This window comes from Aquitalea aquatilis, assembly GCF_005155025.1.
Lineage (GTDB): Bacteria > Pseudomonadota > Gammaproteobacteria > Burkholderiales > Chromobacteriaceae > Aquitalea > Aquitalea aquatilis.
Genome location: NZ_CP039731.1, coordinates 285981 through 342822 on the forward strand (window position 1 = coordinate 285981; position 56842 = coordinate 342822).

General features: G+C 61.1%; 53 protein-coding genes and 2 rRNA genes (2 of these 55 only partly in view). 24 read left to right on the top strand and 31 right to left on the bottom strand.

What is annotated here, in order from left to right; genetic code table 11:
* Positions 1–862, top strand: partial view of an FAD-dependent monooxygenase gene (locus tag FAZ30_RS01355; RefSeq protein WP_137008459.1) — the 3' portion only. 320 nt of this gene lie to the left of the window's left edge; only the last 862 of its 1182 coding nucleotides appear in the window; its start codon lies off the left edge, out of view; its stop codon occupies positions 860–862.
* Between the two features lie 45 nt (positions 863–907).
* On the opposite strand, the gene FAZ30_RS01360 is transcribed toward FAZ30_RS01355, so the two are convergent.
* The 6 genes from FAZ30_RS01360 to FAZ30_RS01385 all read right to left on the bottom strand — a co-directional run bounded on the left by FAZ30_RS01360 (position 908) and on the right by FAZ30_RS01385 (position 6938).
* Positions 908–2500 (bottom strand): 5-guanidino-2-oxopentanoate decarboxylase, encoded by a 1593-nt coding sequence (locus FAZ30_RS01360; RefSeq protein WP_124644668.1) that lies wholly within the window; start codon positions 2498–2500, stop codon positions 908–910.
* A 27-nt stretch (positions 2501–2527) separates the two neighbouring features.
* Positions 2528–3712, bottom strand: a complete 1185-nt coding sequence (locus tag FAZ30_RS01365; protein WP_124644667.1) for a pyridoxal phosphate-dependent aminotransferase — start codon at positions 3710–3712, stop codon at positions 2528–2530.
* A 24-nt stretch (positions 3713–3736) separates the two neighbouring features.
* Positions 3737–4432 (bottom strand): ABC transporter permease, encoded by a 696-nt coding sequence (locus FAZ30_RS01370; protein WP_124644666.1) that lies wholly within the window; start codon positions 4430–4432, stop codon positions 3737–3739.
* A gap of 14 nt (positions 4433–4446) precedes the next feature.
* Positions 4447–5157 (bottom strand): ABC transporter permease, encoded by a 711-nt coding sequence (locus FAZ30_RS01375; RefSeq protein ID WP_124644665.1) that lies wholly within the window; start codon positions 5155–5157, stop codon positions 4447–4449.
* Positions 5158–5236: 79 nt separating this feature from the next.
* A complete protein-coding gene (locus FAZ30_RS01380) occupies positions 5237–6007 on the bottom strand; it encodes a transporter substrate-binding domain-containing protein (protein ID WP_124644664.1) in 771 nt (256 codons plus the stop codon).
* 136 nt (positions 6008–6143) lie between these two features.
* On the bottom strand, positions 6144–6938 hold the full coding sequence (locus FAZ30_RS01385; protein WP_168190902.1) for an ABC transporter ATP-binding protein: 795 nt from the start codon (positions 6936–6938) through the stop codon (positions 6144–6146).
* A gap of 328 nt (positions 6939–7266) precedes the next feature.
* On the opposite strand from FAZ30_RS01385, the gene FAZ30_RS01390 reads away from it, so the two are divergent.
* A complete protein-coding gene (locus FAZ30_RS01390; RefSeq protein WP_124644662.1) occupies positions 7267–8697 on the top strand; it encodes a sigma-54 interaction domain-containing protein in 1431 nt (476 codons plus the stop codon).
* Between the two features lie 75 nt (positions 8698–8772).
* Here FAZ30_RS01390 and FAZ30_RS01395 read toward each other — a convergent pair whose 3' ends face one another.
* The 3 genes from FAZ30_RS01395 to ppsA form a co-directional block, all read right to left on the bottom strand.
* Positions 8773–9723, bottom strand: a complete 951-nt coding sequence (locus FAZ30_RS01395) for a PDR/VanB family oxidoreductase (RefSeq protein WP_124644661.1) — start codon at positions 9721–9723, stop codon at positions 8773–8775.
* 25 nt (positions 9724–9748) lie between these two features.
* Positions 9749–10873, bottom strand: a complete 1125-nt coding sequence (locus FAZ30_RS01400; RefSeq protein WP_124644660.1) for an aromatic ring-hydroxylating oxygenase subunit alpha — start codon at positions 10871–10873, stop codon at positions 9749–9751.
* A gap of 428 nt (positions 10874–11301) precedes the next feature.
* The gene (gene ppsA / locus FAZ30_RS01405) at positions 11302–13689 is read right to left on the bottom strand and encodes a phosphoenolpyruvate synthase (protein ID WP_124644659.1); all 2388 of its coding nucleotides are present in this window, start codon (positions 13687–13689) and stop codon (positions 11302–11304) included.
* 322 nt (positions 13690–14011) lie between these two features.
* On the opposite strand from ppsA, the gene ppsR reads away from it, so the two are divergent.
* The 7 genes from ppsR to FAZ30_RS01440 all read left to right on the top strand — a co-directional run bounded on the left by ppsR (position 14012) and on the right by FAZ30_RS01440 (position 19170).
* The gene (ppsR, locus tag FAZ30_RS01410) at positions 14012–14833 is read left to right on the top strand and encodes a posphoenolpyruvate synthetase regulatory kinase/phosphorylase PpsR (protein WP_059286739.1); all 822 of its coding nucleotides are present in this window, start codon (positions 14012–14014) and stop codon (positions 14831–14833) included.
* 300 nt (positions 14834–15133) lie between these two features.
* On the top strand, positions 15134–15406 hold the full coding sequence (locus tag FAZ30_RS01415) for a hypothetical protein (RefSeq protein WP_124644658.1): 273 nt from the start codon (positions 15134–15136) through the stop codon (positions 15404–15406).
* A gap of 285 nt (positions 15407–15691) precedes the next feature.
* Positions 15692–16714: a tryptophan--tRNA ligase gene (trpS, locus tag FAZ30_RS01420; RefSeq protein ID WP_137008461.1), complete on the top strand. Its 1023-nt coding sequence runs from the start codon at positions 15692–15694 to the stop codon at positions 16712–16714.
* A 237-nt stretch (positions 16715–16951) separates the two neighbouring features.
* Complete coding sequence (locus tag FAZ30_RS01425; RefSeq protein ID WP_137008463.1) at positions 16952–17641, top strand: CTP synthase C-terminal region-related (seleno)protein; 690 nt, start codon at positions 16952–16954, stop codon at positions 17639–17641.
* Between the two features lie 10 nt (positions 17642–17651).
* Positions 17652–17978, top strand: coding sequence for a chorismate mutase (locus tag FAZ30_RS01430; protein WP_124644655.1), 327 nt, complete (start codon positions 17652–17654; stop codon positions 17976–17978).
* A 34-nt stretch (positions 17979–18012) separates the two neighbouring features.
* Positions 18013–18483, top strand: coding sequence for a CreA family protein (locus FAZ30_RS01435; RefSeq protein ID WP_137008465.1), 471 nt, complete (start codon positions 18013–18015; stop codon positions 18481–18483).
* A 6-nt stretch (positions 18484–18489) separates the two neighbouring features.
* Positions 18490–19170, top strand: a complete 681-nt coding sequence (locus tag FAZ30_RS01440; RefSeq protein ID WP_137008467.1) for a YdcF family protein — start codon at positions 18490–18492, stop codon at positions 19168–19170.
* A 15-nt stretch (positions 19171–19185) separates the two neighbouring features.
* Here the strand turns inward: FAZ30_RS01440 and FAZ30_RS01445 are convergent, their stop codons facing one another.
* The 6 genes from FAZ30_RS01445 to mltG form a co-directional block, all read right to left on the bottom strand.
* A complete protein-coding gene (locus FAZ30_RS01445) occupies positions 19186–19968 on the bottom strand; it encodes an MBL fold metallo-hydrolase (RefSeq protein ID WP_137008469.1) in 783 nt (260 codons plus the stop codon).
* A 4-nt stretch (positions 19969–19972) separates the two neighbouring features.
* The gene (locus FAZ30_RS01450) at positions 19973–20764 is read right to left on the bottom strand and encodes a TatD family hydrolase (protein WP_124644652.1); all 792 of its coding nucleotides are present in this window, start codon (positions 20762–20764) and stop codon (positions 19973–19975) included.
* A gap of 50 nt (positions 20765–20814) precedes the next feature.
* Positions 20815–21180, bottom strand: a complete 366-nt coding sequence (locus tag FAZ30_RS01455) for a PilZ domain-containing protein (RefSeq protein ID WP_124644651.1) — start codon at positions 21178–21180, stop codon at positions 20815–20817.
* Between the two features lie 98 nt (positions 21181–21278).
* Positions 21279–22280, bottom strand: a complete 1002-nt coding sequence (locus tag FAZ30_RS01460; RefSeq protein WP_137008471.1) for a DNA polymerase III subunit delta' — start codon at positions 22278–22280, stop codon at positions 21279–21281.
* Positions 22280–22909, bottom strand: coding sequence for a dTMP kinase (gene tmk / locus FAZ30_RS01465; RefSeq protein WP_137008473.1), 630 nt, complete (start codon positions 22907–22909; stop codon positions 22280–22282). Before tmk ends, FAZ30_RS01460 begins: the two co-directional genes overlap by 1 nt.
* Complete coding sequence (mltG, locus tag FAZ30_RS01470; RefSeq protein WP_205676634.1) at positions 22902–23891, bottom strand: endolytic transglycosylase MltG; 990 nt, start codon at positions 23889–23891, stop codon at positions 22902–22904. The genes tmk and mltG overlap by 8 nt, the downstream gene beginning before the upstream one ends.
* A 261-nt stretch (positions 23892–24152) precedes the next feature.
* Between mltG and FAZ30_RS01475 the strand changes: the two genes are divergently transcribed.
* The 4 genes from FAZ30_RS01475 to FAZ30_RS01490 all read left to right on the top strand — a co-directional run bounded on the left by FAZ30_RS01475 (position 24153) and on the right by FAZ30_RS01490 (position 27627).
* A complete protein-coding gene (locus tag FAZ30_RS01475; RefSeq protein WP_168190798.1) occupies positions 24153–24827 on the top strand; it encodes a DUF3313 domain-containing protein in 675 nt (224 codons plus the stop codon).
* Between the two features lie 156 nt (positions 24828–24983).
* Entirely contained in the window at positions 24984–25253 is a 270-nt protein-coding gene (locus FAZ30_RS01480) for a hypothetical protein (protein ID WP_124644647.1), read from the top strand.
* A 216-nt stretch (positions 25254–25469) separates the two neighbouring features.
* Positions 25470–26174 carry a FadR/GntR family transcriptional regulator gene (locus tag FAZ30_RS01485; RefSeq protein WP_233578567.1) on the top strand — a complete coding sequence of 235 codons (705 nt, stop codon included), beginning with the start codon at positions 25470–25472 and terminating at the stop codon, positions 26172–26174.
* Positions 26175–26352: 178 nt separating this feature from the next.
* On the top strand, positions 26353–27627 hold the full coding sequence (locus FAZ30_RS01490; protein ID WP_124644646.1) for a CynX/NimT family MFS transporter: 1275 nt from the start codon (positions 26353–26355) through the stop codon (positions 27625–27627).
* Positions 27628–27782: 155 nt separating this feature from the next.
* Here FAZ30_RS01490 and FAZ30_RS01495 read toward each other — a convergent pair whose 3' ends face one another.
* The 3 genes from FAZ30_RS01495 to FAZ30_RS01505 are packed head-to-tail and all read right to left on the bottom strand — an operon-like array spanning position 27783 to position 31528.
* Complete coding sequence (locus FAZ30_RS01495) at positions 27783–28307, bottom strand: DUF2946 family protein (protein ID WP_124644645.1); 525 nt, start codon at positions 28305–28307, stop codon at positions 27783–27785.
* A gap of 48 nt (positions 28308–28355) precedes the next feature.
* Complete coding sequence (locus tag FAZ30_RS01500; RefSeq protein ID WP_137008477.1) at positions 28356–30839, bottom strand: ABC transporter permease; 2484 nt, start codon at positions 30837–30839, stop codon at positions 28356–28358.
* Positions 30836–31528, bottom strand: coding sequence for an ABC transporter ATP-binding protein (locus tag FAZ30_RS01505; RefSeq protein ID WP_124644643.1), 693 nt, complete (start codon positions 31526–31528; stop codon positions 30836–30838). Before FAZ30_RS01505 ends, FAZ30_RS01500 begins: the two co-directional genes overlap by 4 nt.
* A gap of 12 nt (positions 31529–31540) precedes the next feature.
* Between FAZ30_RS01505 and FAZ30_RS01510 the strand changes: the two genes are divergently transcribed.
* On the top strand, positions 31541–32128 hold the full coding sequence (locus tag FAZ30_RS01510; RefSeq protein WP_137008479.1) for an arylesterase: 588 nt from the start codon (positions 31541–31543) through the stop codon (positions 32126–32128).
* A 5-nt stretch (positions 32129–32133) separates the two neighbouring features.
* Here the strand turns inward: FAZ30_RS01510 and FAZ30_RS01515 are convergent, their stop codons facing one another.
* The 7 genes from FAZ30_RS01515 to FAZ30_RS01545 all read right to left on the bottom strand — a co-directional run bounded on the left by FAZ30_RS01515 (position 32134) and on the right by FAZ30_RS01545 (position 38775).
* A complete protein-coding gene (locus FAZ30_RS01515; RefSeq protein ID WP_137008481.1) occupies positions 32134–33390 on the bottom strand; it encodes a GGDEF domain-containing protein in 1257 nt (418 codons plus the stop codon).
* On the bottom strand, positions 33387–34601 hold the full coding sequence (locus tag FAZ30_RS01520) for a GGDEF domain-containing protein (RefSeq protein WP_137008483.1): 1215 nt from the start codon (positions 34599–34601) through the stop codon (positions 33387–33389). The genes FAZ30_RS01515 and FAZ30_RS01520 overlap by 4 nt, the downstream gene beginning before the upstream one ends.
* A 124-nt stretch (positions 34602–34725) precedes the next feature.
* Positions 34726–35340: a peroxiredoxin gene (locus FAZ30_RS01525; RefSeq protein WP_059287015.1), complete on the bottom strand. Its 615-nt coding sequence runs from the start codon at positions 35338–35340 to the stop codon at positions 34726–34728.
* A 233-nt stretch (positions 35341–35573) separates the two neighbouring features.
* Entirely contained in the window at positions 35574–35843 is a 270-nt protein-coding gene (locus tag FAZ30_RS01530; RefSeq protein WP_124644639.1) for a hypothetical protein, read from the bottom strand.
* A 114-nt stretch (positions 35844–35957) separates the two neighbouring features.
* A complete protein-coding gene (gene aspS / locus FAZ30_RS01535) occupies positions 35958–37760 on the bottom strand; it encodes an aspartate--tRNA ligase (RefSeq protein ID WP_124644638.1) in 1803 nt (600 codons plus the stop codon).
* Positions 37761–37839: 79 nt separating this feature from the next.
* A complete protein-coding gene (locus tag FAZ30_RS01540) occupies positions 37840–38505 on the bottom strand; it encodes a DUF502 domain-containing protein (RefSeq protein WP_103524082.1) in 666 nt (221 codons plus the stop codon).
* A gap of 6 nt (positions 38506–38511) precedes the next feature.
* Complete coding sequence (locus tag FAZ30_RS01545) at positions 38512–38775, bottom strand: FmdB family zinc ribbon protein (protein WP_124644637.1); 264 nt, start codon at positions 38773–38775, stop codon at positions 38512–38514.
* A gap of 270 nt (positions 38776–39045) precedes the next feature.
* Between FAZ30_RS01545 and fabI the strand changes: the two genes are divergently transcribed.
* The 3 genes from fabI to FAZ30_RS01560 all read left to right on the top strand — a co-directional run bounded on the left by fabI (position 39046) and on the right by FAZ30_RS01560 (position 41972).
* Entirely contained in the window at positions 39046–39822 is a 777-nt protein-coding gene (gene fabI / locus FAZ30_RS01550; RefSeq protein ID WP_124644636.1) for an enoyl-ACP reductase FabI, read from the top strand.
* Positions 39823–39888: 66 nt separating this feature from the next.
* A complete protein-coding gene (locus FAZ30_RS01555) occupies positions 39889–40818 on the top strand; it encodes a phosphate acetyltransferase (RefSeq protein WP_124644635.1) in 930 nt (309 codons plus the stop codon).
* Positions 40815–41972, top strand: a complete 1158-nt coding sequence (locus FAZ30_RS01560; RefSeq protein WP_137008485.1) for an acetate/propionate family kinase — start codon at positions 40815–40817, stop codon at positions 41970–41972. Before FAZ30_RS01555 ends, FAZ30_RS01560 begins: the two co-directional genes overlap by 4 nt.
* Positions 41973–42084: 112 nt before the next feature.
* On the opposite strand, the gene rpsT is transcribed toward FAZ30_RS01560, so the two are convergent.
* Positions 42085–42348: a 30S ribosomal protein S20 gene (gene rpsT, locus FAZ30_RS01565; protein WP_045847229.1), complete on the bottom strand. Its 264-nt coding sequence runs from the start codon at positions 42346–42348 to the stop codon at positions 42085–42087.
* Positions 42349–42471: 123 nt separating this feature from the next.
* Here rpsT and murJ point away from each other — a divergent pair, with 123 nt between their 5' ends.
* Both murJ and queF read left to right on the top strand, forming a co-directional pair.
* Entirely contained in the window at positions 42472–44007 is a 1536-nt protein-coding gene (gene murJ, locus FAZ30_RS01570) for a murein biosynthesis integral membrane protein MurJ (protein ID WP_137008487.1), read from the top strand.
* 21 nt (positions 44008–44028) lie between these two features.
* Positions 44029–44868, top strand: coding sequence for an NADPH-dependent 7-cyano-7-deazaguanine reductase QueF (gene queF / locus FAZ30_RS01575; RefSeq protein WP_137008489.1), 840 nt, complete (start codon positions 44029–44031; stop codon positions 44866–44868).
* Positions 44869–44937: 69 nt separating this feature from the next.
* Here the strand turns inward: queF and FAZ30_RS01580 are convergent, their stop codons facing one another.
* Entirely contained in the window at positions 44938–45618 is a 681-nt protein-coding gene (locus FAZ30_RS01580; RefSeq protein ID WP_124644631.1) for a pseudouridine synthase, read from the bottom strand.
* A 185-nt stretch (positions 45619–45803) separates the two neighbouring features.
* Between FAZ30_RS01580 and FAZ30_RS01585 the strand changes: the two genes are divergently transcribed.
* Positions 45804–46514: an alanyl-tRNA editing protein gene (locus FAZ30_RS01585; RefSeq protein ID WP_137008491.1), complete on the top strand. Its 711-nt coding sequence runs from the start codon at positions 45804–45806 to the stop codon at positions 46512–46514.
* A 68-nt stretch (positions 46515–46582) separates the two neighbouring features.
* Here the strand turns inward: FAZ30_RS01585 and parE are convergent, their stop codons facing one another.
* Positions 46583–48547: a DNA topoisomerase IV subunit B gene (gene parE / locus FAZ30_RS01590; protein ID WP_124644629.1), complete on the bottom strand. Its 1965-nt coding sequence runs from the start codon at positions 48545–48547 to the stop codon at positions 46583–46585.
* A gap of 153 nt (positions 48548–48700) precedes the next feature.
* Complete coding sequence (locus tag FAZ30_RS01595; protein ID WP_103524099.1) at positions 48701–49249, bottom strand: RNA pyrophosphohydrolase; 549 nt, start codon at positions 49247–49249, stop codon at positions 48701–48703.
* 198 nt (positions 49250–49447) lie between these two features.
* Here FAZ30_RS01595 and FAZ30_RS20870 point away from each other — a divergent pair, with 198 nt between their 5' ends.
* From FAZ30_RS20870 to pssA, 4 genes are all read left to right on the top strand, one after another.
* The gene (locus FAZ30_RS20870; RefSeq protein ID WP_255424589.1) at positions 49448–49582 is read left to right on the top strand and encodes a hypothetical protein; all 135 of its coding nucleotides are present in this window, start codon (positions 49448–49450) and stop codon (positions 49580–49582) included.
* Positions 49583–49642: 60 nt separating this feature from the next.
* The gene (locus tag FAZ30_RS01600) at positions 49643–50971 is read left to right on the top strand and encodes a glutamine synthetase family protein (protein WP_137008493.1); all 1329 of its coding nucleotides are present in this window, start codon (positions 49643–49645) and stop codon (positions 50969–50971) included.
* A gap of 10 nt (positions 50972–50981) precedes the next feature.
* On the top strand, positions 50982–52298 hold the full coding sequence (locus FAZ30_RS01605; protein ID WP_137008495.1) for an NAD(P)/FAD-dependent oxidoreductase: 1317 nt from the start codon (positions 50982–50984) through the stop codon (positions 52296–52298).
* 103 nt (positions 52299–52401) lie between these two features.
* Positions 52402–53742 (top strand): CDP-diacylglycerol--serine O-phosphatidyltransferase, encoded by a 1341-nt coding sequence (gene pssA / locus FAZ30_RS01610; RefSeq protein WP_137008498.1) that lies wholly within the window; start codon positions 52402–52404, stop codon positions 53740–53742.
* A gap of 109 nt (positions 53743–53851) precedes the next feature.
* Here the strand turns inward: pssA and rrf are convergent.
* Both rrf and FAZ30_RS01620 read right to left on the bottom strand, forming a co-directional pair.
* Positions 53852–53966 (bottom strand): 5S ribosomal RNA (gene rrf / locus FAZ30_RS01615).
* A 147-nt stretch (positions 53967–54113) separates the two neighbouring features.
* Positions 54114–56842: ribosomal RNA gene (locus tag FAZ30_RS01620) — 23S ribosomal RNA — on the bottom strand; it runs 163 nt beyond the window's last position.

Below are 56842 nucleotides of genomic sequence, written 5' to 3' on the forward strand. Positions count from 1 at the left end.
CGTGGAAAACCGCATCGTACAACTGGCCACCACCGCCTGCCTGCAGGAAAAAGACGATATTCGCTACCTGTGTCCCGCACGCATCACCGGCATTGTCTACGAGCCCAAGGCCTCGCGCGTCACTCTGGAAGATGGCAGCGTACTGGTCGCCCGCCTGTTGGTGGCAGCCGACGGTGCCCGCTCGCAAGTGCGCGATGCAGCCGGCATCGGCATTACCAGCTGGGACTACCCCATGCATGCGCTGGTGGCCAGCTGCGAAATGGATTACGGCCAGCAGGACATCACCTGGCAGCGTTTCACCGCCACCGGTCCGCAAGCCTTCCTGCCGCTCACCGGCAACCACGCCTCACTGGTGTGGTACAACACGCCAACCGAGGTCAAGCGACTGCTGACACTGAGCGATGAAGCACTGGTGTCGGCCTTTTGCGCCAGCTTCCCGCAGAAACTGGGCGGCATCCGCCAGCTGCTGGCACGCGGCTCCTTCGCTCTCACCCGCCGCCATGCCGCCTGCTACGTAAAAGACGGCGTGGTCCTGGCCGGCGATGCCGCCCATACCATCCATCCGCTGGCGGGTCAGGGGGTGAATCTGGGCTTTCAGGATGTGGCGGTACTCGCAGAAGTCATCGGCCACGCCGTCAGCGAGGGTCGCGACTTCGCCGATGCCAGCGTACTCAAGAGTTACGAGCGCCGCCGCAAACCGGCCAATCTGGCGATGCAGACCAGCATGGATGCCTTCTGCTATGGTTTCGCCAACAATATCGGCCCGCTCAAGGCCGCCCGCAAGCTGGGACTGAAACTGGCCGACAAGGCCGGCCCGCTCAAGCGCGAAGTCATCCGCTACGCGCTGGGGCTGCCGCGCTGAGCACGGTGGTGGCCGTGCGGCCACCACTCTTGCCTTCTCCTGCGGCTAGACCTCGTACAGCTCGATCAGCGTCGGCTGCCGGCGTTCACAGGCGGCCTGCACCAGTGGTGCCAGCGCCTCGCTTGCTGACAGACGGTGTGCCTGCCAGCCATAGCTGCGCGCCAGCGCGACGAAGTCCGGATTGTGCAGATCCACGCCCAGCGGCGCGACTTCAACAGCCTGCATGGCAGCCTTGATCTCGCCGTAGCCGCCATTGTTCAGCAACACCAGCACCACGCAGGCCTCGCACTCCAGCACGCTGCCCAGTTCGGCCAGGGTGAACTGAAAACCACCGTCGCCCGCCAGGCAGATGACCGGCTCGCCACTGGCCAGCGCCGCACCAAGCGCCGCCGGCAGACCATAACCCAGCGCGCCGAAGCCCACCGAGGCATTGAACCAGCGCTGCACCGCCGGCGCGGCATAGCCCATATTGCCGGCATACACCTGACGGGTGGAGTCGCCCACCAGCAGCGCCTGTGGCACCGCATCGCGCAGCTGCTGCAGCAAGGCGATATCCTGCTGCATGCCGGCGGGCAGCTCTTGCCAGGCCGCCTGCGCCGTCTGCTGCACCCGTCCCGCCTCCCAGCAGGAAGCCGCTGGCGCAGCCGGCCACTGCGCCAGCAACTGCTGCAAGCTGGCCGCGCAGTCGCCCAGCAGGGGCAGATCGGCTGCGCGGTTGCGGAACAGTTGCTGCGCATCGATATCCAGCCGGATCAATACGCCGGGAATGGCAAAGCCACCATCGACATAGGCGTCGTAATCGGTCTGGCCCAGTTCGGTGCCCAGCGCCAGCACCACATCGCTGTCGCGCATCAGCTGCCGCGCCGCCTGGCTGGAGGCGCTGCAGGACAAGCCCAGCGGGTGCTCCGGCGGCAGCACGCCACGGGCATTGATGGTCATCAGCGTCGGCGCCTGCAGGCGCTCGGCCAGTTGGCGGATTTCCGCTGCCGCTGCCACGGCCCCGCCACCCACCAGCAACAGCGGACGGCGTGCGCCATGCAGTAGCTGGGCCGCCTGCGCCAGTGCCGCCGCCTCGGCCACACTGCGCCGCAGCCGTGGCAGCCGGGCGGGTACCGCCGGCAGCCCATCGGCGGCAGCCGACATCAGGTCGAGCGGAATCTCGATATGCACCGGCCTTGGCCGTGCACCATCGAACACGGCAAAGGCGCGTGCCAGCACCTGTGGCAATTCTTGCGGGCGGGTAATGGTGTGGCTGAAGGCGCTAACCTGGCTGGCCAGTGCCTGCTGATTTGGTAGCTCGTGCAAATGGCCATTGCCCGAGCCCAGCTTGCCCAGTGCGTTGACACCGGAAATCACCAGCATGGGAATGGAGTCGGCATAAGCCTGCCCCATGGCGGTCAGGATATTGGTCAGGCCGGGGCCGGTAATCACCAGACATACCCCCGGCTTGCCACTGACACGCGCATAGCCATCGGCCATGAAGCCCAGGCTCTGTTCGTGTCGCGCCGTCACATGGCGGATAGGGCTGTCCGCCAGCCCGCGATACAGCTCCACGGTGTGCACGCCGGGAATGCCGAATACCGTGTCCACCCCATAGCCGGCCAATAATTCGGTCAGGTATACACCTACTGTTTTCATGCTTGCATGCTCCGCACTCACTAACGTTCAGGCCGGCTGCGCTTGCAGGCTGGCAACAAAGCTGGCAATCCGGCGGCAGGCTTCCGCCAGCCTGGCCTCGTCCAGCACAAAGCCCAGCCGCAGAAAGCCGCTGGCGATATCACCGAAAGCGCTGGCATCCAGCACCGCCACTCCGGTCTGACGGAACAAGCGCCAGGCAAAGTCATCGGCGGCCAGGCCGCTGTCACGCACGTCGATCAGCATGAACATGCCGGCCTCGGGCAATTGACAGCGCAGGCCGGGAATATTGCTCAGCAGCTGATAGCAGACGTCGCGGCGGCGGCGATAGGTTTCGCGCATGGCCGGCACGATGCTGTCACGCTGCTGCACCGCCAGTAGTGCGGCCTCCTGGATGAAGCCCGGCAGGCCATACAGCATGCACAGTGCCAGCCGGCCCAGATGACCGACCAGCTCGGCCGGGGCCACCACCCAGCCCATGCGCCAGCCGGCCATGGCATGAGATTTGGACAGGCTGCCAATGGTGACGGTGCGCTCGGCCATGCCAGGCAGGCTGACCATGCTCAGATGTGGCTGCTCGAAGGTCAGGCCGGCATACACCTCGTCCGACACCACCCACAGGTCGTGCTGCTGTGCCAGCGCGGCTACTTCTGCCAGCTCGTCCCGGCTCATCACCGCCCCGCTGGGATTGTTTGGCGTGGCAAGGAAAATGGCGCGGGTACGCGGGGTGATGGCCGCTGCCAGCGCGCCGGGGCGCAGATGAAAGCCACGCTCCACATCGACCGGCACCGGCACCAGCGCTGCGCCGCTGGCGCGGATGCTGGCCTCATACGTCAGATACATCGGTTCGGGCACCAGCACCTCGTCGCCGGGCTGGCACAGGCAGAGCGCCACGGCAAACAAGCCGTTTTGCGCACCGGCCACCACGATGACCTGGTCCTCGCTCACCATCTGCCCGGTTTGCTCGCTGTGCATGGTCGCCAGTGCCTGCCGCAGGGCCGGCCTGCCGCTGACATCGCTGTAGTGGGTATCCCCCGCCAGCAAGGCGCTGACGGCTCGTTCGCTGATGCTGGCCGGGGTGGCAAAGTCCGGGTCGCCCACACTGAGGATGAATACCTCTTCGCCACGCGCCTCGGCCTGCTGGGCCGCATAGTGGATTTGCCAGGCGTCGGTGCGTTTGCCGGCCAGCCGGTCTACCAGACTGGAATAATGCATGCTGCACTCCTTGAACTAGATGGGCTAGAAAGCATTCCGGACTGGCAGACGCATCTCCAGCCGCTTGAACAGTCGCTCGATCAGCATGGCCAGCAGCAGATAGATCAGCGCCATGACCAGCAGGGGTTCATACGTGAGGAAGGTTTGATTGCGAATCAGGTTGGCCACGCCCAGCGCGTCCATCACCGCCACGGTGGAAGCCAGCGCAGTGGACTTGAGCAACATCACCGATTCGCCAGCCAGCGTGGGCAGCAGGATGAAGATGGCACGCGGCAGCCAGATGCGGCGGATCATCAGCAAACGCGGCATGCCCAGCGCCCGTGCGGCCTCCAGCTCGCCCTTGGGCACGCCACGCAAACCACCTTTGATCACCTCGCCGACATAGCCGGCCACGCTCAGCATCAGTGCCAGCGCCACATACCAGAAGCCTTCGCGCAGATAGGGCCACAGCCAGCTGTCGCGCAGCAGCGGAAAGCTGACAAACAGGCTGCCCAGGCCGTAATACATCACGTAAATCTGCACCAGCAAGGGCGTGCCGCGAATCAGATTGGTAAAAGACAGGCTGAGCCAGGCAATGAAAGGCTGGCGCGACAGCCGGCCAAAGCCCACCAGCACCGCCAGCGCAAAACCCAGCGTCCCGGCAATCAGCAACAGCTGCAGCGTGGTCATCACCCCCAGCGCCATCATCCGGCCATACTCTCCCAGCCATTCGAAATTCATGGTGTGCTCCCCGTTCAGTGCGCTGGCATCCAGCGGCTGATGCGCCGGTCAAACCGGCTGAACAGCAGGTTGGACAACAGGGTGATCAGCAGATACACCGCAGCCACCGCCAGATAAAACAGCAAATATTCGCGGGTGGAGCCAGCTGCCTGCTTGGTGGTGAACAGCAGCTCGTTGTAACCCACCACGCTGATCAGGGCGCTATCCTTGATCAGGATCAGCCACAGATTGGACAGCCCACCCAGCGCGTAGGGCAGCATTTCCGGCAGGACAATGCGCTGCACGATCATGCGGCGCGGACAGCCAAAGGCACGCGCGGCCTCCAGATGCCCGGTGGGGATGGACTGCACGGCGCCACGGATGATCTCGGCGGCGTAGGCGCCCTGCACAATGCCCAGCACCACCACGGCGGCCATGAAGCCGTTGATGGGGGCCGGCCCCTGGTCCAGCTGCGCCAGCACCCAGTTGATCAGGTCGCCACCGGCGTAATACAGCAGCAAAATCAGCAGCAGCTCCGGCACCGCCCGGCACACCGTGGTGTAGGCATTGGCCAGCCGCAGCAGCAGCCCGTGGCGCGTCATCTTGATCATGGCCACCAGCAGGCCGATGAACAGCCCTACCGAAAAAGCGCCCAGTGAAATCTGCAGCGTCACCAGCGCGCCCTGCAGCAAGGCACTGCCCCAGTCCAGCACCACGGCGTCGAATGCCTTGGTCAACCATTCCATGCCATTTCCTCTCTGAATAAGACCAGCTCGCCCTTGTCGCCAGCAGGGTGGCCAAGGCAGCCCCCTGCCCTGCGCCGGCTTATTTGACGGAAATGTCTACCTTGAAATATTTCTTCTGGATGGCGTTGAAGCTGCCGTCCTGGCGCAGCTTGAGGATGGCATCGTCAAACTTGCGCTTGAGCGCGACATCGCTCTTGCGCAAACCCGCCCCCACGCCGGGGCCGAAAATGGGGTCACGCGGAGCCATGCCCTTGGACTCCAGCGCGCCACCGTCCTTGCTCTTGAGGAAATCGCTGGCTGCCAGCGCGTCCAGCAGCATCACATCCACCCGGCCGGCCGCCATGTCGGCATTCAGCTCGTCCTGGGTGTTGTAATACTTGATGCTGGCGACCTGGCCATAACGCTTCTTGATGTAGTCGGCATTGACGGTGGACGACTGCACGCCGATCACCTTGCCCTTCAGCCCTTCTGGCGTCAGGGTCAGCTTGCTGCCCTTGGGAGCCACGTATTCGGCGTCGGTGTAGTAATAAGGCTTGCTGAAGGCAATGACCTTTTCCCGCTCCGGGGTAATCGACATGGAATTGAAGATCACGTCGATCTTCTTGCTGTTGAGCGAGGGGATGATGCCGTCCCAGGCTACCTCGGTGATCTGGCACCTTTCCTTGATTTCCTGGCAGATGCGCTGCACCAGCTCGACTTCAAAGCCGCTCCACTGGCCGGAGCTTTGCTTGATGGAAAATGGCGGATAAGGCTCGGCAGCAATGCCCACCTTCAGCGGGGCGGCCAGTGCGGCACCGGCCAGCAGGCTACAGGACAAGGCAAGGCAAATACGCAGCATTCTGGTTTTCATGTCTATCTCTCCATAAGGTGGGTGAAGCGATGCGGACGGGTACGGCCAACAGCAGAAATGCGTGATCAATACAGCACGCCTGGCACGCTGCCACCTTGTGCCGGTGGCTGGCCTTGCCAAAGCGCGCCATGCGCAGTCAGGCACGGCAGAACTGTGCATTGACAAACTGGCGGCAGCGCTCGCTGCCGGGGTTTTCAAACACCTGCCGTGCCGTACCGGCTTCTTCGATACAGCCCTGGTGCAGAAACATCACCTTGCTGGACACATCGCGGGCAAAAGCCATCTCGTGGGTGACCAGCACCATGGTGCAGCCATCCTGTGCCAGATCGCGGATCACCTTGAGCACCTCGCCCACCAGCTCCGGGTCCAGTGCCGAGGTGGGCTCGTCAAACAGCATGACCGAGGGCCGCGTTGCCAGCGCGCGGGCAATCGCTACCCGCTGTTGCTGGCCGCCAGACAAAAAAGCCGGGTAACTGTGGCGCTTCTCCGCCATGCCCACCTTGGCCAGCAGGGCTTCGGCCAGGGCAATGGCCTCGGCACGCGGCTGGTGCAGCACGCGAATCGGCACCTCGATCAGGTTTTCCAGCACGGTCATGTGCGGCCATAGATTGAAGCTCTGAAACACCATGCCCAACCGGGTACGCATGCGGTCCACCTGGGGCGGATTGGCCAGCACGGTCTGGCCATGGCGATTGGTCTTGAGGGCGACCTCTTCGCCGGCAATCAGCACCTGGCCGCTATCGGGAACCTCCAGCATGTTCATGCAGCGCAGCAAGGTGCTCTTGCCGGAACCGCTGGCACCGATCAGCGACACCACGTCGCCGGACTGCGCGGTAAAGGACACGCCCTTGAGTACTTCCTGCGTGCCAAATCGCTTGCGCAGATTGCGGATGTCGATAATGGGCGCGGCAGCGGCCGCAGCCTGGGGCATGAAGGTATCGGACAAGCTGGCTCTCCCCTGAGTGAACAGCAGCACGGTGTAGGCCGTGGCGCTGCATGGTGGCATGCACTGCATTCAGCACATTTCATGCCACCCTGACCAGCAAAGAAAAATCAATAAAAACAATATATTAAGATTACAAGTTCTTGCTGATTTCCTGCATTTACGTGAATAGTTGCGAAACTGCCAGAAATTCAGCAGCCCGGTATGGCCAACAGGAGGGATCAGGCTAGCCGCGTGGCGTACAGATTGCCCCAAGCAGGGAAAGACGTGGTATCAATAGGCAAAACAAGAAGAAGTCACATCGGAGGAGGAGTTCATGGACAGCCAACTGGCGTCTGCCATTTCCATTTTCATGGAATTTCTGGACGCACTACCCCAGCCGGTCGCCATCGTCGATGCGGCGGGCAACTATGTGTATTACAACGAAGAAAGCGCCCACATCGACGATTACCAGGCGGCCCACGCCCTGGGTCACCCGGTGTTGCAGATCTACCCGCAACTGAACCAGCACAGCAGTACCCTGTTGCAGGCTGCGTTCAAGGGCAAGCGCTATCACAACCAGTATCAGCTGTACTACAACCCCGGCGGCAATCCGGTGCACCAGGTGCATACCACCCTGCCATTGCAGAACAACGACGGTGACATCATCGGTGCCATCGAGATTTCCCGTGACCTGTCGGTCATCAACCACCTGCACGAGCAGTTCATCGACTTGCAGCAAAAGTTGCACGGCCAGCAGCCGCCAGCGGATGACGGCATCGTCACCTGTGAGCCGGACATGCAGAAGCTGATTCACCAGGCGCAACGGCTGGCCAAGACCGATGTGCAGGTACTGATCTATGGTGAAACCGGCACCGGCAAGGAGCTGTTCGCCCGGCTGCTGCACACCCACAGCGAACGCGCACGCCAGCCCTTCCTGGTACTCAACTGCGCCGCCATGCCCGAGCCCCTGTTTGAAAGCGCCCTGTTCGGCACGGTCAAAGGTGCCTTTACCGGCGCAGAAGACCGCAAGGGCCTGCTGGAAAGCGCCCATGGCGGCACGCTGTTTCTGGACGAGCTCAATTCGATGCCGATGGCGGTGCAGGGCAAGCTGCTGCGGGCGCTGCAGGAACAAACCTTCCGCCGTGTCGGCTCCAGCCAGGAATGCCAGGTAGATGTACGCATCATCGCCGCCACCAACGAGTCGCCGCAAACCATGCTGGACAAGCAGCGCATTCGCCCCGACCTGCTGTACCGGCTGAATGTGGGCTATCTCACCATTCCGCCGCTGCGCGAGCGCAAACGCGATATCCCGCTGCTGGCACAGGCCTTTCTGGAGAAGAACGGCAAGATTACCGGCAACCGGGTCAAACGCATCAGCCCGGCCGTGCTGGAGCGGCTGCAACGCCACCGCTGGCCGGGCAATGTGCGCATGCTGGAAAACATCATCCTGCGCAGTCTGATCTTCTGTGAAAATGGCGACGAACTGGATTTCATCCTGCTGGAAGAAGACGAACAACAGCTGGAGCCCCTGGCCCCCAGCAGCACCACAACGGCGCTCCCGGCACCGCCAGCAGTGGACATTGAAGCCTCAGCCTCGCTGGAAGCCCAGGTAGCCGCCTACGAGCGCACGCTGTTGCTGCACTACCTCAAGCGCTACCCCAATCTGTCCGAAGCCGCGCGCCAGTGCGGTCTGCCACGCGCCACCCTGCAATACAAAATGAAGAAGTACGGCATCCGGCTGGCCCAGCAGGTGATCGGCGGCTGAATGCAACAGGCCGGACCTTCCCGCCAGGGAAGACACCGGCCGCACACCGTCACACCGCGCCAGGGTGTGGTGAATTTACAGATCCAGCACCAGTCGCTCGCAGGCTGCACGTGACACACAGAGCATGACCCGGTCCTGTGCTGCCTGCTCCGCCGCACTCAGATACTGGTCGCGATGCAGGGCCGTACCGGCCAGCAAACGGGTTTCACACGTGCCGCAATAGCCTTCGCGGCACAGGCTCTCCACCCGGATGACCGTTTGCCGCTGGATGGCATCCAGCATGCTTTCATCGGCAGCCACTCGCACCTCGCAGCCGGATCGTGCCAGTTGCACGACAAACGCCGATCCGGCCGGGCTATCCGGCAGCGCAAAGCGTTCGATATGCAAGCGGCCCTGCTGTGCCAAATCCTGCCCGACAGCCTCTACCTCGGCAATCAGGCGCTGCGGCCCGCAGGCATAGACATGGCTTGTGGCTCCCACACCAGCCAGCAGGGCCGCCACGTCCAGCCTTGCCCCCTGGCTGGCATCATACAGCCGCACCGAATCGCGCCCGGCCAGTTGCTCGACAAAGGCAGCCTCGGCCGCCGAGCGATAAGCGTAATGCAGCTGGAAATCCTGCTCCCGCCCACGCATGGCCGCCATATGGGCGATAAAGGGGGTAATGCCGATGCCGCCGGCAATGAACAGAAAAGATGCCGTCCCCGGCGGCAAGGCAAACAGATTGGCCGGGGTAGTGAATTCCAGCCCGGCTCCTGGCTGCAGGCCATGCAGCCAGGCCGAACCGCCACGCGCACTGGCTTCACGCTTTACCGCAATATGCAGGCTGTTGCCCTCATAGCTGGCATCCAGCAGCGAATAGGCATTGACCGGACTATCCGCGCGGCTGCCCGCCCGCAGCAGCAAGTGGCTGCCGGAGCTAAATGCGGGATAGCTCCCGTCCGCCGGCTGCAGGGTCAGCGCCCTGATATCGCGAGCCAGCGGCTGCGACGCCAGCAGGCGGCCCTTCATCCAGTGAATCTGGCTCATGCTGCCCTCCTTGTTCCGCGCGGGTTTACTGACGGTAGGATTGCGCCATCATGCGGTGGAAATAGGCGATGCCATGTTCGCTGATGCCACTGAGGCTATCGTCCACCATGATGCGCCCCTGGCCACGGTAACCGCGCGATTGCAGCCCACGCTGCACGCTTTCCACCAGCCGCAAGTCTTCTGGACGGAAGGTCTGGGTCGCCCAGGTGATGAAGTTGCGCTGCTCCGGCGTCACCTCCTTGCTGGGCATCAGCACCTCGTAGTACTGCACCGTCAGCCCCGCCGACACCGGGTATTCGTAGATCACCGTCATGGTGTCATCGCCCGGCACGACGTTGAACATGACACAGGGCCATACCCAATAGCCGCTGAAAGCCTGGTTGGCGACATCGCCATCAAAGGAATAGCCCTGGCTGGACGATTTGGAATGGCCGTGTTGCAAGGTCCAGCGGCCATGGAAGGTATGCGTGTAGCTGGCGCTGTCCACCGAGCTGGAAAAGCCCGGGTGGGCCGGTGCACAGTGGTAGCACTCCATGTAGTTGTCGACAATCACCTTCCAGTTGGCCGGCGTATCGGTAATGGTGCGCGAGGCCACCTGCAGGCTGGCCACATTGGGGCAAACGCTGTGCAGGTGTTCGGCCAGCCCGGCCAATGCCGTTTCTACTGGTTCGGCCTGCATGTCCATATTGATGAAGACAAAACCGCAGTATTCCGCGACCTGTACCGGTGTCAGCCGGTAATCTGCCTTGTCGAAATGGGCAACATGCTCGCAATTGCGCGCCACTGCCAGCTCGCCGTCCAGCTTGAAGGTCCAGGCATGATAGGGACAGCTGACGACATTCTTGGCAATGCCGCTGTCTTGCAGCAGCTCATGTCCGCGGTGCGGACAGACATTGTAGAAAGCCCGCAGCACACCATCCCGCCCGCGCACCGCCAGCAGGTTTTCTCCAGCGATACGACGTGTGACATAGGCGTTGTTTTCTGCCAGTTCGCTGCCATGGCAGAAACACAGCCAGGACTTGGCAAAAATCTGCTGCTTTTCGTAGTCGAACACCGCATCGGAGGTGTAATACCTGGCGGGAAGCGTGTAGGCATGGCTCATGTCCTGGCAGAAATCATCCGGCAAATCCATTCCGATATCGCGCTGCATCACAGTCTCCTGGGTTGGCTGGCTCAGACGACTGGCCGCCAAACGGCACCAGCTGAGCATAGGCTGTATTTAGCAGCTTGCATGCCAGCCAGAAAAAACAGCCAAGCCATTGTATTTATTGAAAATACCCTTATCGAATCAGAAGGAAATTTCAGGCAACCGCTGGAAAAACCATGAATCCGCCAGTTTTCTGGCAGCCAGAAATAGCAAAACCGGACCAGGGTCCGGTGCTGACAGGTGTGCTACGCGACGGCTTATCACGGCAAACACAACCTCGCAGAGGACCCGGGCCAAGGCCTGCCAACGCGGTCAGACTTAACCCGGCCTCAAACAACCCCGTACTTGGTGCCAGTAGTACTACATGCAGAAAACTGCATAAAAAAACCGCCCTCGAAAGGGCGGTTCTTGTGTAGCCGGCAGTTGCAGGCTTAGGCGTTCAGTTCACGGGCCAGGTACAGCCAGGTTTCCACCACGGTGTCCGGGTTGAGGGACACGGTATTGATGCCCTCTTCCACCAGCCACTTGGCAAAGTCCGGATGATCCGACGGGCCCTGACCGCAGATACCGACGTACTTGTCGGCCTTGCGGCAAGCCTGGATCGCCATGTGCAGCATGGCTTTCACGGCTTCGTTGCGCTCGTCGAAGGTGGCGGCAATCGGGCCACCGGAATCGCGGTCCACGCCCAGGGTGAGCTGGGTCATGTCGTTGGAACCGATAGAGAAGCCATCGAAGAACTGCAGGAACTTGTCGGCCAGTACGGCGTTGGTCGGCAGTTCGCACATCATGATCAGACGCAGGCCGTTTTCGCCACGCTTCAGACCATTGGCAGCCAGGATTTCCACAACCTTCTCGGCTTCAGCCAGGGTGCGAACAAACGGGATCATCACTTCCACGTTGACCAGACCCATCTCGTCGCGCACCTTCTTGATGGCGCGGCATTCCAGGTCGAAACAGTCACGGAAGGATTCAGCCACGTAGCGCGCAGCACCACGGAAACCGATCATCGGGTTTTCTTCGTGCGGTTCGTACAGCTGACCGCCGATCAGGTTGGCGTACTCGTTCGACTTGAAGTCGGACATGCGTACGATGACCTTTTTCGGGGTGAAGGCTGCGGCCAGGGTAGCAACACCCTCGGCAATCTTGTCCACGTAGAAGTCAACCGGGCTGGCGTAACCGGAAATGCGATCGCTGATGGTCGCCTTCAGGTCGGCCGGCAGGGTGTCGAATTCCAGCAGGGCTTTGGGGTGAATACCGATCTGACGGTTGATCACGAATTCCATGCGCGCCAGACCCACACCTTCGTTCGGCAGCTGCGCGAAGTCGAAAGCCAGTTCCGGGTTGCCCACGTTCATCATGATCTTGACCGGAGCGGCCGGCATCTTGTCCAGCTCGAGGTCGATGATTTCGACATCCAGCAGGCCGTCATAGATGTTGCCGGTATCGCCTTCGGCGCAGGATACGGTCACCTGCATGCCTTCACGCAGGATGTCGGTGGCGTCGCCACAACCTACCACGGCCGGGATACCCAGTTCGCGAGCGATAATCGCCGCGTGACAGGTACGACCACCACGGTTGGTCACGATGGCGGCGGCACGCTTCATCACCGGTTCCCAGTCCGGGTCGGTCATGTCGGTTACCAGTACATCACCCGCCTTGACGCGATCCATTTCGGAAGCGTCCTTGATGGTGCGCACGGTGCCCTGGCCAATCTTCTGACCAATGGCGCGGCCTTCGCACAGCACGGTGGACTTGCTGTTCAGGCGGTAGCGACGCAGCGTGTCCTTGCGGTCTTCCTGCGACTTCACGGTTTCCGGACGGGCTTGCAGGATGTACAGCTTGCCGTCTTCGCCGTCACGGCCCCATTCGATATCCATCGGACGGGCGTAGTGCTTCTCGATGATCAGCGCGTATTCAGCCAGTTCCGCCACTTCCGCGTCGGTAATGGAGAATTGCTTGCGCTGTTCCGCCGCTACATCCACGGTCTTGACCGAACGGCCAGCCTGGGAAGCATCGGTGAATTCCATCTTGATCAGCTTGGAACCCATGTTCTTGCGCAGCACAGCCGGACGACCTGCCTTCAGGGTCGGCTTGTGTACGTAGAACTCGTCGGGGTTAACCGCACCTTGCACCACGGTTTCGCCCAAACCATAAGAAGCGGTGATGAACACCACGTCTTCGAAGCCGGATTCGGTGTCGATGGTAAACATCACACCGGCGGCGCCGAGGTCGGAACGCACCATGCGTTGTACACCAGCAGACAGCGCCACAACATCGTGGGCAAAGCCTTTGTGTACACGGTAGGAAATGGCGCGATCGTTATACAGAGAAGCAAAAACGTGCTTCATCGCATCCTTGACGTTTTCAAGGCCACGAATGTTCAGGAAGGTTTCTTGCTGGCCTGCGAACGAGGCATCGGGGAGATCTTCTGCGGTTGCAGAAGAACGGACTGCTACGGAAATATCGGCACCACCGGCATCGGCTACCATCTTGTCCCAGGCAGTCTTGATATCTTCATCAAGCTTGGCCGGGAAAGGAGTATCGATGATCCACTGGCGAATTTCCTTGCCGACTCGCGCCAACTCGGTCACGTCGTCGATGTCCAGATTGGACAGCGCGGCGCTGATCTTGTCAGCCAAGCCATTGTGCTGGAGGAAATCTCGGTAGGCATCCGCGGTAGTAGCAAAACCACCGGGGACTCGGACGCCCGAGCCTGCCAGCTGACTGATCATTTCACCCAGGGAGGCGTTCTTGCCGCCTACCTGTTCAACGTCAGTCATGCGCAGCTTCTCGAACCAGATGACGTAGTTCTCTGCCATCACTTCACTTCCTGTGTTGGATTGGACGGATAGAAAACCCGCATTCTAGCCGAATACCACAGGACTTGCGTAGCCCATTTTGCAGCGCACAACACTAGGGTTTGCCCCATATCAATGCAAACCACGCCCGAGGATGGTGAGTGTAAGGGCGTTTCTTTGCCAATTTGTGACCGCGATGTAGTGTGGCAACTACAACAAAAGCCATAGCAGGGGCGGATCATGGCCAATTCATGCCACCACCCTCACCGCTGCCGTACAGTCGGCGGGCAGGGGTATAATCCCTCTCAACTATTTTCTTATCGATTTCGAAACAGGTGCATCCATGCCACACCGTCGCTCCGCCTTTTTCATCTCCGACCGCACCGGCATCACTGCCGAATCGCTGGGTAATACCCTGTTGACCCAGTTCGACACACTGGAATTCAAGCGCGAGGCCATCCCTTTCATTGATACCGTGGAAAAGGCGCAGGTGGTGGTACACCACATTCGCGCCGTGGCCGAAGCCGATCACCTGAAGCCGCTGGTCTTCACCAGCATCGTCAATCCGGAAGTACGCCAGGTGCTGCATATCGACAATGCACTGGTGGTGGATTTCTTCGATACCTTCATCGGCGAACTGGAAGCCGAACTGGGCCAGAAGGCCTCGCTGACGCTGGGCAAGGCCCATGGCGTGGGCAGTGAGGAGAAATACGACCACCGCATCGAAGCGGTCAATTTCTCGCTCAATCACGATGACGGCGTAAAACTGAAAGACCTGGCCGAGGCCGACGTCATCCTGGTTGGCGTCTCACGCTCGGGTAAAACCCCGACCTGCCTGTATCTGGCACTGCAATACGGCATCAAGGCCGCCAACTACCCGCTCACCCCGGAAGACCTGGACAGCCCCACCCTGCCCAAGATGTTGCTGCCCTACCGCAACAAGATGTTCGGCCTGACCATCGACCCGGCGCGCCTGCACCATATCCGCCAGGAGCGCCGCCCGGACTCCAAATACGCCAGCCTAGACAACTGTCACTTCGAAGTGAACGAAGCCGAATCGATGTTCCGCTTCCACGGCGTGCCGTTTATCAGCACCACCCACAAGTCCATCGAAGAAATCGCCACCACCATCATGCATAAGGCCACCTTGTCGCGTCGTTTCTAAGAGCCGCTAACAAAAACCCTGCTGCTGCGTTGCGCCTCCTTGCCGTACTCTTTGTACTGTCTGCGTCGGCGCGCCTTGCCCCAGGGACGCTACGCTATTTTGTTAGCCGCTCTACGCCGCGCCACCGGCCTGCAAGCTAAAAAAGGAAGGCCGCCGCGCCTTCCTTTTTTACGCCCCCAGCCCCGTCGACATGACCTAACACACAATATCCCATTGTTTTATATCGATTTTTAAAAACAAACAGAGGAACTGTCGTAAGCAAAAGCGGCTCCAAACAACACCATTCCACCGGAGCCGCCCATGTTCATCCTCCCGATTACCAGCTGGCAAAGCTATGCGCCCGGTAGTTGGCGTCAGGGCTCGCAGCTGGCCGGCGTCAGCGGCAAGCCGGACACGCCGGTACTCTCCGGCGACTTGCGTAAGGAAATGGCGGAAACCAGCAACGACCAGCAACAACAACAGCAATCCACCGCCAGCCAGCAACAGCCGGACCATCCCCTGCCCGGCAGAGCGGCCCATGCTTATCAGCTTGCCTACCAGCCGCTGGGCAGCGTGATTGATGTCAGCGCCTGATACTTTTCAGAACAATCCCATCCTCTGCATGTCATTTTCTCTGGGTATTTTTGCAACAGCCACCGCTTGACGGCGGCAAGCCCGCCGTGTTGTGATAGAAAACATGAACTCCCGCAACGCATTCGCATCCTTTACCTGGTGGTGGCGCCTCTTCTGAGGTAGCACCGGCGACTGCGCACGCATACAACCCGGAGGCTGCCGACAAGGCGGATCCGGGTTTTGTTTTGTCTACGTTCCTCCTTGTCGATGGTTTCCCCTACTTATCTGAACAGAGCGGAACACGACATGAAACTGAGCAACATCACCCCCCAGGACATCATTCTCACTGGCGACCGCACCACCGGTTCGCTGCATCTGGGCCATTACGTAGGCTCACTGCGCAACCGCGTGCTGCTGCAGGACCGCTGCCAGCAATTCCTGCTGCTGGCCGATGCCCAGGCGCTGACCGACAATATGGGCAACTACCTCAAGGTGCGTGACAACGTGCTGCAGGTGGCGCTGGATTATCTGGCGGTGGGCATTGATCCAGCCAAGAGCACCATCTTCATCCAGAGCCTGGTGCCTGAGCTGACCGAGCTGGCTTCCTATTACCTCAATCTGGTTACCGTCTCGCGGCTGGAACGCAATCCCACCATCAAGGATGAAATAAAACAACGCGGCTACGAGCGCGACATTCCGGCCGGCTTCCTCACTTATCCGGCGGCGCAGGCGGCCGACATCACCGCCTTCAAGGCTACCGTGGTGCCCGTGGGTGAAGACCAGATTCCCATGATCGAGCAGACCAACGAGATCGTGCGCCGCTTTAACAGCAGCGTGGAAACACCGGTGCTGGTGGAAGCCAAGGCCATGGTGCCGGAGGTGGGTGCCCGCCTGCCCGGTATCGACGGCAAGGCCAAGATGTCCAAATCGCTGGGCAACACCCTCACCCTGTCGGCCAGTGCCGATGAAATCCGCCAGGCGGTGAAGATGATGTACACCGACCCCAATCATCTGCGTGTGTCCGACCCCGGCCAGGTGGAAGGCAATGTGGTGTTCAGCTATCTGGATGCCTTCCACCCCAATATCGAACTGGTCAAACGCATGAAAGAACACTACCAGCAAGGCGGGCTGGGCGACACCGTCATCAAACAGCATCTGGAAGAATGCTTGCAGGAACTGTTGGCCCCCATCCGCCAGCGCCGCGAACAATACGCCCGCGACCCGGCGGCCATTCTGGCCATGCTGAAGCAAGGCACCGCCCGCGCCCGTCAGGTAGCCGCCGTGACCCTGTCCGAAGTCAAAGCCGCCATGGGACTGAACTACTACTGAGCCACCCGCCCTGCTGCGTGCATCCGCAGGGATGATGCACGCATGACAAAACCCCCGCTCCGGCCTTGCGGCTCCTTGCCGTACGATTTGTACTGTCGGCGTCGGCGCGCCTTGGTCCGCAGCCTCTACGCGGTTTTGCTAGTCACTTTATATTGGCCTTGATCTGTAATTTTTGTTACAAATACAAATTAAATATAAATTTTGTTTATATAAATTCAATCAACAGAAGGACTAGCCATGACCCGCATCGCACTGATTGGCGATTTTGACCCCGGCGTAGTCGCGCATCAGGCCATTCCACTGGCGCTGCAACTGGCAGCAAGCCAGCTTGATGCTGATTTCCAGCCGGTGTGGCTAGCCACAGACCGCATCCACAGTGCGGCCGATCTGGCAGGCTTTGCCGCCATCTGGTGCGTACCGGCCAGCCCCTATCGCAACATGGACGGCGCACTGACGGCCATTCGCCATGCCCGCGAACAGGGCCTGCCCTTTCTGGGCAGCTGCGGCGGCTTTCAGCACGCCATCCTCGAATACGCCCGCCATGTACTGGGCTGGCAGGATGCCGAGCATGGCGAAACCGCCCCCACAGCCGAGCGCGCCGTCATCGCCCCGCTTAGCTGCGCCCTGGTGGAAACCCGTGCCGAAGTGCGCTTTGCCGCCGGCTCGCAATTGGCCGCCATTTATGGGCAGGCTGCAGCCATGGAAGGCTATCGCTGCCGCTACGGGCTGAACCCGGCCTTTGCCAGCGAACTGACCAGCGGCCCCTTGCAGGCCAGCGCCTTTGATGAAGATGGCGAAGTACGCGCGGTAGAACTGAACGGGCACCCCTTCTTTATTGCCACCCTGTTCCAATCCGAGCGCGCTGCCCTGCAGGGGCAATGCCCGCCGCTGGCCCGCGCCCTGCTGCAAGCAGCCCGCCACCATTGAGGAAACCGTCATGGAATTTGTTTACCAGTGTCAGAATCTGCCAGAAGTACGCACCCAGATAGACCGTATCGACCGCGAGCTGGTTGCCCTGCTGGCCGAGCGCGGCCTGTATGTGAAACAGGCGGCAGCCTTCAAGCAGACCAGCGATGAGGTGGAAGGCGGCAAACGGGTGGATCAGGTGATGCGCCGAGTGGAAAAGCTGGCCGGCGAACTGGGTGCCGACCCGCAACTGACTGCCGAGGTCTACCGCACCATGATCAGCCACTTCATTGCCAGTGAAATGCGCGAATTCGACCGCCAGCAAGCCACCATGGGCAAAACCGCGCCGTCGGCTTAGACTGCAGCTTCTCACTCCCTGACAAGGCATCGCCGTGAAAAACCTCTGTGCCATCCTGCTGCTGGCCGGCCTGTGCAGCCTGCCCACCGCCCATGCCGAAGAAGTCGGCAAGATCTCCACCACCTTCCGTCTGCTCAGCCCCAATGACAAGGTGGTGGTCGATGCTTTCGACGACCCTGCCGTGAGCGGCGTGGCCTGCTATGTGTCACGCGCCCAGACTGGCGGCTACAGCGGTGCGGTCGGCCTGGCCAAAGACCCATCGCGCTTTTCGGTAGCCTGCCGCCAGATCGGCAGCATCAGCTTTGCCAGAGCGCTGCCAAAACAGGAAGAAGTGTTCAAGGAAAGCGCTTCCTTCGTGTTCAAGCATGTGCGGGTAGTACGCATTGTCGATGCCAAACGCAATACCCTGGTCTACCTCACCTACTCCGACAAACTGATCGACGGCAGCCCGGACAATGCAGTCACCGCCGTTCCGGTCAGCGGCCAGAGCATTCCGCAGAAATAGCCGCGCATGTCCTGCCCGACCACGCCTACCCTGCAAAGAGCCAGCCTGCTGTGGGATTTCCTGAGTGCCGGGCGCAGCCATCAGCCCTGTGATGTGCTGGTGGTATGCGGCTCTTATGATCTGCGCGTGGTCGATCACGCAGTAGGACTACTGCAGCGGGGTGTTGCCCCGCGCATGCTGATCAGCGGCAATACCGGTAACTGGACCCGTGATTTGTGGAGCAAACCAGAGGCCGAGGTCTTTGCCGAAAGGGCGCTACAACTGGGGATAAGCCAACAGCAACTGCTGCTGGAGCCACGGGCAGGCAACTTTGCTGAAAATCTGGCGTTTTCTCGTGCCCTGTGTCCGGATGCACGTAGCGTCACTTTTGTGACCAAACCCAACTCCATCCGCCGCGTCATGCAGACCCAGCCAGTGCAATGGCCGGGCATCAGCTGCAGCGTGGATGCGCCCGACTTTGCCTTCCCCTGGGGAGTATCGAATATGGTGGGCGTGTTCGGGCTGATCGAAGAAATGGTCGGCGATATTCACCGCCTGCTGCGCTATCCGCGACTGGGCTTTCAGCAAGCGCTGCAGATACCGCCGGTGGTGCTGCAAGCATGGCAACAACTGATTGCCCAGGGCTACAACCGGCACCTGCTGCGGGGCAGCGCACTGGATGACCTGCCTGCGCATCTGGCCATTTGAAAACAGCAGGCCGTACTACACCCGCACCCTCAAGCCGTCATAGCCCACTTCTACCCCTGGCGGGCACAGCGCCGACAGCGTGTGGTATTCCAGCCGGTGAATCATGTGGATCAGCACGGTGCGGCGGGCACCGATGCGTTCGGCCCACTGCAATGACTGATGAAAACCCAGATGCGAGGGGTAGCCATCCATGTTCAGGCAGTCCAGGAACAACACATCTAGCCCTTGCAACAAGGCCAGGCTTTCATCCGGGATATGCGACAGGTCGGTCAGCCAGGCGGCATTGCCGATGCGCCAGCCCAGGCAGGGCCAGCTGCCGTGTTGCAGCGGAATGGGGGTAATGGGCAGGCCGGCATGTTCGAACGGGCCGCTGACCACCTCTGGTAGCAGCACCGGCTTGTCCCACACCTTGGAGGGTGGCTGCAGCGCGTAGCCAAAGCGGCTGGTGATGTTGTCCATGGTGAAGGCATTGCCATACAGCACCACCGCGCCTTGCCGGACATAGCAGAAGGCGCGCAGATCATCAATGCCGTTCAGGTGGTCGGCATGCGGGTGGGTATACAACACCGCATCCACCTGGCGAATACCTTCACGCAGCGCTTGCTGGCGCAGGTCGGGGCCGGTATCGATCAGCAAACCCAGATCGCCGCAGCGCACATAAGCGGAGCAACGGGTGCGGTGATTGCGCGGATCGCTTGAGCTGCAGGTGGCACACTGACAGCCGATGGCCGGGGTGCCCGAGCTGGAACCGCAACCGAGAATGGTGATTTCAAGCTGGTCCGGCTGCAGTGCGCTCATGGCATCAGCCTTGCTGCCCGGCTTGCGGGCGCTGGATTTTACTGAACAGACGATAGAAGTTGTCGCTGGTGGCGGCGGCCACTTCCTCGAAGCTGATACCTCGCAGCTGGGCGATATGCTCAGCCACATGGCGGACATAGGCCGGCTCGTTCAGCTTGCCGCGATAGGGAATCGGTGCCAGATAGGGCGAATCGGTTTCCACCAGCATGCGTTCCAGCGGCATTTTTTGCGCCACTTCCTTGATCTGGGCAGCGTTCTTGAAGGTGACGATGCCGGAGAAGGAAATATAAAAGCCGATCTCCAGCGCGGCCTGCGCCACTTCCCAGTTTTCGGTAAAGCAGTGCATCACCCCACCGCACTGTTCGGCACCCTCTTCGCGCAAGATGCGGATGGTGTCGGCGGCAGATTCGCGGGTATGGATGATCAGCGGCAGGCCGGCGCGTTTCGCGGCGCGGATATGGGTGCGGAAACGCTGGTGCTGCCATTCCAGATCGCCCTTGCACCAGTGGTAGTCCAGCCCGGTTTCGCCGATGCCCACCACGCGCGGATGGGCGGCATGGGCCAGCAGCTCGTCTTCGCTGAATTCCTCGGCATCCGGGTCGTCCGGGTGAATACCCACGGTGGCATACAGATTGCCGTGGTTTTCCGCCAGCGCCAGTACCTCAGGATATTTGGGGCGGGAGACGCCAATCACCAGCGCCAGCTCGACACCATTGTGCTGCATATTGGCCAGCACCTCGGGCAGACGGCTGGAGAGGTCGGGGAAATTGATATGGCAGTGCGAATCGACAAGCATGGTGTGTGTTCTGGCTGGCAGTGCGTCCGGCGCTAACCGGACCGCAGGGTTTACATGGTATGGGTGGGACGGCTGGAGTTAAGCACGCCGCCCAGCAGGGTTTCGATCTTGGCCTTGGCCTGGTTGCCGGCGTCGCCAGCGGAAAACTCCACCCCGATGCCCTGCACCCGGCTGTTATTGGCACCGACCGGGGTGATCCATACCACCTTGGCCTGCACGGCGATTTTCTGCGGCTCGTCCATCAGGGTCAGCAACAGGAATACCTCTTCGCCCAGCTTCATGTCCTTGTTGGTGGGAATGAAGATGCCGCCGTTTTTCAGGAATGGCATATAGGCGGCAAACAGGGCGCTGCGCTCCTTGATATGCAGCGACAGCACGCCAGGACGGGTGAGGTCGGGACGGGTGGTATTTTCCATATGCGCGTTTTCCGCTTTCCTTGTCATGCTGCCAAGAGCCGCCATCCACATGGCCCCTGCATTATAGATAGCCGCTGCAGCCGGTGTGCTGCAGTCAATCAGCCCTGGCGGCCGCCGGCGAAGATCTTCAGATAGTCCATCAGCAGCGCCTCCAGTTGCAGGCGCGTATTCAGCGTGTGCTGGCCAAAGGGGGCCAGCTGTTGCAGGGCATCCTGGCAACGCATCAGTGCCACGGGGTCACAACGCGACACCAGCTGCTGCAATACCGCTTGCTGCTCGGGATGATAGCGGACAATCCCCGCCAGACTCAAACCAGCCAGGTCGTGCAGCCATTTGCCCAGCCAGCCCAGCGGAATGGCCAGCGGCAGCTTCTGCTTGTCTACCAGTTCCGCCAGATTGAGGATGCTGGCGAAGGTGGGCAGGCCCAGGCCATCGATAAACTGGCTGCGCAGCTTGGCCAGCGCCGGATCATGGTCGAACAGTGGTGCACCGCCGTTGTGGGCCAGCTCGGCCTCGGCATTGCTTACGCCCTGCTGCCGCAACCAGTCCAGCGCCTGCGCGGCGGAAGGGGCCGACAAGGGAAACTGGCGGCAACGGCTGCGAATGGTGGGCAGCAGCCGCTGCGCGGCCTGGGCCACCAGCAGGAACAGCACGTCCTGCGGCGGCTCCTCGAGGATTTTCAGCAAGGCATTGGCCGCTGCCGGGTTGAGGTTTTCCGCCGGCTCCACCACCACGATGCGCTGTCCGGCACGGTGGGCGGTGAGATGGGCAAATTCGATGACCTGGCGCACCGCTTCGATCTTGATCAGCGGCAGCTTGCGGCCGGGCTTGGCTTCCTTGCCTTCTTCCTCTTCCTCGGTCTGCGGTGACAGGCGGCGGAAATCGGGGTGGGTGCCATGCTCGAACCAGCGGCAGCCTTCGCAGTGGCCACATGGCTGGTAATCAGCCTGCAATTGCTCGCACAGCAGCGATTGCGCCAGATGTAGGGCAAATTCCAGCTTGCCAGTGCCAGCCGGGCCAATGAACAGCCAGGCATTGGGCAGGCGGGCGCGTTCGGCATTCAGCCGCTGCCAGTCTTGCTGTTGCCAGGGAAACAGCATCAGCTTCGCTCCAGCAAGGCCGCCAGATGGCTGGCAATATCCTGTTGCAGCTGGGCAATGCTGCGGGTGGCATCCAGCACGCGGAAACGTGGGTCTTGCTCCGCACGTTGCAGATAGGCATCGCGCACACGCTGGTGAAAATCGGCCTGTTCCTGCTCGAAACGGTCCAGCTGGCGGTTGCCGGCCATGCGCTGGCTGGCCACATCCAGCGGCACATCGAACAGCAGGGTCAGATCCGGCTGCAGGCCTTGCTGTACCCAGTTTTCCAGCACGGCAATACGCTCGGCCGGCACGCCGCGACCACCACCCTGAAAGGCGAAAGTGGAGTCGGTAAAACGGTCGGACACCACCCAGCGTCCGGCTTGCAGTGCCGGGCGAATCAGGCTGGATACCAGTTGCTGGCGTGAGGCGAACATCAGCAGGGTTTCGGCTTCCAGCGATACCTCGGTATCCACCGCCAGCAACAGGGCGCGCACCTGCTCGCCCAGCGGGGTGCCACCCGGTTCGCGGGTGAATTCAGCCGCAATGTCATGCGCGGCCAGCCAGTCGCGGATAAAGCCCAGATGCGTGCTCTTGCCGGCACCGTCTATGCCTTCCAGCGTGATGAAACGGCCAGTGTGCTCAGCCATTGGAGCCTTTCTTCAGAATGTATTTGCGCACCGCCTGATTGTGCTGCTCCAGTGTTTCCGAGAAATAGGAGCTGCCATCGCCCTTGGCCACGAAATACAGGGCGCTGGAGTTGGCCGGATTGGCGGCAGCTTCCAGCGCGGCCTTGCCGGGCAGGGAGATGGGCGTCGGCGTCAGGCCGCTGCGGGTATAAGTATTGTAGGGGCTGTCGCGGCGCAGGTCGGCCTTGCTGATATTGCCCTGATAAGCCGTACCCATGCCGTAGATGACCGAAGGGTCGGTCTGCAGGCGCATGCCCTTGTTGAGGCGGTTGACGAACACGGCGGCCACCAGCGGGCGGTCGGCATCCAGCGAGGTTTCCTTTTCCACCAGGCTGGCCATGATCAGCAGCTCGTACGGGGTGTGATAGGGCAGATCCGGCTTGCGCGCGGCCCAGGCGGCTTCCAGCTTCTGCTGCATGGTGGCGTAGGCGCGGCGGTACAGCTCCAGGTCGCTGCTACCCGGAGTAAACAGATAAGTGCTGGGGAAAAACAGCCCTTCCGGCTTGATGTCGTTCAGCCCCAGTTGCTGTAGCAACTGCGCGTCGCTCAGTTCGCGTGCTTCATGCACGATATCCGGATTGCGGTCGACCGCCTGCCGCAACTGACGGAAGCTCCAGCCCTCGATCACGGTCAGGCTGGCCTCGTCGGGATGGCCGTCAGCCAGCCGCTGCAGGATGTTCCACATCGATACCGATTCATTGAACTGGTAGAGGCCGGCCTTGATCTTGCGATCCATGCCCTGCGCCCGCCCCAGCAGCATCATAATATTGCGGTTGCGGATGACCCCTTCATCCGCCAGAGTACGCGCCACCTGGCCCAGCGTGCGATTGGGGCCGATAGTCAGTTTGTAGGGCGATTGCGGCAGGTCGACCGGAATGACCACCACCCAGCTCAGCCAGGCGGCGACGGTCAACACGGCCAGCAACAGGATGCGTGGCCACAAGGCAGGGGATTTTCGTCTGGGTTTGGCAGGCACGGCGGGTATCGGCGACAGGGTGATTGGGCAAGGGAGAGATGATACCAGCAAGGGCCGCTGCTGGCATGCCACATGGGACGGATCACCGCGCTCCGGCCAGCTTGCAGCGACACTGCATTACGTCGTCATGACAGCTATAGTAAGCTCTGCGCCAAACGGCCCACAGTGGGGAACGCCCGGCCAGCGGCCTTCTCCCATGCTGCACACCCCATCCCGGAGACACCTGCAATGAAACCGTTTTTCCGCCTTGCCTGCGCCATCGTCGCCATGAGCGCGCTCAGCCACAGCGCCATGGCCGAGGAAAATCAGCAGCACTTGTTCAATCTGCCGCCGGAAGCCTTCCAGCCCAATCCCAAAGTCCCCGGGCAGATGGTTTATCTCAAACCCAGCGCAGATCTGAAGCAGTACCATGCCGTCATTCTGGAACCGCTATCCTTTCTGGAGCGCCAGCCCGACGGCAACTGGCAGCTGCTGGTCTCCGCCGAAAAAAACAAGATCGACCGCTACTACCGCATGAGCATGGAAACCGCGCTGCGCAAGGAGCGCATCAAGGTGGTCACCGAGCCCGGGCCGGGTGTGGCCCGCCTGCGCGTGGCGGTGACCGGCTTCCAGCAGGACAAGCCGGGCCTGGCAGTCAGTGACATTCTGCCGATCAAGGCCGCCTTCAATCTGGCACGCTTCGCGACCGGCACCGACCCCTATCTGCTGAAAGTGTCCACCATGGGCCAGCTTGACGACTCGCAGGATCACACCCTGCTGGCTGGCGGCGTCAACCTGATTGAAAACCCGGGCAGCAAGACCAAGGATGAAGCCATCACGGCCGAGCTGCTGAAAAAGATGATCAACAACTGGACCGCCAAGAACGCGCGCCAGCTGGCCCACGCGCTGTCGCCAGCCAAGTGATCGCACCAGGAACAAACTTTGACAAGCGCTGTAACAATCCGTAATGGATAATTTTTGTCATGTGTTTTATGGTAGTTTGCCTGAGGCCGGTTTTTCACACTCCACACCGGCCGGACAGCCGGGAATGTCTCCCGCCCAACATAAAAGGAACCTGCAATGCGCAAATTCGTGATGATGGCACTGTTGACCCTGGCCACTGCCAATGTCGCTCTGGCTGCAGACGCCAGCTGTGATGCCAAGGCGGCCGAGAAAAAGCTGGCTGGCGCGGCCAAGACCAGCTTCCTGAAGAAATGTGAAAAAGACAGCAAGGCTGTCGCACCGCAAGCCATGTGCGAAGGCAAGGCCGCCGACAAGAAACTGGCCGGCGCTGCCAAGAACAGCTTTGTGAAGAAATGCGTGAAGGATTCCGCTTCCGCAGCCAAATAAGCAGTCAGGCGGGCTGCCGCAGCCCGCCACTCTCCACTCCCCACTCTCCACTCCCCACTCTCCACTCCCCACTCTCCACTCCCCACTCCCCACTCCCCACTCCCCACTCTCCCGACTCCCGACTCCCGACTCCCCACTCTCCCGATTCCCCACTTCACCCGCTTGCCTCCTGCGCCAACACACGGCAAAATACATCGGATGATTGGATGAATAAACATGACCATGCACAAACTGACACAAACCAAGCGTTCGCTGGTTGATCTGGCGCTGGAGGAACTGGGCCAGCGGCTGACCAGCGGCACATGGGCCGTGGGCAGCCGTATTCCCACCGAACCGGAGCTGGCCGAGCAGCTGGGCATCAGCCGCAATACCGTGCGCGAAGCCGTCCGGGTATTGCTGTATGCCGGCCTGCTGGAAGTCCGTCAGGGCGACGGCACCTATGTGCGTGCCATCACCAGCCCGGCGGAGGCCATGCGCAGCATCAGCCGCGCCAGCCTGCGCGAACAGCTGGAAGTACGGGCCGTGCTGGAGGAAAGCACCGCCCGGCTGGCCGCCCTGCGCGCCGATGAGCAGGACATTGCGCAGATTGAACGCTGCCTGGCCGTTCGCGGCGAGCAGCACCAGTACCAGAGCGCCGACGACTTCATTGCCCGCGATCTGGACTTTCACCTGGCCATTGCCGATGCCTGCGGCAACGCCGCACTGGCCGAGCTGTACCGCTACTTCTCGCGCACGGTACAACTGGGCATCCAGTTCTCCATTCAGGACGAGGCCCTGCCCGATCCAGACCTCGCCTCGCATCAGGCCATTGTCACTGCCATCCGCAATGGCGATGCAACCGCCGCCGGCCAGGCCGCCGCCGCCGTCACCGGCCCGCTGTTGCAGGCGCTGGATGATCTGCTGCCGCCAAGTGCAGGCTAACCGCAACCAACTCAACCCTAAAAACCTGTTCACGGTCTGTGATACTCGGGGGATTCTGCGTTGAAACGTCGTTCAAAATGCTCATGGACGCCATGTCCATTGCGCTTTTTCACGCCCTTTCGCCTTGACTGACCCTTCGTTCCCTAGCTCGTGAACACGTTTTAATTAAAAGAACATCATGTCCCGCACCTCCCCCTCTACCCCGCCCAGTCTGGCGGACGAACTGCTGATCGACGCCGAAATCGATGATGAGGGCGTGCAGCAGGCCCCCCTGCCCACCACGCCGCGCTGGCTGCTGGTGCTGGGCCTGGTGCTGATTGGCATCAATCTGCGCCCCGCCCTGTCCAGCCTGGCCCCGCTACTGGGGCAGATCAAAAACGAAATCGGCATTTCCGCCACCATGGCCGGCCTGCTCACCACCCTGCCGGTACTGTGCCTGGGCCTGTTCGGCCCGCTGGCACCGCAACTGGCGCGCCGCTTTGGCAGCGAGCGCAGCATTGCCGCCGTGCTGTTGCTGCTGGCAGCCGGTATCGCCCTGCGCAGCCAGTTTGGCCTGCACGGCCTGCTGCTGGGCTCACTGCTGTCCGGTGCCGCCATCGGCATGATTGGCGTGCTGCTGCCGGGCATCGTCAAGCGCGACTTTCCGCAACAGGCCGGCCTGATGACCGGCGTTTACACCATGGCCCTGTGCCTGGGAGCGGCCCTAGCCGCCGGGGCTACCGTGCCGCTGGATCACCTGTTTGGCCAACGCTGGCAGGCAGCACTGGCTTTCTGGGCCATGCCGGCCCTGCTGGCCTTCGCGGTGTGGTGGCCGCAGCTGGGCCAGGGACAGCAACAACATGCCGGCCACTGGCAGGTCAGCGGCCTGTGGCGCGAAGCACTGGCCTGGCAGGTGACCGCCTATATGGGCCTGCAGTCCTCGCTGTCCTACATCGTGTTTGGCTGGATGCCGTCGATTCTGATCGAACGCGGGCTATCGCCGCTGGATGCCGGCCTGATGATGTCGCTGTCGATCATGGTGCAGGTGATTGCCTCGCTAGGCGTGCCGCTGCTGGCGCAGCGCTGCCCGGATCAGCGCCTGCCCATCGCCTGCGTGATGACGCTGACGCTAGCCGGTCTGCTGGGCATGCTGTATGCCCCGCTAAGCCAGCTGTGGCTGTGGGCGGTACTGCTGGGCATAGGCCAGGGCGGTGCCTTCAGCATGGCGCTCAGCCTGCTGGTGCTGCGCTCACCGGACAGCCACGTGGCGGCTCACCTGTCGGGCATGGCTCAGGGGGTGGGCTATACCATTGCCGCCTGCGGCCCGCTGGCAGCCGGCATCATTCATGATGTGGCCGGCAACTGGGCCCCGGTGGGCTGGCTGTTTGGCGGCATTGCCGGTACCGCGCTGTGTTTCGGCCTGCTGGCCGGCCGCCAGCGTCTGGTCAGGGCCAGGGCGGTACGGCTGGACTGAAGCCGGGCGGGCTGCCAGAGCGGTAATCCTGCTGGGGCGGTTAAGCGCAGCTCACAAAACCGCGCAGAGCACCCGGGTCAAGGCGCGCCGACGCAGACCGTACCAGTGCTACGGCAAGGAGGCGCAACGCAGGAGCGGTGGTTTTGTTCGCAGGTCTAGGCCTGCGGCCGGGTCACCACGCCATAGCGCTGCCATAAGGCCGGCAGGGTATGCAGGCTGAGCGGCAGCGGATGGCCATCAAGCTGCAAGGTGGCCGGCAGCCGCGTGGCATCGCCATCCCATTGTGCGAGGCCGGCAGCGGCCACTGCGGCCAGATCGCGGTCGTCCACCACTGCCAGTTCGCCAGCAATCTCGATGAACAGCTGGCCTTCGGGCGTCATGAAGGCCGCACGGGCCTGCACATCGTCATCACATGGCAGTGTCTGCCATGCACCATCAACCAAACGTGCCACCAGCGGCGCGGCATCCAGGCTGACAAACACCTTTTGCGGGCCGTTCTGCACATAGTAGCGACCATGCGCGTCGCGGCTGTAATTGCGGTTGAAGAAGGCCACCATGCCTTCATGCGTCAGGCGCTCATCGCGTATCCACCACTGTCCGCGTCCATCAAGCCGCAACCAGCCGAACACTGCCGGCACATTCGGCCACTTGGCCATGGCGGCCAGAACTTGCGTATCCATCTCTCCACACTCCTTGCGGGCTATCCTGCCCGCCTTGTTATGGGCCGACTAAGCGGCGCGCAAAATCGCCAGCGGCGACGCGCGTGTTACCCGGCCGACCAGCGGCCAGCCCGCCAGTGTCACCACCGCCACACCGCAAGTCATGCCGATGGGCAGCAGCCAAAAATTGATGCTCCAGGGCAGGTTGAACAGCTTGCTGGCGGCAATGCCGCCAATGCCCATGGCCCCCAGCGCAGCCAGCAGGCCGGTGAATGCACCCAGCCAGGCCAGCTCTGCCAGCACCACCGCACGCAGCTGCGCGCGCGAGGCCCCCAGCGCGCGCATCAGCGCAATATCCGATAGCCGCTCGTCACGGGTGGCGGCCAGCGCCGCCCACAACACCAGCACACCGGCAGCCAAAGCCAGCACAAACATGGCTTCGATGGCGCGGGTGAGCTTGTCCACCATGGCCCGCACCTCGTCCAGAATAGCCGTAACGTCGATGATGGTGATATTGGGGAAGGCAGCAACCAGCCGGTTGGCAAACGCCTCCTGCGCGGCGTCCAGCCGGAAACTGCTGATCCAGCTACCCGGCTGCTGCAATAGCGAAGGCGGTGCCAGCACGAAGAAATTCACCCGGAAACTGTCCCAGGCCACGGCGCGCAAGCTGGTGACGCGCGCGCGATAGGTGCTGCCGCCGATGTCAAAGGCCAGCGTGTCCCCCAGCCGGATGCCCAGCGTGCCGGCCAGCCCCTGCTCCACGGAAAACTGCGGCTTGGCCTTGTCCTGCCACCAGTTACCGGCCACCAGCTGGTTGCCCTGCGGCAGATCATCACGCCACGACAGGTTGAACTCGCGCTCGGCCAGACGGCGGGCACGCTCGTCTTGCAGCGCAGAAGGACGCAGCGGTTTGTCGTTGATGGCAATCAGCCGGCCACGGATCATCGGTGACAGTTCCGGCGGCGGCAGCCCCGCCACCACAAAACGATCGCGCAGCACCGCACGCTGATTCTGCTGGATATTGATGACGAACTTGTTGGGCGCATCCGCCGGAATGCTGTGCTGCCAGGCGGTGATCAGGTCGTCACGCACCACGGTCAGCGTCAGCAAGGCCATGATGCCCACCGCCAGCGCCACGATCTGCACGATGGCCAGCCAGGGGCGGCGTGCCAGATTAGCCACTCCGTAGCGCCAACCTATGCGCGGCCCGGCCGGCAGCCGCCGTAGCAGCCACAGCATGCCCCAGGCCAGCGCAGCCACGCCGGCGAAAAAGGCCGTCATGCCCGCCAGCAGCCAGGCCGCCAGCATGGCATCGTCCATTTGCCAGGCTGCCAGCGCCAACAAGGCCAGCACCGCCGCCAGCGGCGCCAGCAGATTGCTGCGCAACAGCACCACATCGTTGCGCAGTACCGCCAGCGGCGAGACATTGCGAATGGCCAGCAGCGGCGGCAAGGCGAGGCCCGCCAGCAATAGCAGCGAAGAGGCCGGCCCCAGCAGCCAGCTGTGCCAGCCGGGATCGGGCAGGACTTCGCCGACGAAACGGCTGCTCAGCTGCATCAACCCCAGCTGCACGGCGTAACCGGCCAGCGCCCCCAGTGCGCCGCTGAGCAAGCCCAGCAGCAGGAACAGGCAGACAAACAGCCCCAACACCTCGGATGAGGTCAGCCCCATGCAGCGCAATACCGCTACCGGCTGCCAGTGGCGCGCCAGATAGCGCCGTACCGCCAGCGCCACGGCAGCGGCGGCCAGTGCCACGGTCAACATGGCGGTCAGGCCAAGGAAGCGGCGTGCCCGCTCCAGTGCGGTGCGGATTTCCGGGCGAGCCTCTTCCACATTTTCCAGCCGGCTACCGGCAGGCAGATGCTGGCCCAGCCACTGGCGAAAGGCGCTGATCTGCCGGTCGTCCCCGGCCAGCATCAGCCGCCAGCGGGCGCGACTGCCTTCCTGGATCAGGCCGGTGGCGGGCAGGTCGGCACTGTTGAACATCAGCCGTGGCACAAAGTTGTACAGGTCCATCGCCCCGTCCGGCTCGCGCAGGATTTCTCCGCTGAGCAGCAGCGAGCTATTGCCGACGCTGATACGCTCGCCCAGCTTCAGCCCCAGTTTGCGCAGCAGGCGGGCATCGGCCCATGCCGTGCCGGCAGCCGGATGCAGCACGCCCGTGCTTGGCTGCCCGTCCACGCCGCGCAGGGTAATTTCACCGCGCAGCGGATAACTGTTGCTGACTGCCTTGTAGCTGGCCAGCGTCGCCTGGCCCTGGGCAAACACCATGGAAGGGAAACTGATATTGTCGGCCAGCTGCAAGCCGCGCCGCTGGGCCTCCTGGCGAATGGCTGCCGGTGCCGGCTGGTTGCCATTGAGCACCAGATCAGCTGCCAGCAGCTGGGTGGCCTGGGTGGTCAGTGCGCGCTCGACCCGGTCGGAAAAGAAACTCACGCTGGTCAGCGCCGTCACGGCCACCAGCAGTGCCAGCGCCAGAATGGTCAGTTCGCCGGAGACGATTTCGCGCCGCACAAAGCGTGCGGCCAGCAGCAGACGGCTCCACCAGCTCATGCCCGCGCTCCGTTCAGGCGGCCATCCACCAGGCGGTAAATGGCATCGCAGCGGCTGGCCAGCTCGTTATCGTGGGTGACCAGTACCAGCGAGGTGTGTTGTTCGCTATTGAGCTGGAATAGCAGATCGATGATCTGGCGGCCAGTGGCGGCATCCAGATTGCCGGTAGGCTCATCAGCAAACAGAATGCCCGGATGGATGGCAAATGCCCGCGCCAGCGCCACGCGCTGCTGTTCGCCACCGGAAAGGTGACGCGGATAGTGCCGCAAGCGCTGCCCCAGGCCGACATGGCTCAGCATCTGGCTGGCGCTGTCACGTGCATCCTTGCGCCCGGCCAGTTCCAGCGGCAGCATGACGTTTTCCAGCGCCGTCAGTTGCGGCATCAACTGGAAATTCTGGAAGACGAACCCCACCTTGTCTCTGCGCAACAGCGCCCTGCCGTCTTCGTTGAGCCCGGCCAGCGACTGGCCGAACAAGGCCACTTCGCCGCTGCTGGGCTGGTCCAGCCCGGCCAGCAAGGACAGCAGGGTCGATTTGCCAGAGCCGGAAGCGCCGACGATGGCCACACTCTCGCCCGGGCCTACGGTCAGGCTGGCCGCATGCAAAATAGCCAGCGCTTCGCCGTTAAACACAACCTGTTTGGCCAGATTCTGCGCCGACAGCACTGCCTTGTTATCGATTGGAGTCATATGCCTTCTGCAATGGTCAACATTGTTAGCCTTCTGTGCGCCGCCATGCTGGCGCTGCCGGCCTCCGCCGCCACCATTCTGGTGATGGGTGACAGCCTGTCGGCAGGCTACGGACTGGCACCGGGCCAGGGCTGGGTCAGCCTGCTACAACAGGATCTGAAGCCACGACACCGGATTATCAATGCCAGCATCTCCGGCGAAACCAGCGATGGCGGCCTGACGCGCCTGCCGGAAGCCCTGCGCCGCAACAAACCGGATATCGTGATTCTGGAGCTGGGTGCCAACGACGGCCTGCGCGGTCTGCCCCTGTCCAGGCTGCAGGACAATCTGCAACAGATGGTGAATCTGTCACGTCAGGCGGCGGCGCGGGTGGTGCTGGTAGGCATGGCGCTGCCCAGCAACTATGGCCCCCGCTACACCGCGGAGTTCCGCGCGGTATACGACACCATCGCCAAACGCAACCAGCTGCCCTATGTACCGCTGCTGGTGGCCGGCTTCGCCACTGACATCAGCAAGTTCCAGGCAGACGGCCTGCACCCGGTGGCCAGCGCGCAAGCTACCATGATGCACACGGTAAAGGCCAAACTGCCACTGAAATAACGCGCCTAGCCGCTGCGGCTGAAACGCTCCAGCGCCGGCGTGGCCAGCATGCTGGCCAGACAGACCCGGTTGCGCCCCTGATGCTTGGCCGCATACAAGGCCATGTCGGCCAGCTGCAGGCTGTGATTGACCGGATCCCCCGGCTGGCAGGCCACCACCCCGGCAGACACGGTCTGTTGCCAGCTGGCGGGCAACGCTTCCCAGCGTGCCTTGGCCAGCGTGTGCCGGATATCATCCAGCGCGCCGGCCAGATCAGCCTCGTCCAGCCCGGTAGCCAGAATGACAAACTCCTCGCCACCGTAACGGAACAGCTCCAGCCCTGGCGGCAGCAGGCTGGACAGCTGCTGCACCAGTTGCTGCAACACGGCATCTCCCGCCTGATGGCCAAAGCTGTCATTCACCTGCTTGAAATGATCCAGATCCAGCATAGCCAAGGCCCAGACACGGCCGCTGGCGACGCTGTCTGCTGCGTGGGCATCCAGTTGCCGGCGCAAGGCACGCTGGTTGTAGCAGCCGGTCAGGGCATCGCACTCCAGCAGCCGCTGGCGCTCGGCAATCGCCTCGGTCAGCGCCCTTTGCTGTTGTTCCAGTTGTTCGCGCTTGAGGGCAGATTGCACATGCAGTTCAACCAGGCTTTGCATCATGCTCTGATTGTCATGCCGTAGTTTGACGGTATCGAACAGCGTGCGGTGGAAGCGGCTGACAAAGCGCCACTGCGCGGCCAGATACAGCAGCAAGCCGGCCAGCACCATCAGTTCCAGCCGCTGGCCATGCGCCAGCAGACTGCACAGCGGATAGCCCCAGAACGCAACAAAAAACAGGGCGTGGATATCCCGGCACGCTGCCACCATGATGCATAACAAGGCAAAAATACCGGTCAGCCACAGCAGCAACAGCAGGTGATAGGGATTGTCCAGCAGATGTGCGTCCATCACGCCCATGGCGGCCCCCCACAGCAGGCAATCGGCCAGTACGCAATCGCGCACTGCCGTGTAGTGCTGGAACACGCTGCCCGGGTGCAGGTCGGCACGGCGAAAACGGCGGATCACCCACCACAGCCGCCACTCCACCAAGCCAAACAGCAGCACCCACACCGCCAGATGCAGGGGCAAGGCATGCTGGTACATGAAGGCGACCAGAATGGACACGCTGCATATCACCGCCGGAATCGAGCGATAGGCAATGTCGATGAAGTAGCGCACCAGGTCCGCCTCTTCGCGCCATCCGGCATCGTCTTGCAGTAATGGGAGTACAGGCTTCATGCACTGCCTTTCTCGGCCAGTGCTGCCGTCGGCTCCACCTGCACGCGGTTGCGTCCCGCCCGTTTGGCGGCGTAGAGCAAATCATCGGCGCGACGGATCAACTGCGCCAGATCCAGCCCCGGCTGCCAGGCGATCAGGCCAATGGATACCGTCACCGGCCGCTGCCGGGTCAAGTCCGACCAGTCGTACTGCTGCAAGCGCAGCCGCATCTGCTCCAGCCGCGGCTGCGCCTGGGCCAGCCCGACACCGCTGAGCAGCAACATGAACTCCTCACCGCCATAGCGGCCCAGGCTGTCGCTACCGCGCAGGTCGGTCCCGAGTAGCAAACAGGTCTGGCGCAGTACCTCATCCCCCACCAGATGGCCAAAACCGTCATTGATGGCCTTGAAATGGTCCAGGTCCAGCATGGCCAGGCAAAAGGGCTGCCCCGACACCCCGGCATGCTCGAGCAGCCGCTCGCCCTGCAACATGATGGCGCGCCGGCTGAGCACGCCGGTCAGCGGATCATGTGCCACCAGTTCCTCTACCCTGACCAGGGCTTCATCCAGCAGGCGGCCCTGCTCTTCCAGCTGCAGATTCACCGCTTCCACTTGCTGCTGCTGTGCACTCAGCTCGGTCAGCAGCTGGCTGTTTTCATCGCGTGCGACAAAGCTGTCGCGGATGATGCGGTGCAAGGGCCAGATCATGACCACCAGCGCCACGCCGTACAGCAGGCATGACAAGGCGGCCATATACAGCACCGGCACACCGCTGAGCAGCAGTTTGAGCATGGCCCCCAGCACCAACACCAGCAGTGCCAGATAAAACAGGGTGCGCACACTGGAAAAATAGGCGGCATAGGCAGCGGCCACTGCCGCCAGCCACAGCAGAACCAGCATCATGTACAAGGGGTCGTTGTCCACCACCAGCCACCAGGGCGCACAGCTCCACAGCAGGCTGAGCAGCAGCGACCAGCCACAAAAGCGGCGAAAGCCCCGCCGGCTCAGGGAGTGGCTCAACTGGCTTTGCCGCAGCAGTTGCACAATCTGCTGCCGATAGCACAGCTGCGCAGCGAACATGCAGCCCCACCAGATGGCCACATTGGGCCAGGGCGTATGCATGAGCATGGTCAGCGCCAGCAGGCTGGCGGCGATCATGGCAAATGGCTGGGCGTCACGGGTCAGGCTCAGGATATGGAGCCGGACGGCCGTTTCCACCTGAGGAGGAGACAATTGCAAATGGGTCACCTATTTATATCTGTTTACTCAGGTATAGCAGGCCAAATGCAAAAACCCCGCCTGAAAGCGGGGTTCGCGTGTCGACTGCTGCCGCGACAGCGGCAGGTCAAGAGGACGATTACAGCTGGGCGGCGTTTTCTGCCAGGTAGGAAGCCACGCCATCGGCGCTCGGCTTCATGCCCTTCTTGCCCTTGTTCCAGCCAGCCGGGCACACTTCGCCGTGCTCTTCGGTGAATTGCAGGGCATCCACCATGCGGATCATTTCGTCCACATTGCGGCCCAGCGGCAGGTTGTTGACCACCTGATGCTGTACCACGCCAGCCTTGTCGATCAGGAAGGAGCCACGGAAGGCCACGCCACCGTCGGCTTCCACATCAAAGGCCTTGCACAGTTCGTGCTGGATGTCGGCAACCAGGGTGTAGCCAACCTGGCCGATACCACCCTTTTCCACCGGGGTATTGCGCCATGCGGCATGGGTGAACTGGCTGTCGATGGACACGCCGATCACTTCTACATTGCGGGCCTTGAATTCAGCCAGACGGTGATCAAAGGCGATCAGCTCGGACGGACAAACAAAAGTGAAATCCAGCGGGTAGAAGAACACCACGGCGTATTTGCCGGCGGTAGCTTCCTGGAAGGAGTAGTTGTCAACAATCTGACCATCGCCCAGAACGGCGGAGAAGGTTTTTTCACCAGCGAAGAACGGTGCTTGCTTACCAACGAGTACGGCCATGCGGATCTCCTTGAGTTTCTTGATGTGACAGCGTTTCCGGTATCGGGCGATGCGAAAACGCTGCGGAATGCGGGGGCTTTATAAAACAGCCCGCCCATCACCGGCCAATTGTAAATCCATATCGTGTCGATAAAGTTTCGCAATAGCCGGTTCGCCCTGCTGGCGATCTTTATCAGATGCGGGCAGCAGGCCTTGGTTTCAAGCTGCCCTGCCCTTGCTCCGGTGGTGCACGGTCAGGATTTTTCCTGCAGGCGATGACTGGCGCTGGCGTCCAGTTCCAGGCCATATACCTCTTTGAGCTGGCGGATGCGCGCCAGCGATTCTTCGCCAAAGGCCACCTTGCCATCAAAGGCATGCAACACAATGCCTTCCAGCAGATCACCCAGGGTAATGTCGTGATACTCCGCCATGGCCTTGAGTACCTTGAGCAGGCGCTTTTCGATTTTCACCCCGGTCTGGGTCCGTTCCACCACGATGCTTTTGTTTTCGGCTTGCTGTGTCATTTTGCTCTCCTTGAATTATTTATTATTGTACATATGTACACAGATAAAATACAAAACAAAAAAAACGGACACCGCAGTGTCCGTTTTATACGTGCATGGCGAAAGCCGTCAGGCTCAGGCGGCCGGTTCGGCCTTCTGGCGCAGGCGCAGGTTCAGTTCGCGCAGCTGCTTGTCGTCCACCGCGTTCGGCGCGTTGGTCAGCAGACACTGGGCGCGCTGGGTCTTGGGGAAGGCAATCACGTCGCGGATGGACTCGGCACCGGCCATCAGGGTAACCAGACGGTCCAGGCCGAAGGCCAGACCACCGTGCGGCGGCGCGCCGAACTTCAGGTTGTCCAGCAGGAAGCCAAACTTGTTCTGCTGTTCTTCCGGGGTGATCTTCAGCGCAGCGAAGACCTTTTCCTGTATGTCGGCACGGTGGATACGCACCGAACCACCACCGATTTCCCAGCCATTCAGCACCATATCGTAGGCACGGGCCAGGCAAGCTGCCGGGTCGGTGTCCATCAGGTCTTCATGACCCGGTTTCGGGCTGGTGAACGGATGGTGGCAGGCCGTCCAGCGGTCGGCTTCTTCGTCGTGTTCGAACATCGGGAAGTCCACCACCCACAGCGGACGCCATTCGCGCACGAAGTAGCCATCCTTCTCGCCACGTTCGTGGCCGATCTTGATGCGCAGCGCGCCAATGGCTTCGTTCACCACCTTGGCCTTGTCAGCACCGAAGAAGATGATGTCGCCGTTGTCGGCACCGGTGCGCGCCATGATTTCTTCCAGCGCGGCCACGGACAGGAACTTGACGATGGGCGACTGCAGGCCGCTGGTTTCGTCGTTGGTGATCTTGCTCTTGTCGTTGACCTTGATATAGGCCAGACCCTTGGCACCGTAGATGCCAACAAACTGGGTGTACTCGTCGATTTCCTTACGGGAAATGGCAGCACCACCCGGTACGCGCAGGGCAACCACGCGGCCACCCGCCATGTCCGCTGCGCCACGGAAGACCTTGAATTCCTCGGTCTTCATCAGGTCGGTCAGTTCGGTGAACTTGAGCGATACGCGCAGGTCCGGCTTGTCCGAGCCATACAGGAACATGGCGTCGTTGTAGGTCATGCGCGGGAACTTGCCCAGCTCGACATTCATCACGTCGCGGAAGATTTCCTGCGCCATGTTTTCGGTAATGTCCATGATCTCGTCTTCGTTCAGGAACGAAGTTTCGATATCGATCTGGGTGAATTCAGGCTGACGGTCGGCACGCAGGTCTTCGTCGCGGAAGCACTTGGTGATCTGGTAGTAGCGGTCGAAGCCAGCCACCATCAACAGCTGCTTGAACAGCTGCGGCGATTGCGGCAGGGCAAAGAATTCGCCCGGATGCACGCGGGACGGCACCAGGTAGTCACGCGCACCTTCCGGGGTGGAGCGGGTCAGCATCGGGGTTTCGATGTCGATGAAGCCCTGCTTGTCCAGGTGATTACGCACGCCCATGGCCACGCGGTAGCGCAGGCGCAGGTTTTTCTGCATCGGTGCACGACGCAGGTCGATCACGCGGTTCAGCAGACGGACGTTTTCCGAGATGTTCTCGTCGTCGATCTGGAAGGGCGGGGTGGCAGCGCTGTTGAGGATTTCGATTTCCTTGGCCAGGATTTCGATTTCGCCGGAAATCATCTTGCTGTTGGCGGTGCCGGCCGGGCGCTCGCGCACGATACCGGTAATGGCCAGCACAAATTCGTTGCGGCTGCTGTCGGCCAGCTTGAAGGCTTCCGGGGTGTCCGGATCAATCACCACCTGCACCAGACCTTCGCGGTCGCGCAAGTCGATGAAGATCACGCCACCGTGGTCGCGTCGGCGGTGAGCCCAGCCTTTTACGGTGACGGTCTGGCCGAGGTATTTCTTGTCAATAAGTCCGCAGTAATCGGTACGCATCGGATAACCCTTGTCTTGAATTCGGTATTGGTAAGTCGAATGTAGTTCAGTGCACTGCAGGGCCAGGCAGCATGGCGGCCTAGCCCTGGCGATTGAGTTCGTCGTTCAGGCGGGAGCGTTGCTCCTGCGGCGGCGGATTGGGTACCACCACCCCCATGGAGATCACGTATTTCAGCGCGTCATCCACGCTCATGGTCAATTCGCGCGTGTCGCGCTTGGGCACCATGATGAAATAGCCGGAAGTCGGGTTAGGCGTAGTCGGCACATAGACGCTGACGTGTTCTTCCTCGCCCATTTCAGCCAGCACCTGCGGTGCCGGCGAACCGGTCTGGAAAGCAACCGTCCAGGCATCCTGATGCGGCCAGCGCACCAGCAGTGCTTTCTTGAAAGCCTGACCGGAGTCCGACAGCAGCGTATCGCTGACCTGCTTGACGCTGTTGTAGATGGACTTGACGAAAGGCGTGCGCGACAGCAGCCCGTGCCAGAAATCCACCAGACGCTGCCCCAGTACATTGGCCGCAAACATGCCGGTGCCCAGCAGCATCAGGAAGGCAAACACCACGCCCAGGCCAGGTATGCGGAAGCCGAACAGCTGCTCCGGCCGCCACTCGTGCGGCAGCAGGTTCAGCGTCTGGTCCAGCGAACCGATGATCAGGTTCAGCACCCACAGGGTGATGCCCAGCGGCAGCCAGATCAGCAGGCCGGCCACCAGGTAGCCCCGTACGGTCATTTTGATTTGTGTCATGGGGTGTTAAGCGCACCCGCCGCCGCAAGAACCATTGCCGCAGCTGTGACCGCCACCGCCACCACCGGAGCTGCCGGAAGAAGAGCTGCCATTCTTGAAGTCGGTGGCATACCAGCCGGAACCCTTCAGCTGGAAGCCCGCCGCGGACAATTGCTTGTGATAGTCGGCACTGCCACAGGCCGGGCACTGGGCGATCGGCTCATCGCTCATTTTCTGCAGATGTTCCTTGGCTGCGCCACAGGCAGTACAGCGGTATTCGTAGATCGGCATATTTCACTCCAACCATCATGTAAATGGCATAAATGGCGTATTTTTGCTACAGTGCACAATACGCTTTTACTGCAGTGCACAATAAATGCGTCGCTCTGACCTATGATGCAAAGTGCGGCCAGAGAAGGCAAACACAAGTAGCTTACCCGCAAACCTTCGATTATATCCGACTGTCGCCGCAATACAAAAATGCTGTTTTCACGCACTCGCAACATCGCGCTGCCAGGATGACATCGACCTACTCTAAAAATGGTTTTACCAGAGGATTATATGGATAGCATCCGCAATATCATCAATGGCAAAAAAGGCCTGATTGTTGGCATCGCCAACGAAAACAGCATCGCCTACGGCTGCGCCAGCGTACTGCGCGAACTGGGGGCCGAAGTCGCCGTCACCTACCTGAACGCCAAGGCGGAAAAATACGTGCGCCCGCTGGCCGACAAGCTGGAAGCCCCGCTGGTCATGCCGCTGGACGTGGAACAGCCGGGCCAGATGCAACAGGTGTTCAGCGCCATCGAACAGCAATGGGGCAAGCTGGACTTCGTCATTCACTCCATCGCCTTCTGCCCGATGGACGATCTGCATGGCCGTGTCGTTGATTGCTCGCGCGACGGTTTCCAGCAAGCCATGCATGTTTCCTGCTACTCCTTCGTGGAAATGGCCCGCCATGCCGAACCGCTGATGAAAGATGGCGGCTCGCTGATCACCATGAGCTACTACGGTGCCGACAAAGTGGTGGGAAACTACAACATGATGGGCCCGGTGAAGGCCGCGCTGGAGAGCGTGTCGCGCTATATGGCCAGCGAACTCGGCCCCAAGGGCATCCGCGTGCATGCGGTTTCCCCCGGTCCGCTCAAGACCCGCGCCGCCTCCGGCATTGCCCACTTCGACCAACTGATCGACGACGCCATCGCCCGTGCGCCGCAAAACAAGCTGGTGGATATCGAAGACGTGGGCATGACCTGCGCCTTCCTCATTTCCAATGCAGCGCGCAGCCTCACCGGCCAGACCATCTATGTCGATGGCGGCCATCACATCATGGCCTGATGCCACGGCGGCCAGCGCCCGCGCTGGCCAGCCTCCCCTATCCTGCTCGCGCCCCGGAGACCATCCATGACCCGCGATGACAAAGCATTTGACGACATCCTGCAACAAGCGACCGACCAGGGTCCGCTGCCCATGGCCGTGGCCCATCCCTGCAGCCGCGAAGCCTTGCTGGGTGCAGTAGAGGCGGCCGAACACGGCATTGCCACGCCCATTCTGATCGGGCCGCGCAGCCGCCTGAACAAGCTGGCCGAAGAACTGGATGTCGACCTCTCCCGCTATGAAGTAATCGATACCGCGCACAGCCATGCCTCAGCCGAACAGGCAGTCAAGCTGGTGCGTGATGGCTATGCCGACATCCTGATGAAGGGCAGCCTGCATACCGATGAATTCATGACGGAAGTGCTGGCCCGCGACACCGGCATCCGCACCGACCGCCGCATCAGCCATGTTTTCATCATGAAAGTGGAAAGCTACCCGCGTTATCTGTTCATTACCGACGCCGCCATCAGTATCGAGCCCGACCTGATGACCAAGCGCGACATCTGCCAGAACGCCATCGACCTCACCCACGCGCTGGGCATCGCCTGCCCCAAGGTCGCCATTCTGGCGGCGGTGGAAACCATCAACCCCGCCATGCGTGCCACGCTGGACGCCGCCGCGCTGTGCAAGATGGCCGACCGTGGCCAGATCAAGGGCGCACTGCTGGATGGCCCGCTGGCCTTCGACAATGCCATCTCGCACGAAGCCGCCGACACCAAGGGCATCGTGTCGCAAGTGGCTGGCGACCCGGACATCCTGCTGGTGCCTGATCTGGAGTCCGGCAATATGCTGGCCAAGCAGCTAACCTATCTGGCAGCCGCCTCCTCCGCCGGCATCGTGATGGGCGCACGGGTGCCGATTGTGCTGACCAGCCGCGCCGAAGACGCCACCGGTCGCCTGGCTTCGGCCGCCGTGGCCAATGTGCTGGCCCATCGCCGCCGTGGAGTCAGCCAGTGATCAAGGCACTGATCGCCGTCAATGCCGGCTCCTCCACCCTCAAGTTCCGCGCCTATGCCATGGATGGCGGTGCCTTGCTGATGCGCGGCCTGATCGACCACTTTGGCCAGCCACACACCCGCCTCAGCCTGCACGACACCCTGCACCAGCAACTGGAAGAACGTGAACTGGGTGATGATAGCCGGGCCGCTGCGGTGGCCGCCATGATCAATACCCTGGCCGACCACGGCATCGCGGTCGCCGCCGTGGTGCATCGCGTGGTGCATGGCGGCAGCCGCTTCCACGACGTCACCCGGCTGGATGAAGACATCTGCCAGGCGCTGGAGGCTTACATTCCGCTGGCCCCGCTACACCAGCCGGTCAGCCTGCAGGTGATCGAAGCGTTTCGCGCGCTCGACCCCGCGCTGCCGCAACTGGCCTGCTTCGACACCGCCTTTCACGCCAGCCAGCCGGAAGTGGCCACCCGCTTCGGCATCGCCCGCCACTGGCACGACGAAGGCGTACGCCGCTACGGCTTTCACGGCCTGTCTTATGCCTCCATCAGCCGCAAGCTGAATGCCCTGGGGCTGGCCGATGCCCGGGTAGTGGTGTGCCATCTGGGCAGCGGCTCCAGCGCCTGCGCCATCCAGCAAGGCCGCAGCGTGGCCTCCAGCATGGGGTTTTCTGCGGTAGACGGCCTGATGATGGGCACGCGCCCGGGTTATCTGGACCCGGAAGTGGTGTTGTACTGGATGGAACACGAAGGCATGGGCGTGGGCGAGGTGCGGCGCGAGCTGTACAAGAACTCCGGCCTGCTGGGGGTGTCCGGCGGTCTGTCCGCCGACATGCGCGAGCTGCTGGCCAGCAGCCTGCCGGCCGCACGCGAGGCCGTGGAGCTGTTCTGCTACCGCATCGTGCGCGAGATTGCCTCACTGGCTGCGGCCATGAAGGGGCTGGACGCCATTATCTTTACCGCTGGCATTGGTGAGCATTCGGCCGAGGTACGTGGCCGCGTGCTGGGTCAGCTGGGCTGGCTGGGCTTTGAAGCCGACCATGCTGCCAATCTGGCCCATGCACGGCAATTGACCAGCGCCGGCAGCCACCATCACGCCTATGTGCTGGCTACCGATGAAGAAGGGGAAATGGCCAGCCAGGCCTTTGCCCTGCTGGGCTGAAGCGCTGGTCGTGGCAAGGGCGCAACAAACCCGAAGATGAGCTGGCCAGGAAAACACAAAAGGCCCCGCAGTTGCGGGGCCTTTTTGCGTATTCGTCAGCGCTGGGCTGGGATCAGGCCATGGCCTTGATCTGAGCAGACAGACGGCTCTTATGACGAGCTGCCTTGTTCTTGTGGAACACGCCTTTGTCAGCGATACGGTCGATTACTTTGGTGGAAGCGTGGAACACAACCTTGGCCGCAGCCTTGTCACCACCTTCAATTGCCTTGAGCACTTTCTTTACTGCAGTACGGAACGCAGTACGCAGGCTGGCGTTATGCGCGCGCTGCTTAAGGGCTGTGCGTGCACGCTTGCGAGCTTGTGCGCTGTTAGCCATGAATCTTTCTCCTGATGAGCGGAATCTGAAACCCGCGATTCTAAGCCTTAAACGCAGATTTTGCAACAATAAACCCGCCAGCGTAAACTAGCCGGCTTGCTCAACCCGCCCTCCCCCCAATAAATGAACCTGCTCAAGGCTCTGGCTGCAGTCAGCAGCATGACCATGGTGTCGCGTATTCTCGGCCTGGTCCGCGACACCCTTATCGCCCGCGTCTTTGGCGCCGGCATGGCGGCAGATGCCTTTAATGCCGCCTTCAAGATTCCCAATATGTTGCGCCGCCTGTTCGCCGAAGGGGCGTTCTCCCAGGCTTTCGTCCCCATCCTGGGCGAATACAAAAATCAGAAAACCGCAGACGAAACCCGCAAATTCGTCGCCAAGGTGACGGGGGTGCTGGGTTCGGTACTGCTGCTGGTGACCGCCATCGGCATGTTGGCCGCCCCGGCCATCATGTGGATCTCCGCCCCCGGCTTTTATCGCGAACCGGCCAAAGCAGCCTTGTTTGCCGACATCCTGCGCGTGTCGTTTCCTTATATCTTTTTCATTTCGCTGTCGTCGATGACCGGCAGCATCCTCAATAGCTGGGGAAAATTCTCGATTCCGGCCTTCACGCCCACCTTTCTGAATCTCAGCTTCATCGTGTTTGCACTGTGCTTCACCCACAACTTTCACCCACCCATCATGGCCATGGCCTGGGCGGTGTTTGTCGGCGGCTTGATTCAGTTGGTGTGGCAGCTGCCCTTTCTCAAGCAGATCGGCATGCTCACCATGCCCATCTTCGACTTCAAGGACGCCGCAGTATGGCGGGTGATCCGCCAGATGGGCCCGGCCATCTTCGGAGTATCGGTGGCGCAGATTTCCTTGCTGATCAACTCCACCTTCGCCTCCTTCCTGCCCACCGGCAGCGTGTCGTGGATGTATTACGCCGACCGGCTGATGGAATTCCCCTCCGGCGTGCTGGGCGTGGCGCTGGGGACCATCCTGCTGCCCTCGCTGTCCAAGCATGCGGCCAGCAAGTCCGACAGTGAATTCAGCGTGCTGCTGGACTGGGGCATTCGCCTGTCGCTGCTGCTGGCGGTGCCGGCCACGGTGGGGCTGGGCCTGCTGTCGGGTCCGCTGCTGTCCACCTTGTTCATGTATGGCCGCTTTACTGCGCATGACGCGCTGATGTCGCAACAGGCCGTCATCGCCTACTCCCTGGGCCTGCTGGGGCTGATTCTGGTCAAGGTGCTGGCACCGGGCTTCTACGCCAGACAGGACATCAAGACGCCGGTACGCATTGCCCTGATTACCCTGGGCTGCACCCAGCTGATGAACCTGATGTTTGTGTTTTCGCTCAAGCACGCCGGGCTGGCGCTGTCGATTGGCCTGGCTTCATGTCTGAATGCCGGCCTGCTGCTGTCCACCCTGCTGCGACGCAAGATCTACCAGCCACAGCCGGGCTGGAACAGCTTCCTGACCCGGATGACCCTGGCCATCCTGGCCATGACCGCCGTGCTGCTGGCCCTGCAATGGCTGCTGCCCATCCACTGGGATGGCCACGCCTGGCAGCGCGTGTGCTGGCTGACCCTGCTGGTGGTGGCTGGCGCGCTCACCTACTTCGCCTCGCTGTTTGCACTGGGCTTCCGCCCGCGCCAGTTCATGCGCCGCGAACATTGAACCCTATTGCAAGGAAACACCATGAAACCTCAAGCCATGTCACCGGAACAGTCCCCGCTGGGTAAGACCGTCAGCTATCAGGACGAGTACGACGCCAGCCTGCTGTTTCCCATTCCGCGCAAGATGAAACGCGATGAAATCGGCGTGAACGAGCAGGCACTGCCCTTTGCCGGTGTGGATATCTGGACCGGCTTCGAGCTGTCCTGGCTGAATGCACGCGGCAAGCCGCAGGTGGGCATTGCCACCTTCCGCATTCCGGCCGACAGCCCCAATCTGATCGAGTCCAAATCGTTCAAGCTCTACCTGAACAGCTATAACCAGACCCGTATTGCCAGCCTGGCCGAGCTGCAGGCGCAGCTGGCGCTGGACCTGTCCAATGCCGCCGGCCGCCCGGTATCGGTCAGCGTGCAGCTGCCGCAGGACTTTGCCGCAGAGCGCATTGCCGAGCTGGATGGTGACTATATCGACGAGCAGGACATCGCCGTGGACAACTACGCCCCCTGCCCGGACATCCTGCACGCCGATAGTGGCAATATCGTCAGCGAGACCCTGTGCAGCAATCTGCTCAAGTCCAACTGTCTGGTGACCGGCCAGCCAGACTGGGGCAGCGTACAGATCAGCTATACCGGCCCCCAGCTGGAACGCGAGGCCCTGCTGCGCTACCTGATCGGCTTCCGCCAGCACAATGAATTCCACGAGCAGTGCGTGGAGCGCATCTTTACCGACATCCTGCGCGCCTGCGCGCCGCAGCAGCTGACGGTGTACGCCCGCTACACCCGCCGTGGCGGCCTGGACATCAACCCGTGGCGCAGCAATGGTGCCGAGCCGCCACTGCACAACACCCGCACGGCTCGGCAGTAAGTTGGCCGTCCAAAGTAAAAAAGCCTGCTTGTCGTCCAAGCAGGCTTTTTTGCGGGCAACACCCGGCCATCAAAACGGTACGGGGGCCTCGAATTCCATTTCTTCACGGGTAATCGGGTGGCGCAATACCAGCCGCGAGGCGTGCAGCAGCAGACGCTCGGCCTTGGCCAGCACTTCCGGCGGCGCGTAAATGTCATCGCCCAGAATGGGATGGCCGCTTTCCAGATGCAGCATGTGCATGCGCAACTGGTGGGCGCGGCCGGTTTGCGGGTCCAGTTCCATGCGCGAGGTCTGACGCAGGGAGTCGCGCAATACCACGCGGTAATGGGTGATGGCTTGCTTGCCCTCGACCAGATCGACCTTCTGCCGTGGCCGGTTGGGCCAATCGATGATCAGCGGCAGGTCGATGGTGCCGCTATTGCTTTCCACAATACCGTCCACCACGGCGATATAGCGCTTTTTCACCTTGCGATCCATAAAGGCAATCGACAGCGCGCGCTGCATGGCCGCCCCACGGCCAAACACCATCAGGCCGGAGGTGGCCATATCCAGGCGGTGCACGGTAAGCGCATCCGGATACACTTGCTGCACCCGGCTGACCAGACAATCCTCCTTGCCCTCGCCACGCCCGGGCACCGACAGCAGGCCGGACGGTTTGTCCACCACCACCAGGCAGTCGTCGGCATAAATCACCGCCAGGCCGGTATCCGGCGGCGGGGTGTAGGTTTCCAGATTATGGGCTTGGGTCATGGCAGCACACCGCGCCCGGCCTTGCAGCAGGCGCGCAAAAAACGAAGAACGGGCGATTATCGTATTCCCGGCCCGGCTTCACAAGCTGTCACCCTGCATTTGCCGGGGAATTGCCACTTGAAATGCCTGGCCATTGCCATCACCCTGTCATGCTTACCCTACCCAAGCCCATGCAAGGAGTTGTCATGCCGGAGCGCTTTTATCTCGACCCTTACCAACGCCAGCTGGAAACCACCGTCGTGCGCCATGACGATGCCGGCCTGGTATTGGCAGACACCCTGTGCTACCCGCTGGGCGGCGGCCAACCGGGCGATATGGCAAGCCTGACGCTGGCGGATGGCAGCACACTGGCCATCAGCGATACCCGCCGCAACCGCGAAACCCGCGAGATCGCCCACATCACGGCAGCAGACGCCCCTCGGCTGGCAGCCGGCAGCGCCGTCACCCTGACGCTGGACTGGACTCGCCGCCATCGCCACATGCGCATCCATACCGCGCTACACCTGCTGTCTGTGGTGATCAAGGCCGGCGTCACCGGTGGCAATCTGACCGCCGAATCCGGCCGACTGGACTTCGACATCCCGGAGGGCATGGAGCTGGACAAAGATGCCATCGAAGCCGGCCTGAATGCGCTGGTGGCACAAGACCTGGCGCTATCCGTGCAGATGACCAGCGGCGCAGCGCTCAAGGCCCGGCCAGAGCTGATCAAGACCATGTCAGTGACCCCGCCGCTGGAGTTGCCGGAAATCCGCCTGATTGCCATCGATGGTGTCGATCTGCAGCCCTGTGGCGGCACCCATGTGCGCAGCACCGGCGAGATTGGCCGCCTGCTGGTGAAGAAAATCGAGAGCAAGGGCGCGCGCAACAAGCGGGTGGTGATTGCGCTGGCCGACTGAACAGGCTGCATCGACAATGCAAAAGGGGACCCGCAGGTCCCCTTTTGCATGCCTGGACAGCCGCCGACTCAGATATCGGCTTCCACCTCGTTGCCCTTGGCTTCCATCCAGCTACGACGGCTGGAAGCCTCACCCTTGCCCATCAGCATGACGAAGGTGGACAGGGTATGGGCCAGCTCGCCCGGACGCACCTGCACCCGCGACAAGCGCCGGGTATCGGGATTCATGGTGGTGTCCTTCAGTTGCTCCGGGTTCATCTCGCCCAGACCTTTGAAGCGCGAGATGCCCCAGCTGCCCTCACGCACCCCTTCACTACGCAGACGGTCGAGGATGGCATTCAGCTCACCCTCGTCCAGCGCGTAAATTTTGCGCGGCGGACGGTTCTTGCCCGAACCCGGCACGTCCACCCGGAACAGCGGCGGCTGGGCGATGTAGATATTGCCGTTTTCGATCAGCCGCGGGAAATGGCGGAAGAACAGCGTCAGCAACAGCACCTGGATGTGCGAGCCGTCCACGTCGGCATCGGACAGGATGGCGATCTTGCCGTAACGCTGGCTGGACAGGTCGGGATGATCTTCCGGCCCGTGCGGGTCCACACCGATGGCCACCGAGATGTCATGGATTTCGGCATTGGAAAACAGCTGATCCTTGTCGGTTTCCCAGCTGTTGAGCACCTTGCCGCGCAGGGGCAGGATGGCCTGGTATTCCTTGTCGCGGGCCAGCTTGGCCGAACCACCGGCCGAGTCGCCCTCCACCAGGAACAACTCGTTGCGTTCCAGATCTTCGCTTTCGCAATCAGTCAGCTTGCCCGGCAGCACGGCAACGCCCGAGCCTTTTTTCTTTTCTACTTTCTTGACCGACTTCAGCCGTGATTGCGCCTGACGGATGGCCAGCTCGGCAATCTTCTTGCCGGCTTCCACATTCTGGTTCAGCCACAGCTCCACCGGGTCCCGCGCCAGGCTGGAAATCAGCTTGAGCGCATCGCGGCTGGTGAGCTTGTCCTTGGTCTGGCCCTGGAATTGCGGGTCGAGCACGCGGGCCGACAGGACGAAACGCACCCGGCTCCACACGTCTTCGGCCATCAGCTTGACGCCGCGCGGCAGCAGATTGTGGTGGTCGATGAAGCTCTTCACCGCATCAAACACCCCGGCACGCAGGCCGGCTTCGTGGGTACCACCGGAGGGCGTGGGAATCAGGTTGACGTAGCTCTCGCCGCTGGCACCGTCTTCGAACCAGGCCATCGCCCATTGCACACCCTCGCCCTTGGCAAACTGTTCGTGGTCGTCACCGATATAGGCTTCGGCGGCAAACAGCGGGGCCACCGGCTCGTCGCCATTGCACAGCTCCGCCAGATAGCTTTTCAGGCCCTGCGGATACTGCCATACCTTGACCTCATCACCACTGGGCTTCTCCACCGTCAGCGTCACCGCAACGCCGGGCAGCAATACCGCCTTGGCACGCAGCAGCCTTTCCAGTTCGGCCAGCGAGTAACGCGGGCTTTCGAAATATTTGCCGTCCGGCCATACCCGCACGCGGGTGCCGCTGGTGCGCGAGCCACAATCGCCGATACGGGCCAGTGGCTCGATCACATCGCCACCGGAAAACACCAGGCGGTGGACGCCGCCTTCGCGCTTGACCTCGACTTCCAGCCGCGTGGACAGCGCATTGGTGACCGATACGCCCACACCATGCAGGCCACCGGAGAAGGCATAGGCACCGCCATCCTTCTTGTTGAACTTGCCGCCGGCATGCAGCCGGGTAAAGACCAGCTCCACCACCGGTACGCCTTCCTGCGGATGCAGGCCAACCGGAATGCCACGGCCATCGTCTTCTACCGACAGCGAGCCGTCCTGATGCACGGTGACGGCAATCTTGCGGGCATAGCCGCCCAGCGCCTCGTCGGCTGCGTTATCGATGACTTCCTGACAAATATGCGTGGGGTCGGTGGTACGGGTATACATGCCCGGCCGTTCCTTGACCGGTTCCAGTCCCTTGAGCACCCGTACCGAGGATTCGTCGTACTGTTGAGTCATAGCTTGTTTCGTCGCCTGGTTCGGCCCTGCAGCCAGGGCCAAGCTGAATGATGTCGCCACCCCGCCACACGGAGGAGCCGGCATGATGCTCAAGCGGCAGCACTGGGCCGCCGCTTGCTTGAAGAATGATGCAGATCGCCCGGCAATGCGGCGTCAGTGATCCTGCAGCTTGTCCGGCAATCCGCACGCTGGCTGGCGCATGCGTTGCAGGAAGCTGTCGTAGTTTTCCAGGCCCTTGAGAAAACGCGATAACTCGGTCAGGGCGCGGATATAGACATCGCGCTTGAACTCGATGACCGCATCCACCGGCGCCCAATAGTCATTCCAGCGCCAGCCGTCGAATTCCGGATGGCTGCTGGCTCGCAGGCAGACATCACAATCGCGCCCCGTCAGCCGCAGCAGGAACCAGATCTGTTTCTGCCCCTTGTAACTGCCGCGCCATTCGCGCCTTACCCAGTTGCTGGGCACGTCATAGCGCAGCCAGTCGCGGGTACGCCCCACGATCTTGACATGTTGCGGCAACAGCCCGACCTCCTCCAGAAGCTCGCGGTACATGGCCGCCTCCGGGCTCTCGCCCGGCTTGATGCCTCCTTGCGGAAATTGCCAGGAATGCTCGCGCACCCGCTTGCCCCAGAACACCTCATTTTTACCGTTGATGAGGATGATTCCGACATTGGGGCGATATCCGTCCCGGTCCAGCATGAAAAAAACCTGCAAATCGTCTAGTTGACCGAATTTTTGCACATTTCGTCAGCTCTTGCCATGCGGCTGTCCACCGGAGTGCCCGGCAAATCCACCACAGCATGCGCCAGGCACGTTAAAAAAAATTGACGCCACCGGGTAAAGCCGTTTAAAAATTCAGCGCAGCACTACCCACCCTTCATCAGGATGCCCTGCCTCATGCAAGCACGTCGTACCCCACCAGCCTTCCCCGCCCTGCCTCTGGCAGTGGTGGCGTTGTGCCCGTGGGCCAATCCGACAGCCTTGTCGCTGGGCTTCTTCATCCAGCCTTTCACTGCAGTTGGTCATCGCTAGCGTTGTGCCGTAATACCCGCCGATGGCGGCTCACGACAATGCATAGCACAAGGACCATCCATGCAAGATTCTGCAAATTGGCTGCACAGCCACGGCATTCGCACGGTCGAATGCCTGTTTTCCGACATCACCGGTAGCGCACGCGGCAAGGTTGTCCCGACCGCCAGCCTGCTGGCTACTAGCGAACTGCGCTTTTCCCAGGTAGGCCTGGTACAGAGCGTCAGCGGCCACTGCCTGCAACAGCTGGTGCCCGAACTCGACCCCGACATGCGCCTGCTGCCTGATACCAGCACCCTGCGCCAGCTGCCGTGGAGCCGCGAACCGGCGGCCATGCTGATTCACGACTGTCTGCATGAGGATGGCAGTCTGGTGGAATTCGCCCCGCGCAATGTGCTCAAGCGGGTGCTGGCACGCTATGCCGAACTGGGACTGACGCCGGTCGTTGCGCCAGAAATGGAGTTCTATCTGTTTGCCCGCCGCAACAGTCTGGATGCTGCCCCGCAAGCCCCTGCCTGCTACGGCACGACCGGCGACAGCCTGCGCCAGCCCTATTCACTGGACCGTCTGCACGATCTGGATGCAGTGCTGGGCGATATCCAGCATGGCTGCCAATGCCTGGGCATCGGGGCAGATACCTTGCTGCAAGAGGTAGGTTGTGGCCAGCTGGAAATCAATCTGCAGCATGGTGATGCCATTGCACTGGCCGACCAGGCCTTCCTGTTCAAGCGCATGGTGCGTGAGGCCGCAGCACGCCAAAATCTGGAAGCTTGTTTCATGGCAAAACCGCTGGCCGATGATGCCGGCAGCGCCATGCATATCCACCAAAGCCTGGTGTATGCCGACAGCGGCCGCAATGCCTTCTCACAGGATAACGGCCAGCCTGCTCCGCGCTTCGCCCACTATATCGCCGGCCTGCAACATTACCTGCCGGATGCCTTGCTGCTGCTGGCGCCCTACGTCAACTCCTTCCGCCGGCTGGCACCCTTTACCGCAGCGCCCATCAATGTGGAATGGGGCTATGACAACCGCACCTGCGGCTTGCGCATTCCCCATGGTGGCCCACAAGCACGACGGGTGGAAAACCGCTTGCCGGGCGTGGATGCCAACCCCTATCTGGCTTTGGCCACCACCCTGGCCTGCGGCTTGCTTGGCATGCAACAGGAACTGCAGCCCACGGCTCCGCTGGATAGCAGCGCCTATGGCCGCCCCTACGCCTTCCCCCGCACCCAGCTGGAAGCGGTGGAGCGGCTGGCCGCCAATGCTGAACTGGCCGCCGTACTGGGACCGCAGTTTGTTGCCACCTATTGTCAGCTCAAACTGAGCGAATGGCAGGAATTCAATCGCCAGGTCAGTCCCTGGGAGTATCGCCATCTGCTAAGCCAGGCTTGAAAGCGCTTGCATGAACCGAGAACACGCACCGCATCTGGCCCAGTTTGATGGCCATCACATCGACTCCTGGCATGCGGCCACTGCACCACTGCGCGAGCGCTACCCGGTTCTCAACGAAGTCATCCGCTGTGATGTCTGTGTGGTGGGGGCCGGTTTTACCGGCCTGTCTACGGCGCTGAGCCTGGCGGAAAAAGGGTTGTCGGTCACCTTGCTGGAAGGCGCTCTGGTCGGGTTTGGCGCATCAGGCCGCAATGGTGGCCATATCCTGCACGGTTTTGCCGCCACCATGGCCGCATTTGAAAAGCAGCTGGGAGGCCGCGGTGCACGGCAATGCTGGGACGCCTCGCTGGAGGGTGTCTCGCTGATTGCCAACCGGATCCATCAGCATCAGATCGACTGCGAGCTGCGCTGGGGCGTCCTCACCACGGTGCGCAACCGCCGGCAACAGCAGTGGGTGCAGGCTCAACAGCGCCAGCTGCAGGCTTATGGCTATCACGACACACAATGGCTGGAAGGACCGGCGCTACGCGAGCACATCGACTCACCGTCCTTCAGTGCGGCACTTTACGACAGCGGCTGCGGTCACCTGCACCCGCTCAAGTATGCGCAGGGACTGGCGCGGGCGGCCTCGCAGGCTGGCGTGAAGTTGTTTGAGCACTCGCCCGTCACCTCCATCGACGAGGACAAGCGGGGCTTGCAGATCGGCACACCACAAGGCTGGGTCAATGCCGACAAAATGGTGCTGGCCTGCAATGTCGATATCGGGCCATTAGAGTCCACACTGCGGCGCTGCATCGTACCGCTGCGCTCGCATATCATTGCCACGGCACCCTTGCCGGCAGAACTCGCCAGCAGCCTGCTTCCGGGTGGGGCCGCCGTCTGTGAAGGCAGCCCCTTGCCGGACTATTTCCGCCTGACAGCGGATCATCGCCTGCTGTTTGGTAGCCTGCCAGGTAGTTCCAGCGCCAGTCCGCAGGCCATGATGGCCGAGCGCCAAGCGCGCCTGGCCAGCATCTTCCCCCAGTGGAAAAACCGGCAAATTGACTATGCATGGAGTGGGCATGTGGATGTCGGCCCGGCACGCTTGCCACAGATCGGTCGCCAGGGGCAGCGCATCTACCACGCCCAAGGCTTTGCCGGCCATGGCGTCGCATTAAGTGGCATGGCCGGGCAAATGCTGGCAGAAACCATGGCGGGCGATATCGGCTGCTTCGATGTTTTCAACAAGCTGTATGCACATCCGCTACCACTGCCGGCGTCACTGGAAGACAGCCTGCTGCGCCTGTCTGTGCTCTACCACCGCCTGCGCGATGCCATTGGTTTCTAGCGGCCTACCTGCGGCAAGCAAGCATGACCCTGCTGGCGACCCCAAAACCCGCAAACGATGCTAGGATGCCTCGATCAACCGTTTTACTCGTGATCGATCCCGCATGGCATTTCTTCTTGACCGGCCTTCATTGCAGCGCCTGCCCCGTTTTCCGCTGAGCGCCGCCGCATTTACCACCCTGTCCAGCGCTACAGCGTTTCGTCATACCTTGCTGGCCGCCATCGCCAGCGCCCGGCAGCGCATTTACCTCACGGCACTCTATCTGGAACAGGATGAGGCCGGTCGTGAAATACTGGCGGCACTGTTTGAGGCCAAACAAGCCAATCCGGCACTGGACGTACGCATCATGGTGGACTGGCACCGCGCACAGCGGGGTCGTATCGGCGAAAGCCACGACAGCTGCAACGCCGCCTGGTATCGAGAGGAATGCAGCCGCCACGCCGTCGAACTACCCATTTACGGCGTCCCGGCACAAACACGCGAACTGTTCGGCGTACTGCACCTGAAAGGTTTCATTGTCGACAATCAGGTTATCTATAGCGGTGCCAGCCTGAACAATGTCTATCTGCACAAGCAGGACAAATACCGTTTCGACCGCTATCACCTGCTTGAAAATGCCGCACTGGCCGACAGCATGGCCAAGCTGATGTGCCAGCACTTCTTCAATGACGAAGCGGTATTCCGGCTAGACAAACCAGTACCCAGCACCCGCAGCATCCGCAAGGAAATCCGCGCCTTTCGTACCCGGCTGGAAACCATACATTATACCCTGCCGCCAGAGCAGACCTGCCAGCACGGCATGGGTGTCACCCCGGTACTGGGACTGGGCAAGGGCAACGCGCTGAATCGCCTCATCCTGCAATTGATCGCCAAGGCCGAGCAGCGGCTGGTCATTTGCACCCCCTACTTCAACTTCCCCATGGCGGTACTGCGCGCCATCAATCGCGCCCTGCGCCGTGGTGTGGAAGTCACCATCATCGTCGGCGACAAAACCGCCAATGATTTTTTCATTCCCGAATCCGAACCCTTCCGCTTGATTGCAGCACTGCCCTATCTGTATGAAATGAACCTGCGCCGCTTTGCCAAACGCCGCCAGGCACATATCGATGCCGGGAAACTCCACCTGCAGCTATGGAAAGAGGGTGACAACAGCTACCACCTCAAGGGCATGTGGTGTGACCAGCAGTACATCTTGCTGACCGGAAACAATATGAATCCGCGCGCATTCAGGCTGGATCTGGAAAACGCCTTGCTGATTCACGATCCGGAACAGCAACTGCAAACGCAAAGCCATACCGAGCAGCAGCACATCCTGCAGCACACCACCCGCGTCGACCATTACCGCCAACTCGACAACGTACGCCATTATCCACTCAAGATACGCACCTTGCTTACCCGTCTCAGCCGCGTTCGCATCGACCGCATGCTGAACCTCATGCTGTAACACGCCATCCCCAGACGCAACAAAGCCGCCCTTGGGCGGCTTGTGGGCACTCAGGCCAGGCCCAAACGCACAAAGCCCAGCTCGAGTGAGCTGGGCTTCTGTATGGGGAGTCTGGCGGTGTCCTACTTTCACATGGCGAATGCCACACTATCATCGGCGCTAAGGCGTTTCACGGTCCTGTTCGGGATGGGAAGGCGTGGGACCACCTCGCTATGGCCACCAGACATAAACTGTCAACAAACTCGAAGAAGCTTTGTACCCCAGACTCCGTCTGGAACACTGAATTAATTAGATATCTTACTCTTGGATCTTTGATCGCGTCGCACATTCACTATCCATTCGGTCTCGGTCTCCCAAGCCACTCAAATGATAGGATCAAGCCTCACGAGCAATTAGTATCGGTTAGCTTAACACCTCACAGCGCTTCCACACCCGACCTATCAACGTCCTGGTCTCGAACGACTCTTCAGGAGGGTCAAGCCCTCAGGGAAGTCTCATCTTCAGGCGAGTTTCCCGCTTAGATGCTTTCAGCGGTTATCTCTTCCGAACTTAGCTACCCGGCAATGCCACTGGCGTGACAACCGGTACACCAGAGGTTCGTCCACTCCGGTCCTCTCGTACTAGGAGCAGCCCCCGTCAAACTTCCAACGCCCACTGCAGATAGGGACCAAACTGTCTCACGACGTTTTGAACCCAGCTCACGTACCACTTTAAATGGCGAACAGCCATACCCTTGGGACCGGCTACAGCCCCAGGATGTGATGAGCCGACATCGAGGTGCCAAACACCGCCGTCGATGTGAACTCTTGGGCGGTATCAGCCTGTTATCCCCGGAGTACCTTTTATCCGTTGAGCGATGGCCCTTCCATACAGAACCACCGGATCACTATGTCCTGCTTTCGCACCTGCTCGACTTGTCGGTCTCGCAGTTAAGCTACCTTTTGCCATTGCACTATCAGCACGATTTCCGACCGTACCTAGGTAACCTTCGAACTCCTCCGTTACACTTTGGGAGGAGACCGCCCCAGTCAAACTGCCTACCATGCACTGTCCCCGATCCGGATAACGGACCAAGGTTAGAACCTCAAAGGGGTCAGGGTGGTATTTCAAGGTTGGCTCCACCAGAACTAGCGTCCTGGCTTCAAAGCCTCCCACCTATCCTACACAAACCACTTCAAAGTCCAATGCAAAGCTACAGTAAAGGTTCACGGGGTCTTTCCGTCTAGCAGCGGGGAGATTGCATCTTCACAAACACTTCAACTTCGCTGAGTCTCAGGAGGAGACAGTGTGGCCATCGTTACGCCATTCGTGCGGGTCGGAACTTACCCGACAAGGAATTTCGCTACCTTAGGACCGTTATAGTTACGGCCGCCGTTTACTGGGGCTTCGATCAAGAGCTTGCACCCCATCACTTAACCTTCCAGCACCGGGCAGGCGTCACACCCTATACGTCCACTTTCGTGTTGGCAGAGTGCTGTGTTTTTGATAAACAGTCGCAGCCACCGATTCTCTGCGACCTCTCCAAGCTCCATCCGCAAGGGATCTCACCTAAAGAGGCATACCTTCTCCCGAAGTTACGGTATCAATTTGCCGAGTTCCTTCTCCTGAGTTCTCTCAAGCGCCTTAGAATTCTCATCCTGCCCACCTGTGTCGGTTTGCGGTACGGTTCTTGTGTAGCTGAAGCTTAGTGGCTTTTCCTGGAAGCGTGGTATCAGTCACTTCAGGTCCGTAGACCCTCGTTATCACTTCTCGGTGTTGAATGAAAGGGCGGATTTGCCTACCCTAACCACCTACCAGCTTGAACGACCTATTCCAACAGGCCGCTGACCTAACCTTCTCCGTCCCCACATCGCACTACACAAAAGTACGGGAATTTTAACCCGTTTCCCATCGACTACGCTTTTCAGCCTCGCCTTAGGGGCCGACTCACCCTACGCCGATGAACGTTGCGTAGGAAACCTTGGGCTTTCGGCGAGCGGGCTTTTCACCCGCTTTATCGCTACTCATGTCAGCATTCGCACTTCTGATATCTCCAGCATCCCTTACGAGACACCTTCACAGACCTACAGAACGCTCCCCTACCATCTGCACTTACGTGCAAATCCGCAGCTTCGGTTATCAGTTTGAGCCCCGTTACATCTTCCGCGCAGGACGACTCGACCAGTGAGCTATTACGCTTTCTTTAAATGATGGCTGCTTCTAAGCCAACATCCTGGCTGTCTGGGCCTTCCCACTTCGTTTACCACTTAACTGATCATTTGGGACCTTAGCTGGCGGTCTGGGTTGTTTCCCTCTTGACGATGGACGTTAGCACCCACCGTCTGTCTCCCATGCTCGCACTTTCCGGTATTCAGAGTTTGCCATGGTTTGGTAAATCGCAATGACCCCCTAGCCATAACAGTGCTTTACCCCCGGAAGTGATACATGAGGCACTACCTAAATAGTTTTCGGGGAGAACCAGCTATCTCCGAGTTTGTTTAGCCTTTCACCCCTATCCACAGCTCATCCCCTAGTTTTGCAACACTAGTGGGTTCGGACCTCCAGTGCGTGTTACCGCACCTTCATCCTGGCCATGGATAGATCACTCGGTTTCGGGTCTACGCCCAGCAACTAAATCGCCCTATTCGGACTCGGTTTCCCTACGCCTCCCCTATGCGGTTAAGCTTGCTACTGAACGTAAGTCGCTGACCCATTATACAAAAGGTACGCAGTCACCCCTTACGAGGCTCCCACTGTTTGTATGCATCCGGTTTCAGGTTCTATTTCACTCCCCTCCCGGGGTTCTTTTCGCCTTTCCCTCACGGTACTGGTTCACTATCGGTCGATCACGAGTATTTAGCCTTGGAGGATGGTCCCCCCATCTTCAAACAGGATTTCGCGTGTCCCGCCCTACTTTTCGTATGCTTAGTACCAAGAATGAAATTTCGTGTACGGGGCTATCACCCACTATGGCGGACATTTCCAGGTCCTTCCACTATCTCAATCTCTATCACATACAGGCTATTCCGCGTTCGCTCGCCACTACTGACGGAATCTCGGTTGATTTCTTTTCCTCGAGTTACTTAGATGTTTCAGTTCACTCGGTTCGCCTCCACAGACC

Bases quoted from the DNA above. Each gene is read 5' to 3' on its own strand.
- FAZ30_RS01360 (WP_124644668.1), bottom strand. From the start codon at position 2,500: ATGAAAACAGTAGGTGTATACCTGACCGAATTATTGGCCGGCTATGGG.
- FAZ30_RS01365 (WP_124644667.1), bottom strand. From the start codon at position 3,712: ATGCATTATTCCAGTCTGGTAGACCGGCTGGCCGGCAAACGCACCGAC.
- FAZ30_RS01370 (WP_124644666.1), bottom strand. From the start codon at position 4,432: ATGAATTTCGAATGGCTGGGAGAGTATGGCCGGATGATGGCGCTGGGG.
- FAZ30_RS01375 (WP_124644665.1), bottom strand. From the start codon at position 5,157: ATGGAATGGTTGACCAAGGCATTCGACGCCGTGGTGCTGGACTGGGGC.
- FAZ30_RS01380 (WP_124644664.1), bottom strand. From the start codon at position 6,007: ATGAAAACCAGAATGCTGCGTATTTGCCTTGCCTTGTCCTGTAGCCTG.
- FAZ30_RS01385 (WP_168190902.1), bottom strand. From the start codon at position 6,938: ATGCCCCAGGCTGCGGCCGCTGCCGCGCCCATTATCGACATCCGCAAT.
- FAZ30_RS01390 (WP_124644662.1), top strand. From the start codon at position 7,267: ATGGACAGCCAACTGGCGTCTGCCATTTCCATTTTCATGGAATTTCTG.
- FAZ30_RS01395 (WP_124644661.1), bottom strand. From the start codon at position 9,723: ATGAGCCAGATTCACTGGATGAAGGGCCGCCTGCTGGCGTCGCAGCCG.
- FAZ30_RS01400 (WP_124644660.1), bottom strand. From the start codon at position 10,873: ATGCAGCGCGATATCGGAATGGATTTGCCGGATGATTTCTGCCAGGAC.
- ppsA (WP_124644659.1), bottom strand. From the start codon at position 13,689: ATGGCAGAGAACTACGTCATCTGGTTCGAGAAGCTGCGCATGACTGAC.
- ppsR (WP_059286739.1), top strand. From the start codon at position 14,012: ATGCCACACCGTCGCTCCGCCTTTTTCATCTCCGACCGCACCGGCATC.
- FAZ30_RS01415 (WP_124644658.1), top strand. From the start codon at position 15,134: ATGTTCATCCTCCCGATTACCAGCTGGCAAAGCTATGCGCCCGGTAGT.
- trpS (WP_137008461.1), top strand. From the start codon at position 15,692: ATGAAACTGAGCAACATCACCCCCCAGGACATCATTCTCACTGGCGAC.
- FAZ30_RS01425 (WP_137008463.1), top strand. From the start codon at position 16,952: ATGACCCGCATCGCACTGATTGGCGATTTTGACCCCGGCGTAGTCGCG.
- FAZ30_RS01430 (WP_124644655.1), top strand. From the start codon at position 17,652: ATGGAATTTGTTTACCAGTGTCAGAATCTGCCAGAAGTACGCACCCAG.
- FAZ30_RS01440 (WP_137008467.1), top strand. From the start codon at position 18,490: ATGTCCTGCCCGACCACGCCTACCCTGCAAAGAGCCAGCCTGCTGTGG.
- FAZ30_RS01445 (WP_137008469.1), bottom strand. From the start codon at position 19,968: ATGAGCGCACTGCAGCCGGACCAGCTTGAAATCACCATTCTCGGTTGC.
- FAZ30_RS01450 (WP_124644652.1), bottom strand. From the start codon at position 20,764: ATGCTTGTCGATTCGCACTGCCATATCAATTTCCCCGACCTCTCCAGC.
- FAZ30_RS01455 (WP_124644651.1), bottom strand. From the start codon at position 21,180: ATGGAAAATACCACCCGTCCCGACCTCACCCGTCCTGGCGTGCTGTCG.
- FAZ30_RS01460 (WP_137008471.1), bottom strand. From the start codon at position 22,280: ATGCTGTTTCCCTGGCAACAGCAAGACTGGCAGCGGCTGAATGCCGAA.
- tmk (WP_137008473.1), bottom strand. From the start codon at position 22,909: ATGGCTGAGCACACTGGCCGTTTCATCACGCTGGAAGGCATAGACGGT.
- FAZ30_RS01475 (WP_168190798.1), top strand. From the start codon at position 24,153: ATGAAACCGTTTTTCCGCCTTGCCTGCGCCATCGTCGCCATGAGCGCG.
- FAZ30_RS01480 (WP_124644647.1), top strand. From the start codon at position 24,984: ATGCGCAAATTCGTGATGATGGCACTGTTGACCCTGGCCACTGCCAAT.
- FAZ30_RS01485 (WP_233578567.1), top strand. From the start codon at position 25,470: ATGACCATGCACAAACTGACACAAACCAAGCGTTCGCTGGTTGATCTG.
- FAZ30_RS01490 (WP_124644646.1), top strand. From the start codon at position 26,353: ATGTCCCGCACCTCCCCCTCTACCCCGCCCAGTCTGGCGGACGAACTG.
- FAZ30_RS01495 (WP_124644645.1), bottom strand. From the start codon at position 28,307: ATGGATACGCAAGTTCTGGCCGCCATGGCCAAGTGGCCGAATGTGCCG.
- FAZ30_RS01500 (WP_137008477.1), bottom strand. From the start codon at position 30,839: ATGAGCTGGTGGAGCCGTCTGCTGCTGGCCGCACGCTTTGTGCGGCGC.
- FAZ30_RS01505 (WP_124644643.1), bottom strand. From the start codon at position 31,528: ATGACTCCAATCGATAACAAGGCAGTGCTGTCGGCGCAGAATCTGGCC.
- FAZ30_RS01510 (WP_137008479.1), top strand. From the start codon at position 31,541: ATGGTCAACATTGTTAGCCTTCTGTGCGCCGCCATGCTGGCGCTGCCG.
- FAZ30_RS01515 (WP_137008481.1), bottom strand. From the start codon at position 33,390: ATGAAGCCTGTACTCCCATTACTGCAAGACGATGCCGGATGGCGCGAA.
- FAZ30_RS01525 (WP_059287015.1), bottom strand. From the start codon at position 35,340: ATGGCCGTACTCGTTGGTAAGCAAGCACCGTTCTTCGCTGGTGAAAAA.
- FAZ30_RS01530 (WP_124644639.1), bottom strand. From the start codon at position 35,843: ATGACACAGCAAGCCGAAAACAAAAGCATCGTGGTGGAACGGACCCAG.
- aspS (WP_124644638.1), bottom strand. From the start codon at position 37,760: ATGCGTACCGATTACTGCGGACTTATTGACAAGAAATACCTCGGCCAG.
- FAZ30_RS01540 (WP_103524082.1), bottom strand. From the start codon at position 38,505: ATGACACAAATCAAAATGACCGTACGGGGCTACCTGGTGGCCGGCCTG.
- FAZ30_RS01545 (WP_124644637.1), bottom strand. From the start codon at position 38,775: ATGCCGATCTACGAATACCGCTGTACTGCCTGTGGCGCAGCCAAGGAA.
- fabI (WP_124644636.1), top strand. From the start codon at position 39,046: ATGGATAGCATCCGCAATATCATCAATGGCAAAAAAGGCCTGATTGTT.
- FAZ30_RS01555 (WP_124644635.1), top strand. From the start codon at position 39,889: ATGACCCGCGATGACAAAGCATTTGACGACATCCTGCAACAAGCGACC.
- rpsT (WP_045847229.1), bottom strand. From the start codon at position 42,348: ATGGCTAACAGCGCACAAGCTCGCAAGCGTGCACGCACAGCCCTTAAG.
- murJ (WP_137008487.1), top strand. From the start codon at position 42,472: ATGAACCTGCTCAAGGCTCTGGCTGCAGTCAGCAGCATGACCATGGTG.
- queF (WP_137008489.1), top strand. From the start codon at position 44,029: ATGAAACCTCAAGCCATGTCACCGGAACAGTCCCCGCTGGGTAAGACC.
- FAZ30_RS01580 (WP_124644631.1), bottom strand. From the start codon at position 45,618: ATGACCCAAGCCCATAATCTGGAAACCTACACCCCGCCGCCGGATACC.
- FAZ30_RS01585 (WP_137008491.1), top strand. From the start codon at position 45,804: ATGCCGGAGCGCTTTTATCTCGACCCTTACCAACGCCAGCTGGAAACC.
- parE (WP_124644629.1), bottom strand. From the start codon at position 48,547: ATGACTCAACAGTACGACGAATCCTCGGTACGGGTGCTCAAGGGACTG.
- FAZ30_RS01595 (WP_103524099.1), bottom strand. From the start codon at position 49,249: ATGCTGGACCGGGACGGATATCGCCCCAATGTCGGAATCATCCTCATC.
- FAZ30_RS20870 (WP_255424589.1), top strand. From the start codon at position 49,448: ATGCAAGCACGTCGTACCCCACCAGCCTTCCCCGCCCTGCCTCTGGCA.
- FAZ30_RS01600 (WP_137008493.1), top strand. From the start codon at position 49,643: ATGCAAGATTCTGCAAATTGGCTGCACAGCCACGGCATTCGCACGGTC.
- FAZ30_RS01605 (WP_137008495.1), top strand. From the start codon at position 50,982: ATGAACCGAGAACACGCACCGCATCTGGCCCAGTTTGATGGCCATCAC.
- pssA (WP_137008498.1), top strand. From the start codon at position 52,402: ATGGCATTTCTTCTTGACCGGCCTTCATTGCAGCGCCTGCCCCGTTTT.